Here is a 57671-nt window from a genome sequence, read left to right on the forward strand (position 1 = left end):
CCCATACCGCCCCGGCCAATCACCTTGCCGATTTTGTAGGGACCCAGGTGCTCGAATTCACTCATTGCGTGTTTCCGTTGATGGGGATGTCGACTCACCCGCGTCGACGCTCCAGCCACTGCGGGGCGTCCGAGAGATGGAAGCGGACACAGACTGGTCCGTGTTGATCTTTCGGATTACGTCTTGGACCTGCTGCACTTCATCTCGCGATGTGAGCGGGGCCAGTGTGACCCGGAACGATGCCGTTTCACCACCGGCGAGTTCCACGGTGCGACCGTTGTCCTGCTCGAAACTGTGGGGGTTGGGAAAGTTGGTGGCCGGTTCGAGTCCGCAGACATAGCCGTCGCCGATGTCGGCGTTATTCTTCCAGAGAATAAACCACGGCAGGGTGGACGTTTTGAAACGAACGGCGAGTCCCCGCTCCCGCTCGGCGTCGGCGAGCAAAGCGTGAGCGACGCCCGCACCATCGGGTAGAGGGCGAGCAAAATAGACTCGCTCCTCAGCTCCAGATGTGGGCTCGCCAAAGCGGTTCCACTCATCGATCTGCTCGGCGGCATGATCGTCACGCGGCGCCAACTCATCGATCGCCACACTCAACTCTGCGTTCTCACCGAGCACCGGCGGACCGACATTGATATGGTAGAGCAGTTGCATGGTTTTGGGCGTGGACAATTCGTTGGTAACGTCATCGAGCAATTCCACCTCGTCGCGATCAGCATGAATACGAACTCGGGTGCGCATTCGCCACCGCTTAAAGAACAAACGAGCCTCAATCGTTTCGGCGACCAACTCGACTCGCCCGGACGCTTCGTCAAATTCGACGGTGAGCGCGTCGGCGGGCGTGTTGGCAATATGTCCGTGGAGAGGGTAGACGAGCTGCCCGTTGGCGTCGTGCTCGGGCGCACCATTGCTATCAAGACCACAGCGGACCACGAGTTCGTCGAACCCCGACAGCCACCCCAATCCGCTCGGTTCGCTGATGTCGACGTGATTCGGGTGGACCGGGCCGGCGACCGGAGATTGCCACTGATAACGGACTCCATCGGCCTGCATCCGCCAGAGCGACATGCCGCGGGTTGGCAACACATCGACGTGCATCTGCGAATTCGCCAAACGGATGATCTCCACCCCCTCACTGACGCCGCCGCGAAAAACGCCGCGGCGAATCGTCACCTCGCCCACCCGGGTTTCAATGGTCAGGTGCAATGCACTCGATTCGTCCCATTCAATGCGATCTTCACGGTCTTCGGTGGTTCGCAAGACGATAGATTCTGTCGGCATGAGAAAAAATAGAGAGTTGGAAGGAATAAAAATTTCTGGCGCGGTCACGTCCCGCGGATCGATGGACGATACTCTGTGGTCACTCGGATTCTTGTAATGGGCCGACGACCAGCTTAAAACAACATCTGCCGGTGCTTTCAATCACGATTACACTATCGTTCCCGGCATACCATCATCATCCCACCTTTCCAGTCACACCGTAAGCGGACCCCACTTCGATGAGCAACGTGAAATTAGATGAAGGCCTCGTAAAAGGCGACAGTGTCACTAGGTTACTCGATTCGGCTCTCGATGCGGGCGAAGGGCTGTTGCGATTGACCCCCACGTGGGTACCCCGGTCGTTCCTGCATCCCGGTCGCCGCATCAAGTTGCACCCCGGTGATTATTATCGCTTCGGAGCCGACCGAGGAGGCATCGATGAACGCTGGTTCGGCAGCACCACGGATGCCGCTAACGAGGGCCGCGTGTGGCACGAAGGGCAGAGTTTCTGCTTGTTCGAAGGCAAAAAATTCATGCTCAAGGATGCCGTTGCTGAGCGAGGTGCCGACTTGGTGGGTGAGCCCATCTTCAGCGAATACGACCGCTGGCCGGTCTATTCCAAGTTCTTTGACAACATGGGTCCGATCCCGCACCACATGCACCAAAGCTTCGAAGACGCCGAACTCGTCGGTCAAGAAGGCAAGCCGGAGAGCTACTACTTTCCACCCCAGCTCAACAACGTCGACAATAACTTCGCCTACACCTTCATGGGGCTCGAGCCGGGCACCGAGCCGGCGGACGTGCGGAAGTGTCTCGAGAACTGGAATGCCGGCGACAATGGCATTCTCGACCTCAGCCGCGCCTACCGGCTCAAACGGGGCACCGGCTGGCTGATCCCACCGGGCGTTCTGCACGCCCCCGGTTCGCTGTGCACCTACGAACCCCAATGGGGCAGTGACGTCTTCGGCATGTATCAATCCATCGTCGAAGGCCGCTACGTCCCCTGGTCGCTCCTGGTCAAGGACATGCCTGAGGAAAAGCACCAGGACCTCGACTTCATCGTCGGCCAACTCGACTGGGACAAGAACGTCGATACCCACTTCAAAAACAGCAACTACCTCGAGCCCATCCGCGACGAGAAACGCAGCGGCGATGGTTACGAAGACCTGTGGGTCGTGTACGGGACCGTCGATGGCAAGCAGTGCTTCAGCGCCAAAGAGCTGACGATCCAGCCGGGTGCGAAATGCACGCTCAAGGACGGGGCAACGAGTAGTTGGATCACGGTACAAGGCCGTGGCCGGATCGGATCACTCGACCTGCAAACACCAGCCATGATCCACTTCGGTGAGAATACAACCGACGAGGTCTTCATCTCTCACGTCGCCGCAACGCAGGGTGTCGAGATCGAAAACCTCGGCAGCGAACCACTCGTCGGCCTCCGCTACTTCGGCCCCGACGCCCATTCCGATCTGCCCAAAGGCGGCTCCTGAGATCGCTAGAGCGGGAAGTCGTCTTCTTCACTCTGCTGAGAATACAGCGGCATGTGACGATAGTAGACTTCGAGAATCATTGTTGCGAACGACGTCATGCACAGCCGCCCACCATTGGAAACGTGGGCGCTCTCGAAGTACCAACTGCCTTTGGCACCGCCTTCCTGTGCCTGCGTTTCGACGAGCCAGTCGCGTAGTTCGGCATTGAACTTGTCCCATTCCGGACCGCCGGTTTGGCGGAGGACTTGGGCGGCGTAGTAGTCGTAATAGATGTCGTTTTTCATGACACCTCGCTCAGCGAGGTCGGCAACACCTCGCTGCAAGGCTTCGTTATTCTTCTGCCAGCCGGTGTACATCCGGCAGAGCAGCCCCACGGCGGTCATCGACGCGTTGAAATCGGTCGTCTTCTTGTCGTAGCCATACCTCGCTCCACCATTGGACTGGACGCGGTCGAGAAACAGCAGCGAGCCTTGGATCGTTTTAGGTGGCACCATCAGATGCCCCATGTATCCGCTCTTGAGAGCCATGATCTGCCAGCCAACGACCGAGGTGTCGCCACCGCGGGAGTCCTGGTACTTGTATTTCCACCCGCCGTCGCGGCACTGGGCTGCGACGATAAAGTTCAACGCCGCTTGCGTCGGCGCCGCGAGCGTGGGATCACCGGTCATCGCATACGCCTCGCTGAGGGCGATCGCGGCCAGACCGTGTGAGTACATATTGCCGTCGGGTTCGGTCAAATCAAGGACGGCCAAACCTTCCTTCGTCCCTGGCCTGCCGCTGCGAATCAGGTACTGCAGACCGCGGCGTACCACGGATTGGTAGTCTCCTGATTTATGAGTCTGGCCAGCCCCTAAGAATGGTAACAGCGCCATCGCGGTGGCGCCGTTGAACGCCGAGGCGCGTTTGGCGATGCAGGGATCTCCGCAAGCGTTCTTGCACACCAAGTTATGAGCAAAGGTCCAACGGCCGTCTCGCATCTGGTGCAGGGCAATCCATTTCAAGGCCTCGGTGACCGCTGCCTCACTGGCCGAATTGCCCCCCAGTTCACGCAGTAGCTTTTTCTTCATCTGCTCCGAACGACTGTCCATCGCGGTGGTTTCCACCGAGGCCAGCGTCTGCAGGGTGGTCGACGTAGGAGCCATCTCGGCAGCCAAATCGGAGATGTCCAGTGGGACCGCTGCGATGTCCATGGGCACGTCGAGCGAAACCGGTTCGGTCACGTCCATCGCTTCGGCGACCTCGACGGGCTCGCTGACTTCCTCAATCACCTCCATCTCCCCCGGATCGATCTGTTCAATCGTGAACTCTTCGATCTCGGGACCCTCCTCACCCGTCGCGGTCGCCGAGAGCACATTGACGAGTTTGACCGGATCGGTGAGCGTGACCAATCCCAGGGCGAGCAGGATTGCCACATGAACCAAGGTGCTGATCAGCCAGGCGGGAGCTTCTTTAAGAAACCCTAGCCGCCGTCTCCGAGGCTCCTCCGCTTCAGCCTCGTCCTGGGCGGAAACCTCCGTCGACAACAGCTCATCCAGATCTGGCAGGTCGGGGTCTGTCGTGGTCGACATAGAAGGATCCGATGGACGCGGTGGCGATAGAGAACTCGCGATCCGAAAAGGGGTCTTCCCCTCGGGAGGCGAGGTCATTTGAAATATGGGTTAACGGCCTCGCCAGAGAGGGTAGGCCCCGTTTCGGCTAGGCACGTAAGGTGACCGAAACAACTTTACGCGGGATAGTATAGAACAAACCCTACCCTTCGTTTTGCGTTTCTGAGTGTCTCCTGTAGTAAAAAAACGCGTTCGCTGGTCGCTTGTACCCATCCCATCAGGAGGGCTTGCCGACACCCGTAACAGCCACACCATCCGATCGAACCACACCGCCACCACCCACTGGAGCAGGCATTGCGTGCTCGTAGTGGCGGTGCCTGCTACCTACTGCCCTAAAAATCTGCTAGTTTGCCGGTCCATTTCCACGGGGAATGCCCCTGGGTGAATGCCAATCCGATAGTCTCTTATTCCTCGAACCTTCGCGAACCATCGATGTCAGAAGACGCCACCGCCAACCATCGTATTGCCACGCAAGCTCTCCATGCCGGGCAGGTTGCTGACCCGACGACTAAATCGCGAGCGGTGCCGATTTATGCGACCACGAGCTACCAGTTCGACAACACCGACCACGCGGCGGCGTTGTTCGGCCTGACCGAGTTCGGCAATATCTACAGCCGGTTGATGAACCCGACCGTCGACGTTCTGGAGAAACGCTTGGCCGAGATGGAAGGCGGCGTGACCGGGTTGTGCTTCGCATCGGGCCAAGCCGCGATCACAGCCGCGGTGCTGACGATCGCCCACAGCGGCCAGAACATCATCAGCAGCACGTCGCTCTATGGCGGGACGTGGACGCTGTTCTCTCAAACTCTCAAAAACCTCGGCATCGAAGTCCGCTTTTTCGATCCGGACAAGCCGGAAGACATCCACAAACTGGTCGACGAGAACACGCGGCTGGTGTACATGGAGAGCATCGGCAATCCTCGCAACGATGTCCCCGATTTCAAAGCGATCACCAAGGCTGCCCACTCGGCTCCGCACGGTGCTCTGCCGGTACTGTGCGACAACACCGTGATGACCCCGATGCTACTGCGTCCGATCGAACACGGCGTCGATATCGTGATCTACAGCACGACGAAGTTCTTGGGCGGCCACGGTGTCCACATCGGCGGGGCGATCATCGATAGCGGTAACTTCCAGTGGGCCGACCAACCCGAAAAATGGCCTGAGTTCTGTGCCCCATCGCCCTCCTATCACGGTGCGGTTTTCGAAGAGCATCTGCGGCCGATGGGCAACATCGCCTACAACCTGCATATCCGCACGCACTGGCTTCGCGATACCGGGGCGGCAATGAGCCCCTTCGCCGCTTTCCTATTCCTGATGGGGATCGAAACCCTGCACTTGCGGATGCCACGCCACTGCGAGAACGCAGCGAAGGTCGCCGAGTTCCTTGATGCTCACGAGAGCGTCGAGTGGGTCAATTATCCCGGATTGAAAACGCACACGCATCACGCCAACGCTCAGAAGTATCTCCCCAATGGCAAGGGAGCCATCTTGGGATTCGGCATCAAGGGCGGCGCCGAGGCGGGCAAGAAATTCATCAACGCCTGCAAGCTTTGCTCGCACTTGGCAAACATCGGTGACGCCAAAACGCTGGTCATCCATCCCGCCAGTACCACGCACCAACAGCTCACCGAAGACGAGCAACGGCAGGCGGGCGTGAGCCCCGAGTACATCCGCGTGTCGGTCGGTATCGAAGACAGCGCTGACATCATCGATGATTTGAAACAAGCACTCGCCGCCGCCACTGCCTAACGCATGACCTCCAGCGAAGAGCGATTGAGCACCGACGACGTTCGCAGTGACGAACCACTCACGCACGCCCAAACAGTTTGGTTCGAAGAACCGCTGTTGCTCGAGCGTGGTGGCGAGCTGCCGCGAATCCGTTGCTGCTACGAGACTTGGGGGACGCTCAACGCGGACGCCTCCAATGCGATCTTGGTCTGTCATGCTGTCTCGGGCGACTCCCATGCCGCCCGCCACGATGCCGACGACCAACCGGGCTGGTGGGATGGCTTGATCGGGCCAGGGCTGCCCATTGACACCAATCGTTTTTTCGTGGTCTGCCCGAACGTGCTCGGCGGATGCCGGGGGACAACCGGCCCCGGCGATTTGCGTGGCGAGAGTGGTAGCGAGAAAAACGGGGCGCTCGACGGGCAGAGCCATCCGCCAGCGAGCCATCCGGCGCCGAGCGATCCGGCGCCGACGAGCGGTGGCCAGCCCTATGGTGCGGATTTCCCTCGGATCACACTCGGTGACATGGTGGAGGTCCAGCGTCGCTTGGCCGATTCGCTGGGGATTACCAAGTGGCGGGCCATCGTCGGTGGATCCCTCGGTGGGCATCAAGCGTTGCAGTGGGTCAGTCGCTACCCAGACTGCACCCACACATGCATCGCAATCGCCACCTCGCCGCGGCTGACCAGCCAAGCGTTGGGATTCGACGTGATCGCCCGCAACGCGATTCAAACCGATCCGCATTTCCATGGCGGCCAGTACTACGACCGTCCCAATCGTCCGGTTACCGGCTTGGCCATCGCCCGCATGCTCGGGCACATCACGTATCTCAGCGTGGCGGCGATGGAGGCTAAGTTCGATCCGGACCGCCACGACCCGCGCCACATCGCCTCCGATTTCGAGCAGCGTTTCAGCGTCGGTTCCTACCTCGCCCACCAAGGGCAAAAGTTCACGACACGGTTCGATGCCAACAGCTACATCACGCTGTCGATGGCGATGGACCTATTCGACTTAGGTAGCAACCGCTTGCGTTTGATGGAAACCTTTGACGAGTGCACGTGCGATTTTCTACTGATCAGTTTCAGCAGTGACTGGTTGTTCCCGCCGGATCAGTCGCGAGAGATTGTCAACGCGCTGACCGCACTCGACAAACGGGTGACCTATGCGGAGATCACCACCGATGCTGGTCACGACGCATTTCTGATCGCCCGAGACATGGCGACCTACGGGCCGCTGGTGCAAGAACGCCTGCGTCCCCTCTCAGAGAAGCTACGGCCCCCGACCGAAGAACCGTCCGGTGAAGACGCGTCCCACGCAGCGGCATCCGAAACTCAAGCTCCGGTGCAGCTGACTGTTGCGGAAGAATCGATCCTGGAAATCATTCCCGCGGGCAGTCGAGTGCTCGATCTCGGCTGCGGCTGCGGCGAGCTGCTCGCGGCGATCCGAGATCGTCACGCGGAAACCCCGATGAGACTGATGGGTGTCGAAGTCGCTCAAGAAAAAATTCTTTCGACGGCCATGCGTGGCCTCGATGTCATCGACTATGACCTCAACAACGGACTACCCGCTTTCATCGACAACCAATTCGATGTGGTCATCCTCAATGCCACCCTGCAGGCGGTCGACAATGTCGTTGCACTGCTCGAAGAGATGCTGCGAGTGGGCAAGAAAGGGATCATCAGCTTTCCCAATTTCGCCTACCGTGTCCTGCGGGACGACTACGTCACTCGGGGACGATCACCTCGGGCGGCAGGCGAGTTTGACTTTGCCTGGCACGACACGCCCAATCGGCGATTTCCCACGATTGCCGACGTACACGATCTGCTAATTGAATTGGGTGTGACAATCGATCGTGAGATCTACTGGGACGTCAGCCAGTCGCGTCATATTGAAGCGGACGACGACCCCAACTTGAATGCAGACACCGCCGTCCTGGAATTTCATTGCGATTGATTCGATTGCGCCCAACCCGGCGGTGGACTCTCATACACACATCGCTGAGGTGTGCCCTCGGACGCGGCGTTGTCTGGATGAATCAAGCCAATCCGCCAGGCATGCAGGCACATCACAGGGTCGCCGACACCCAACGTTTGAGTGGGCCGCCGGTTTCGATCTGATTTATCGACGACAGTTGTAGCGTAGAACGGATCACCAACGACAGGAAACCCCATCGCCGCGGCGTGTACCCGAATCTGGTTCGTGCGGCCGGTGATGGGAGTCGCCTGCAGCAACGACGTGCCGTCTTGAAAACGATCCAGGCGACGAAACAAGGTATCGGCAGGCTGACTGCCCTCGTTGACGATCCGTGCCCCCGCCGTATTGCGATGGCCCAATGATTTGGCATCGCCGATCTCAAGGTCGCACCGATACTCGTCCCAGGGGACGTGGCCCTGGACTCGGGTGAGGTACTGCTTCTCGACTTGGCGGCTCTCAAACTGAGGCTGCACGATCGAGGCCGCAGCCGCTGTGCGAGTGAAGATGACCACGCCCGTCGTGTTGGCGTCGAGCCGATGAGCGATCCGCAGTGAATCATCGGGATACGCGGTTGCGAGCAGCATTGACAATGTGTTGCGATAGAAGCGACCACTCGGATGCACGGGTAACGGAGCGGGCTTGTCGACGACCAGCAGTGCCCGATCGGCATGCAGGATCCCGATCGTCGCACTGACAGCGGGCTCCACATAGCGAGGGATCACATGTCGATACCGTTCGCCCGCAGCGACGCGGCGGTCCTCACCGACCTCTTGGTCTCCGATGGTGATTTCACCGCAGGCGATCCACCTCCGCCAGTTCTCTCGAGGCGTGGGCGGATGGAACTCGCACAAAAAGTCGATCAGTGGCAGGCCCGACTGAGCCTGTCGCACGCGCATCAAACGCTCGTTCAGATAGGGCAGGCAGCCGGGGAGCGGGTCGAAACGGATCGTTTTCATATTGACGGGAAATCCTGCTACCGAGCGAGCCGGTGAGGGACGGGTGTCTCGCCGCCCCCGTGATGCCCGGTTGAGAAGAATGCTTGGATCATCGACGATAGAGCCTCACTGTTCATCTCGCAATATCTCACACTTGAGCGCCCGCCATGACTATCGCCGCTACCGATCTTCGCCCCGTTCTGATCGCTGGATCCTGGCGTGATGCCTCGTCAAATTCGACGTTTCAGGCCACCGATCCCAATCGCAACGAGACGCTCACCCCCACCTTTCCAGTCAGCGATTGGCAGGACTGCGACGCGGCTCTCGATGCCGCAGCCGAAGCTGCCGTGGAGCTGCGGCGATTGCCGGCAACGAAAATCGCTGCCTTTCTCGAACTGTATGCGGACAAGATCGAGGCGGCTAAAGACGCGTTGGTCGAGTCGGCATTCGCCGAGACCGGGCTCGCCCGCTCACCCCGTTTGGCAGACGTCGAGTTGCCACGCACGAGCAACCAACTGCGCGCCGCCGCGGCGGCCTGCCGCAGTGGGAACTGGGCACTGCCCACGATTGATACCCAAGCCGGCATCCGCTCCTGCTATCGACCTCTCGGCCCGGTCTGCATTTTCGGCCCGAACAACTTTCCCTTCGCCTTCAACAGTGTCTCCGGAGGCGATTTCGCCGCCGCCATCGCAGCGGGCAACCCCGTCATCGGCAAAGCAAACAGCTCGCATCCCGAGACCACACGTCTGCTCGCCGAGCTCGCCCAGGAAGCGGTGAACGAAAGCGGACTGCCCGCGGCAACGGTCCAGTTGATCTATCGCACCAGCCACGCCGACGGTGAACGACTGGTGGCCGATCCACGCGTCGGCGCGACCGGATACACGGGCAGCCGCGGTGCTGGCCTGGCTCTGAAGTCCGCTGCCGACCAGGCAGGCAAGCCCATCTATCTGGAACTCTCTAGCGTGAATCCGGTCGTCGTGACTCCGGGAGCATTGGCACAGCGGGGTGAAAAGATGGTCGATGAATTCGTCGGCAGTGCGTTGATGGGGGCGGGTCAGTTCTGTACCAATCCCGGCATCGTGATGCTGGTCGCGGGCTCGGAAACGGATGAGTTCATCGATGGGGTGAAAGCTCGCTTTGCCTCCGCCGCAGCCGGCACGCTGCTCTCGCCCGCCGTGGCTCGCTCGCTCACTCAAAGCGTGCAGACGCTGACCGGACTCGGGGCTGAGCTGCTGACCGGCGGTGGTGAATCGGAATCCGGCCGCTGCGCCGTCGCCAACACGTTGATGCGCGTCGACGGTGCGGCGTTCGTCAAAGACCCGGAAGGGTTTCAAACCGAAGCGTTTGGCAACGCGTCCTTGATGGTCGTGGCCGACAGTGTTGAGCAACTCTGCCAAGCCATCGATCAGCTCGAAGGCAACCTGACAGGCTGCATCTATTCGAGTGAGAGCGGTAGTGAAGAAGCCGATGTCGAAAGGATCACGTTCGTGCTCGAGCCGAAGGTCGGCCGCCTACTCAATGATAAAATGCCAACGGGAGTTGCCGTCAGCCCCGCGATGAACCACGGCGGCCCCTATCCAGCGACCGGTCACCCCGGATTCACCGCGGTGGGCATCCCCGCCTCGATGCTGCGTTTTGGCAAACTGACGAGCTTCGACAACGTTCGCCCCCCGCGGCTACCGTGCTTGCTCAAAGACGAGTCGCCAATGGAGGAAACCATGCGGCTGATCGATGGCCAATGGCGCGGCGGCAGCGTGTAAGCGTTGAGCTGAACTGCGGACAGCTCGGGAAGATCATCCCGAGCTGCCCAACGCTAGGAAGCAATCGTCGCTGGCATTCAAAGGGTCCTTGACCCACAAGTTCTCCTACGCCGAAGGCGTTTAAGATAATACCCGGTGGTTTGAGCGCAAGCGAACACCCCCAGATACGTCGCGAGACGCAAGAACCAACCCCGAATGGGGTGGAAGATCATTCACGACAAAATCTGCGTCCCACTTCGAGGTCGACACTCCACGACCAACGAACCACAAGCTGACGAGGGAACCCGTCTCGATGCCGCGGTTTTCTAATTTCAAAACGCTGCTTCCCGTGTGACAAGCACACAGGGAAGCTGACTCATGGGCGATCATCAGGACGAAGGCCCTCGGCATAATCCACCGAAACACTTCATCCGACGAACTTAGCCCCTGTTGCCCTGCACTACAGCGTCATCAGATCACTTCATCAGTGCAGCGACTGGTTCGCCCTCTTCGCTGAGGTTTCCGGTGGTCCACAGCAGTCCACGGACGACGAGATCGAGGTAGCGGGCGTCGGCTACCGTTTCGTTTTGATGGCCCAGTGTGGTGCTGAAGATTTTGGTTTGCTTCGGTCCGTATTCGCTCGTCCAGACGACAACCGCCTCGGACACGTTCCCCTTGGCGTCGGGATCGCGTTTGAGCTGGCGCTTGTTGGGTGGGACCGCTTGCTTGCCCGACGCCAGCGCCGTCGTGCCATCCATCACGCGCACGTTGTTGTACAGTTCTTCGTTGATGGTCGTCCAATTCTCGAGTCCCTTGGTGGCTGGATGATCAGCGTTGGTAAAGACTACATCGATCGGAAACTTGGGGCCGTGGCCCGTCGACTGCAATCCGATCATCTCATACCACTTCGAATTTTCAGCACCCTGCTCGACGGGCTTGCGAAAATCGCCCCAGCGATAGCTGTGCATGGCACAGTGCAGGTTCACCGCAGGCACGCCGCTTCGATGGGCGGCTAAGATCCGTTCCACGTAGGCTTTGTCGGTCACGTCGGCCGAGCATTCATCGTGGACAACGACATCATAACCTTCGGCCCAATCATCGGACTGGTAGATCTCAAACGTTGCTCGGGTTGTCGCATTGGGGCTGAGCGCCACCGTGACGTCGGCATGCAGACGCGCCTCGATCCCCTCTTTGAGCAGTTTGGACTGGGTCGGATAGTCGTGACAACAGCCTCCTGCGACGAGTAGCACTTTCAGCGGAGAAGAGTCAGCCGCGCCGTCGTTCGCCTGAGCGTGATGGGGTCCTTGGGAGAGGAGGATGGCAAGGACGAGAAGACAGAAGGTGATCGATTTGTGTGTCATGCGAAATGTCGTTGGAGAGGTGGATCAGAGAGGAATGGGGGGAAAGAGTCCGAGTAAGCACGTCTGGGGAAGTTTGTCCGCATCACTCCATTAGCCGGTGGGCGTTAGCCCCGGTTTTCTGCCGCCAACCGCGAAGCGTTGGCGGAACCGGGGCTAACGCCCACCGGCTAATGAACCGAAACAACTCCCCCGACCTGCTTACTACGAGAACGCGTTGATTGTTGTGAAAGTGTTGCCGATTCCTGCCCGAACCTTGCTTCGCTCGGGAGGGTGACATCAGGAAAGGAAACTACCACAACGAAATGCAACGGTAACCGTTCACAACCTCGACGAATCAACAGGTTCAGAACAGATTGGATTGACCGAAGACAGCGTCGATGCTTTCTTCACGGGTCGCGTGATCTTCCCGAGAGGCGAAAGCATCGTCAACCGGCACGGTGATGTGATCCAAACCGGAGGCCCCCACCGGATCGGTGGTAGGTTCCCCGGCGGGCTCTTGTTCGACCCCGCCAAGACGGTTCAGCTCGTTGATCACTTGCAGGGCATCGAGTTCGGTGACAAATCCATCTCCCGATACGTCGAGATAAACGAGATCGTCCGAGAGGCTGCCTGCGGTAGCGACCGTCGTTCTCGATTCATTGAGGAAATTAATGATTCTCAATGCGTCCAGTGACGTCACGGCATCGTCGTTGTTGACGTCGTAAGCATCAGCCAGATTCTGCAAAGGAGCGACGGGCAGCACGAACTCATGATCGACCGAGAGCGGGAACGGGCCGACTTCCAATGCACGGATAACCAGATCAATATCGCCGTGGACGTCTCTACCGGGGCGACCTACTAGCTCGAGCGTGTCAGGATTGAAGGTCAACCAATCCGGAAGGCTCAGTTTGACCCGGCCTCCTTCGTCGAGCACCACGTCGCCATTCTGATCGCGTACCTTCTGACCGATCCGCAATAAGAAATCACCATCTTCGGGATCCGATGCGATGTCTTGAGGAATCGTCAGACGGTAGGTGGTCCCGGTCACGATGTGTTCGCCGTCAAAGGTACGGGCGAGAATCGCATCGTTGAACACCGGCGGCTCGTTGACTTCGTTCAGCTCGATCTGCACATCGATCGGCTGCACGGTCGAGCTATTGCCGTCGGAAACTCGGACCTGCAGATCCAGGTCCTCTGGATCGATCGCTCGGAAGTCCGCTAGATCAAAATCGCCGCGAACTTTCAACAAGAACGGGTCGATATCCGCAACCGGTTTGCCGGGCGAATTGGCCGCCGATTCAAACTCAAAGAACTGCTGCGCCGTGCCGCCGATGATCTCAATCGAGAGGCTGCTGCCGGCAATGTTTGGATCGGGATCGACAACTCCGATGCGTCCAATCTCATCTCCAGGGGAAGGCACTTCGGAGACAAAGATTTTATTGGTCGTTACGTAAGCTGGCTCGTTGACATCGTTGACGTAGACTCGAAATGGCTGCGTTGTGGTCGGGAGCTGGCCGGTCCGGTCGACGATTTCAAAAGACAGGTCGTGATGGGGTGCCGCCTCGTAATCGAGAGTGACTCCGTCGGCCAATTGCAAACGGCCGCTGAGCGGATCGAACTGGAACAGGTCCGAATCGGGGCCCGGCAGCAGCTCATACGCGTAATCAGAATTCAGCCCTTCCGGATCGACCAGCGCCAGCGTCGCGATCAACAGTCCTGGCTGGTTCTCGCTCGCGGGGCTGTTCTGATTGCTGTTTCGGTTCAGCACAGCGGGCTCGTTCACATCCTGCACGTTCAGAACGATCGTGGATGTCGTGGCCAGCGGCGGGCTACCGTTGTCACTGACGGAAACGTCGAACCGAATTTCCGGAGCGGTTTCAAAATCCAATGCTTGCCCCGGATTGAGGACCACCTGGCCGGCGGCTGTTACGTGCAGCAAGGAACTTGGGTTGACGAGTTGGAATGTGTGATTCTGCCCGTCGTCTGGGTCCATCGCTTCGAGGTTCGCCAATTCGCCGGTCGCCGACTCGGGCACGTCGAAGGATGTCGTGGCAACCTGTGGCGGATCGTTTTCATCGGAGACACGAATGATTTTGTCGGCGATGGCAACGCCCGGTGTCTGCCCCTCAGCCGAGTTGTTGTCGCTGACGCGAACCCTCAGGACCAGTGAGCTGATCGCTTCAAAATCAAGCGGAGCGGTCAGGCGGACGACTCCGGTGAGTTGATCGACCGAGAAATAGGGTGAGCCGTCATTCTCAAAGAAATCCTCGTCCGTACTTGGAATCACATCATAGGTGAGCTGTTGGTCGGAATCGGCATCCGGGTCGACCGCATCGATGCGCCCGATTACGGTGCCTGTTGTCGCGCCAGCGACAGCGCCCTCGGGCACCGACAGCTCCGCATCCGAAATAACCGGCGCCTCGTTGATGTCGTTGAGTTGCAACGTGACGCGTGCCGATTCGCTCGCACCAAGCTCGTCCGAAACACGAACGGTCAAGATCCGCTCGGGCTCGGCTTCAAAGTCCAGGTCCGCGTCAGCGGTCGTGCGGATCTCGGCGGTGAAGTCGGGCAGGACCACGAGTTCCAATCCCGTGCTGTTGCCGGCAACGAACTCATAGGTCAACCCAGAGTTATCGGCGTCGTAGGCATCGATGGTCCCGATCACGCTACCCGCCGGTGGATTCTCATCGAGGTTGAAGACAATATTCGTGCCCTCTGGGAAAGTGGGCGCGGTGTTGGGACGAAACTCGCTATCGAAGAAAAAGTTTTCGTACTTCGTAATCCGGAACGGTGTCGTCGACGTGGCGAGCAGATTGGCGACTTCGGCGGTCCCGGCAACGGCGAGTTCATAGTTGCCGGGGAACAGGCCGCCGATCTCGTAAATCCCATTTTGATCCGTGATCGCAACCGGTTCAGGCTGCAGGTAGCTGAACGAATCAAAGCTCACATTGAATGAGTCTGCGTTGAAGGAATCGTCGCCGTAGGCCTCCACACGCACGATCTGCTCACCGGGCGCAGACACGGTTATCCGTCCTCGCTGACTACCACTGACGGCCGAACTCAGCGACGTGGCGACGAGCTCGCCTGCGGCGTTGTAAGCATCGAGCCGCCCGTACACAAATCCACGCGAGTTCGAATTGAACACATCAATCGATGCTGAGCTGATCGGCCGAAAGAAATCGAATCGCAAACGGTTCGATGAGTAGAACTCATCGAACGGGCCCGCACTGAAAATCCGATTTCCCACGGTACGAAAACCAATCTGCTGGCGACGCGAAACAATATCGTCCGTGACGATCGCACCATCGGCTCGGGCCCAACTGATGGTGACACCGTCGTACTCCTGCGTCAGCGGATACTCGGCATCGTTGGGGAGGGGATTGTTGATATCAAACGGCGGAGCGGCGTCATCGGGTTCCACCACATGCAACAGATCGTCGCGCGTTCCATTGCCATTGGTGTCGACAAAGACCGTCACGCCTTCGGCGGGCAAGGTGGTGTCGGGAGGTGTGCCGTTCTCAATGTCGCCATTGGAAGGCAATAGCGAAATCCTGCCGCGCACGCCGCCGACAAAATTGCTTTCGCCAATATGATCCAGAGCATGATCGTTCAAGGCCGGAAAGGTGAGCTCATTTTCATGAAACTCAAACAAGCCTTCCTCATCTGCTTCACCGCCCCAGAAGCCTGGGCCGACATCGTCAACGGTCCCGCCCACCCAGTCTTCGTAGTCACTGCCGATCGAGTCTCCGATACGGCCGACGTAACCGAAGCCATCGATGGACACGATCGTTTGGCCACGGCTGTTGCGCTCCACCACAGGTTGATAATTCGTGGCATTCTCGACAAAAACGATGGGGGCAAAGGATGCTTGATTGAACGTGTAGCCATGCATCGCGACAGCGTCGAATGTCGTCCAGTCCGCAGCCGGACTATCGGCATCAATGAATCCATCGTCGTTGGCATCAATGTCATCATCGACCGCCGGCGGCGTGTCGGATTGGATGAGGAAGTAACTCGCATCATCTAACGGCGTGTCCAGCGAGCCGTTGGACTGAGCACTACTAAAAATCCCACCGGGCAGCCCATTGAATCCGGTAAGATCGCTTTGCAACACGTTGGCGCCAAACGAGGCGTCATAGCTATTCGCCCCCTGCAACAAGACGAGGAAACCATTCTCACCAAACGATTGGCCGCTCAGATCGATCACGGTGCTGATATCGCCGGTGTTGGTTGACCATTCCTCAATGACGACGAAATAGGTACCCGCGGGCAGTACTTCGTTGGGTTTACCACGCAATTCGATGTATTGGTCGGTGGTATTGGTGACCGCAGAAGTGAACCGGCCGTCGATCAATATCTCGCTGATGACTGGCGTGTCGAACTTGTCCGCGTCGAGTGCTGGCAAAGCGCGGACGGGTAACGTCTGCGCTGGCAGGTTGGCGAACTGAGGATCCGAGCTCGCCGCGTCCACGGTCGCGGTCAACGTGCTCGGCGTGATCACCTGGACTTCGTGAGCCGGATCCGGGGTCAATCTCACGCGGCGGGGCGTCGCCCAGTCATCGGGCGTGAAGGTCAGTTGATTCACATCGAGCACGACGCCGGGATCGCCCCCGAGACCGCTCGAACGTGACAGGTTCAGCGTCACATCGGAATCGGGCTGCCGATTCAGCGACACCTCGACGAAATCTTCCTCGATCGCGCCACCGACGACAGTCGCCCCCACTTGTCCGAGCGACCCTGCACCGGTTAGCGGCCTGCTCGGCAGAAGCCTAAATCCAATCACGTCCGGGGCGACTGCGAAGTTCACGCCGTTGCGAGATTCAAACTGGGTCACTGTAATATCCCGCGCATTGTTGCCAATTGCGCTGCGCGTCAGAGCCACCGGACGAACGGCCTCGCTGACGTCGATTGAGGCCCGCACAATCGCCGTCTCCACGATATTGGGCAGCGCATCGGGGATCTCAACCAACAATGTCGAGGTGCGATCGTTGTCATCGGCATCGAACATCCACACATAGGTCGACGTGCTGGTGGGTCCACCGGGCAAGACTCCCTCGAGTTGCTCAGCGGTTGCCAGAGCCATCGAACTGGCGTCGATCCCCGTGAAACTCGCGCGGGCGAGCGTGCCTCCGATCCCGTTGAGATCAAACGCAAAGAACTCATCGTCGCTGTTATCGAAACCGATCACCCGACGATTCACAGGATCAAACGCCAAGTCGCTGACCGAACTCAACCCCGAATAGCCATCACCGATCAAGGTCGCACTCGCCGTATTGGTATCGATCCGCGCCAGCGTTCGGTTGGTCGCCTCGGAACTGCCTCGCACCAAGGTGTACACCGCGTTGCCGACGCGGTCGTATGCCAAGCCACCAACGATGTCCAAATTAGATTCGGAGATGCGAAACCGCTCCCCCGTATACGGATCGACGCGGAAGACTTCGTTGGCCCGGGTATCGATACCGAGCAGTGAATTGTCGCCGATCTGGACCAGCCCATCCATGCGGCGACTGGTGGGTTGGCCGATCGACTCGACCTCCCCTTGAGCATCAACTTGGAACAACTGCGCGGCACGGAAGTAATCACCGTTCTCATCTTGAACGACCGTGTCGTCCCACCCAAAGGTGACCGACGGCGCCGTCTGCACGAAGCCTGCAGCAGGATCGACGCGGACCTGGTAATCGCCCGCGTTCAGGGTTGGAAACGAGTAAAACCCATCCACATCGGTGTTCGTCGACAGCTCGGCGGCATCGAGCTTCCCGTTCGTGTTCTGATCGATATACACGCGAACATCCGCCGCGGCAACTTCGTCGTCCTGGCGCAGGCCATCTTGATTGACGTCGAGGAACACCTCACCGCTGACGACAGCCAAGAGTTGTCGCGATTCGAGTTTTTCCAGTTGAATACGGCGTTGGGCCGCGCGCCGATTCGATGTTCCCGCGATCGATCGGGACAGCCGCCGACGGCGGGCAGCCGAGGAAGATTCACCATCAGGAATATCGGAGCGAGAGCCAACCAACCAATCTCGCAGGGGGGTCGAAGTGAAGCGTTTCATGACGGAAAAGTCCAAATAAGCGAGCGGCGAAATCCAGCGACCTAGCCATAAGGAACGGTGACGGGCAGATTATCTCACGTAATCACCCCGATAAAGCTGGCGTGATTTTTGGATGCCCACCACCCAAAAAGGTTCCTGTGAATGAATACAGAAAAAACGGCTTGGAACCCCAGTCGGAATGAACTCCCGCTCCTTTCAAGGGGGGCAGCCCCCTATCCGGACAGGTTCCCAAGCCTCCTAGGATAAATATCCAGAGCATCCGGAACAACAGAAAAGATCGGTATTTGGCGAACAATCGATCGAGTAGCGGCCATTTTCAGGTCCGATTAGACGGGTTTTTGCCGTTGTGCCTCGTCGACACCGATCTCCAAAGCTGGCCCCGCGAGGTGGACGATGCCTACAATCTGTTGTCCCACGGCTCGGCCCACGAGCCCGGGTTCATTTCGCTGGAAAGGGTCTCGATGCCGAGCTGGAACCAAATGCGCCAACGCACCACCACAATCGCACCGATCTCCGGTGGCAGCACAGGCAGTCACCTATCGACGGCCGCCCTGGCTGTGATCCTACTCAGCACTGTCAGTGTTGTCGCCTGGAATCCCGCAGCGGCGCAGGACGCCGGCGCGGCCCGGTCACGCAGCGGCTCGGTCGATCGCAGCGAGAGCATTTACCGAAGTGGCCCGATCACCCGATCGGCTCCTCACGCGACAGCTCAACCGCCCGCCCTCGCCCCACCGTCGACTCAAACCGCTCCGGTTCCCCACGCGACTCTGGGTAGAATCCCTTCGCGCAGCCAAGCGGATGTCCAACGCGACCAAATGTTCAGCGAACTGGCTGAGGAGGTCGCCCAATTCGATCGCCTGGGCAATCTCGTTCGGCACGTTTCTCAATTGGTCAAACCGAGCGTGATCCACATCGAGGCGCACAAGGTAACGGGCAACGGTGCGTCGTCTGAATCCTATGACGAAGCGGGTAGCGGTGTGGTACTCGAAATCTCCGGTGAGCGGTGGGTCATGACCAATCGGCATGTCATCCACGGCGCCACCGTCGACCAAATCACGATGCGGACGAGTGACGGACGCAGCTGGAGTCCCGAACGGATCCTGATGGACGCGAGCACCGATGTCGCAGTCATGAAACTGGCAGCCCACTCCAGGTCCGCTCGCGATACAAGCCGCCGTCCCCTGCCCTCCTCTCAACCGCTGCCCCCGGCGGCTCGGTTGGCCGACAGTGACCGGGTCCAAATCGGCGACTTCGTGATCGCGATCGGCAGCCCCTTCGGGCTCAGCCACTCAGTCACCTTCGGCATCATGAGCGCCAAAGGGCGGCGTGATTTGTCGCTGGGCGAAGAACGGATCGACCTGCAAGATTTCTTCCAAACCGACGCCGCCATCAACCCCGGAAACAGTGGCGGCCCCCTACTCAATCTTCGCGGCGAAGTGATCGGCATGAATACGGCGATTGCCAGCAGCAGTGGCGGCAGCGAGGGCATCGGGTTCGCGATCCCCATCAACATGGCCGCCCGGGTGGCCGAAGAACTCATCATGCACGGCCAACTCCGCCGCGGCTATCTCGGTGTCACCCTCGACCCTGAATTTGCTGCGACCGAATTCCCGACAGTATCGGGGCAATACGCGTCGATGAAAGTCAGCCCGGATTCGGCCGTGGACGTCTACCGCGAGAACGACCTGAAATTCGGCGGCGCCCGCGTCAAGAACGTCCGTTCGGGATCCCCTGCGGAAACCGCTCGACTACAAAAAGACGACGTGATCCTGCAGTTCGACGGCTACCGCATCGAAGACGACGACCATCTCGTCGCCCGCGTCGGCATCACCCCAACGAACCAACCGATCGAGATGGTAATCCTCCGCGACGGAAAACGATATCGCACCGAAGTCACCCTGCAACAGATCCCGTAATACGTTCCTCCCAGGGCGTTGCCCTGGGTCGTCACGCCGCCGCCCCGTTGGGGCTCTCAATGCAGCCCCGGGACGCCACGCCACCGCCCCGTTGGGGCCAAGACAAACACGGATTTCGCCCCAACGGGGCAGCCCTATGAAAGCCCCAGGCAACGCCTGGGGAATCCGGCAACAACACATCGCGCCAGCCCCAACGGGGCGGTTCTATGGGCACACGTCATCCGATTGGCAGAACAGAAGGGCCGCCCCGTTGGGGCTACCATATCATCCCGCCATTCCACCCAGGGCGTTGCCCTGGGCTTTCATAGCGACGCCCCGTTGGGGCTCTCAATGCAACCCCGGGACGTCACCCTGGGACGTCACACCACCGCCCCGTTGGAACCAAAACAAACACGGATTTCGCCCCAACGGGGCAGCCCTATGAAAGCCCCAGGCAACGCCTGGGGAACCCGACAACAACACATCGCGCCAGCCCCAACGGGGCGGCTCTATGGGCACACGTCATCCGATTGGCAGGACAGAAGGGCCGCCCCCGTTGGGGCTACCATATCATCCCGCCATTCCACCCAGGGCGTTGCCCTGGGCTTTCATAACGACGCCCCGTTGGGGCTCTCAATGCAACCCCAGGCATCATGCCACCGCCCCATTGGGGCCAAGACAAACACGGATTTCGCCCCAACGGGGCGGTTCTGCTGGGTACTTACTTGGCGCTGCCGTTGGGATCGAAGTACTCCGGTTCATTGCCCGGTTTCCACTTGATGTTGCAGCCGATCGAGGGTTTTTGGTCGATCGCTGCGGTACGCCCTGCCAAGGTTTCATCCAAGGCCGCGCGGAGGTCGACGCCGGTAACGGCCGTGCCCGATTTGGGGCGGCTACCGTCGAGTTGGCCGCGATAGGTCAGCCGATGATCACCGTCAAAGAGAAAGAAATCGGGAGTGCACGCGGCGCCGTAGGCAATCGCTACCGATTGATCTTCATCGAGCGCGTAGGGGAACGAGTAATTGCGTTCCTCCTTCTCTGCCGTCATCGCGGCAAAGTTATCATCGGGATACTTCTCGATATCGTTGCTGTTGATGCCCACCACGCCGACGCCGTGCTGCATGTACTCGTCGCTGAGCAGTTTGAGCTGTTCAGCAACATGCTTGACGTAGGGGCAGTGATTGCACATGAAAACCACCAACAGCGCCTTGCTCTCTTTAAAATCCGCCAGCGAAACGGTGTCGCCGTCGGTTTCGGGAAGAGAAAAATCGGGAGCCGCTGTGCCCAATGGCATCATCGTCGAAGCAGTGCGAACCATGACTGATCGTCTCGTTGGAAGATGAAATGGAATATCTCACCAGCCCGGTGAAACGACCGAAGTGTAACATGGGTGCGTGTCAAATCAATCACGCTCGCGACCGGCACGCTGAGCGGCCGGAGCATTCTTGATTGGGCAATCGCGCGCCCCTGCACCGCGGCGGTCGCCTATTTAACCAATTCAGCGAGTTCGTCGTCGAGTTCGGCTTCGCCAATGTTATGACGAACGACACGTCCCTTGCTATCGATCAACATCATCGTTGGCAGCGTTTGCACACCAAACTGTTTGGCCAGCGGGCTGCCTTCGAGACCGCCATCCTCATACAGTTGGAACCACGGCAGCGGGTTCGCCTTGAGGTAGGCGACGGCCTGTTCACGTGAGTTATCGATGTTGACCCCGACGATCTGTAATCCGGCCCGTTGGTAGCGAGCCTGCAGACTGCGCAGTCGTTTCATGTCCTGTTTGCAGGGCTCACACCAGGTGGCCCAGTAGTGCAGCACGACGGGGCGGCCCCGCAGTTGGCTCAACCGGAACGCTTTGCCCTGGATCGTGTGTCCTTCGAGGTCGACCTGTTTCCCCACCGATTGCAGTCGCACGATCGCTCCGGCAGCCCGTTCGGCAGCGTCGCTGCCGCGGAAATCGGTCACAACCTGCTTATAGAATTCGAGTGCATCTTTGTCCTGGCCTTCGAATTCCTTGCTCAGAGCCAATTGCAGCTTGGCTTGTGCGGTTTCGGGTGCCTGAGGATGTCGCTCGGCAAACTCATTGAGCTCGCCCAACCACCATTCTTGAATTTTGGCAAAGTCGGCATCGGGGCTTTGCCGGGCGATATACTCCGTCCCGATCAGTTGGTACTCGGTATACGCCCGCAGTGATTCTGTTTGCGGGCTTCCCGACCGCGCCAACGATTTGGCGAGCGATTGGATGCGTGCCAAACCTTCGGGATAGGCACCACTCTGTACCGCGACGCTGACGGTATCGACGAGTTGACGCGTCCAGGTATCGCGTTCCTCAGCCGACGTGGCGGCGTCGACCAGATTCGACACGACGTCGGCACGCTGTTCATTGAGGACGGCGAGGTCTTTGGTCTGCGATGCCTGCGCCAACTTGGTATCGATCGCTTCGAGTTTACTGACGAGCATTTGTGTTTTGGTATCTCCCGCGCTGGAGCCCGACGCGGAGATGGCTGACGTTCCTCCCGGGGTGAAGAAGTTGCCGCCTGCTTGGGCAATCGGTTCGCCCTGCTCCGCCAGTACAGGTAGGTCGAGTAGTTTCCAGGCATCACCCGATCGCATGATCGTGCCCACCAGCAACTGTCCCGAACGGTCGCCGCTTTCGAACATCGCCACTGCGTTCTCGTAGGCCAGCACGTCTTTCTCGAATCCAGGCTCGCCCGCGGGCATCAGGCCCGGAGCATTCGCTGCGAATTGCAACCATTCCGATTCCCGATCGACGGTATCTTGCGAACCCGCAAAGTCCTTGAACTTCGACGCTGCACGCGTGGCTTTGCGGTTGAGGGACTCCTGCATGTCGCCACGAATCCCCGCGGCCTGGATATCCGACTCGGTCGCCAAGAGGGCCGCGAACCGCGTCGCGTCTTCGGTCGCCAGTGCCGCGATCAGTTCCATCGTGGTCTCCTCTGCGGAGATCACTTTCCATTGATCAATAGTCCCGTCCTCATTGGCATCGACGCCCCAGCGGGTTCCACCGGTGGCCATCCACCGATACTGGTCGGCCTTGCCATTGAAGTTGGCATCGACATCACGATAAACCTCGACGCCGTACTGGAAGTAACTCCACAAATCGATCTTCTTGTCGCCGTTGGTATCGGCAAAGCGCCGCAGGAGCGTGCCATCGGCAGCAACCACTTCCCAGCCGGACCAGTCACTGCGGTCGATATCTTGCACCGTGCAGCGATCGACCTGGTCGTCCTGCACCAATTCATAGACAACGCCATCCTGGACTGGCTCGAGACCGAGCGCCGCCGCAGCAGAGGGCGGGGCCGCCCAGGCCGGCGAGGCGGAAAGCAGGAATAACGCACAAAACCACAACCGATTGGGTTGCAAACGCGATTGTGTTGGCATAATCGTCGGAACGTCCATCACAGAGGGTTACTTTTTTCTTTGGCCGTGAAAGTGAGCACCGCAGCGGTGCATTGACAACAACCCCGATCATCCCCGCAGCGGCGTCAAAAGATCAAGATCAGTTCGGAAATATCAGTCCCGCGCGCCAAAGCATGCGATTGCCCGCCAAGGCGAGCCTCTTTTACCGACGAACCCCATGGAGTCGTGCGGATGTGCCACAATTGGATCCAGGTGGGGCGGTCGTCCCCATCGGTTGCGTGGTCGCTGATTTGAGGTGGAACTCATGGTCGAACCGTCGGATGTCGCTTGGCTGCCGGGCGAACGGGATTATCAAATTGGCCTGGCGGGCGGCAAATTGGTGTGCCGCAACCCCAAGGGCAAGACGCTCGCGTCGGTGCCGAAATGGTTGAAGGAATCCGAAACGGCAGAATCCCTGCGGGCCCTCGCCGAATGGCTCGACGATCACCGCAACGAATGCTTGCTCCGCGTCGAGCGTTGGATGTTGCGGTCGCTGCCGATCCCGCGTGATGTCCTCCAAGAAATCTGGCCGGACCCAGATTGGCGGTCCAGCTTGGAGAACCTCGTCGTCGCGCCAGTCGATGCCAAGGGCAAACCTGATTTCGAAAAAACAGGCCTGCTCCGCGACGTCGAGACTAAACGCGGATTCGGCGTGATCGATCTCGATGGCGAGACCCAGTGGCACAAGTCGCCTGCGGTCATGATGCCGCATCCGATCTTGATCGCCGACCTCGCCGAACTGCGGGAACTCGCCAGCGACCTGTCGATCTCACAAACGATCGATCAACTCTATCGCCCCGTCAATCAACCCACCGCCGAGCAAACGGAGTTGAAGTCAATCGACGATTACTCCGGCGGCATGTTCGAACAGCTCAATTTTGCGTTGTCTCTCTGCCGGCGACTCGGGTATCCCGTTCGCGGTGGCTACGCAACCTGCCGAATCTGGGAAAACGACACGTTGATCGAGGCTCGCTACTACGTCGGTGACGAGTACCCGGAATCGGAAACCTACACCGGGCAGCTCGTGTTCGTCGATGCCAGCGAACGGGCGGTCAAGATCGCTGACCTCGGTGCGGTCACGTTCAGCGAAGGAGTACGGATGGCATCGGCGATCTATGCGAAACGGAAGGTCGAAGAGTCAGCGGAGAAAACGGCATGAGCAGCGTGAAATCGAAACCAACCAAAGCAAAAAAGAGAACCGCTCAACAGGTGCGTTGGGATGCCCAGTTGGCTGCGGGAGGGATGGTGGCTGCGTCGGCCAAGGTCGATCAGAATGCCACCGAGAAGGTAGTCGCACGACGTTACACCGGAGCGGCACTGGGAGGCCGCGTGGTCGTTCGTTTGAGCGCCGACCGACTGGGCCCCGCCGAAGACTTGGCGATGGAATTCCTCGGCCTGCAGCCCGCGGGTGAGAGCAAGCCGATTGGACAGCAGAGTCGCCAGGCACTTGGCTTTGCCAGCTGGGCGTTGATCCATCATCCCGAGAATGCCAAAGATGCGCTCGTGTTGGTCAAGCGGATCAAAGCGGCAGCGCGGAAGGCGAAGTCGAAACCCGGCCACGCCATGGATGCCTTCGTGGAGATGGCTGGCGAGCTCAACCGCTCGGTGCGGCATTTCCTGCCTCCGTTTTGGGAGGAAGCGGCGAGGATTTATAAAGACCTAGGCAACACCACCTACGCCGGGCGCGCGATCGGCAAAGCGTTGGAGGCCGAACGGGTTCACTCCCTCGCGGTCGATCCCATTCGGCGCCGCGATGCTGTGCTCGAGTTCACCCTCAGTGGCTGCCTCTCGGGGAAGGCATTGACGGAGTACACACGCGATCTGGCCAATCAGTTCGAGCCAGCCGAGGCTTTTGAAACGCTACTGGATTTAATGGTACGACGGACCATGGGCGGGATGCCACCGATGGCGACCGCGGCCAAGGATCTCGCCAAGTTCGCCAAAGCTGCCGACCGGGATCCCGACACCGAAGTCGACGCGTTCTTGCTGGCGGTTATCTCATCGCCAGCGATGTCGCGGACATCGATGCAATTTTGGAAATCGGTCAAGAAGAACGTCGCCCGGATCGTCAAGCAGGACGACACGTTCGCGATGTGGTTACTCGCCCATACCGACCCACAGTCGTCCTACCAAGGCGACAGCCCCGTGTGGGCTTGGTTGGATTTGCTCGACACGTGGAATGTCTTGCCGCTGCTGGGCCGACCCACTTCCGATCTGCCCGAGGACGTTGAAATTCCTGGCGGACGGGCGGGCTGGATCGGTCGGCTCGCGTCGGTCGAGTCGTCGCCGAACTCTCGGGTCTTTGATCTCATCGCGTTGACGGCGGACGTGATCCGAGACGAAGCCGTTGCCATTGCGTTGGATCGTCGCGGGTACTACGGCGGTGTGCTCGATGTGGATGTGATCGAGCTGATGCTGGAACTCGAACTTCCGATCGCCGTTGCCGCCGATCACCGCGAACTGAATTTTGATGGTTGGCTGCGGGCCGACGTCGATCATGACCGGCGCAACTCGCAATTGACTCACGTGATCGCTGACGAGCGATTTGGACCCAAGGTCTACTCGCAACTGGAGTCCTTGGTCACCTTCACGGGCAGCACGCCGCGTCGGCATTCGTATGGCCGGGCGGTGCCGGCCCAGCGTAGCTTTGAAGCCGCCGCGGCTGATCATGCGGCCGTCCGCGAACTGTGGTGGCGGTTCCTCGATGACCACGTCAAGAATCTCGAATCGGGAGGACTCTGCGACGTCGAGGAAAGCCTCAACGTACTCGCCAAATGTGCCGGCCGGACAACGGGCGAGCAATTTCCCGAACTCGGCCCGCGATTGTCCAAGGTCGATTTCGTGGCGGCGCTCACGCGAACGCTCGCCGCCGGCGTGCTCGACGAATACGGCTGGCCCGCCCTCGACGCGTTCGGTGATGAGCGGAAACTCCCTCGCATCTCCGAGCACCGCTCCAAAGCTGTCGCTAGCTTTCCGTACCTGACGATGGTGGTCGATGGGAAGGTAGAGTCGTTCGGACCGGACGGCCATCAAACACTCGGTGAATTCCAATTGGAAAAGGACCAGCATCTCGAGAAAATCATTCGCGTGCGCGATGACGCAGTAATCGGGTTGCTCGATAGAGGAACGGGCTATGAATACAAACTGGCTTGGTTGAGCGAAGGTGGCCAGGCAAAAGCGACCAGTCAGTATTTCTATGGGCTCAACGTCGACAGAATGATGCCCTGTGATGGTGGCGTGTTCTACGGCACTCGGGTGCTCCACAGCGGTGACGATGTGCTACCCGAATCGCAACATTGGTTCTCCGACGGGGAGCGATTCTGGAATCAGAAGAATTTGTACAGGGCCTGGAACGAGTTCGATACCGATGAAGAAGAATCCGCGGCCGAGGCCGCAAAACGTTTGGGTCTGCAGGAGATCGACCCCGCCACGGGTAAAGCGATCCGTGATAGCGTCCCGGCATGGTTCGAGCAGAATCTGCCTGCGGGCGGGAAGATCCATTGGACGATGTCGCACCTGATGCCGGCACCGAGTTCGCTGAAACAATCACCACTCGGTGTTGCCGGTGGCATGCTAGGTCTGCGTGTGGTTCGGCGGCGGGACCAGCAATTCGAAAGCTGCGGCGTCGATGGACGCCGCGTCGTGCTGGCACCCTCGGCCGACGCGGGCATGCACTGTGCCGCAGCGATCGTGGACCGACCGGCCAGCGATTCGTATTGGTGTGTTTCCAATCAGGACGAACTCATTGACATCGACTCCGGCATTCGAATTGCCTCGCTCAAGGGGAACCTGAGTCGATACCGAGAAGGCCAGCCGATCGGGTTGCCGCCCCTGTTCTTGCACTTCTTTCAGATTCGTTGCGCGGCGAGTTCGACCAAACTGCGAAAGGTGACCGCAGCGCAGTCGAAGAAACTCTTCGCGGCGGGTGCTGTCGAGCATGAAGCGTTGAAGATCAAGGAAGACCCCAAGCATCCCGATGCCAATCGAACTGCCTGCGCCACCGCAGTGAGCAAGCTACTGCCGAAGGCGCCGCCGCGTCTCGTGCGCGGCGTGGCTCGCATCGCCCGCCTCGCCGCAGTGGAACAAATCTCGCTCGACAAATTGACACGAGCCGTGATGGGGATCGCAGACGAGGGCTCGGCATCAACCGCAACGGAATCGAAGAAAAAGACTCCTCTGGCGTCTGACAAAGCCATTGGTGCGGGGCTGTCAGAACTGTTCGTTGCGTTCGCTCCGTCGATCATTCCTCAAAGCTACCGAGGCCGATACCACGATACGGTCGATCCCAAACAGTTGACGACCATTGTTGACTTCCTTCGTGGTGGTGATGTCGAAACGATGCCCAAAGGTGACAACTGGTACTTTGGCTTGATCGACGATGCGGCCGCAGTGGCGTGGAAAGTGTTCTGGCAACACGCACATGAGGGCGCCGACGCCGGGACACCGGTGGGCAAGCGACTGACAGGGGCCTGGCTCGACGCTTTGCGATTTATCGCAGACGGAGGGCTCTTGGATCTGCCAGGTAAACTGGTAGTCCACGTCGCGGCGGCTCCCGATAAAGCGGCTGCCAAAAAACTCGGCAAGGCGGGCAAGTACCCGAGCGATGAACGGCCAGCCGCGTTCGTGGAGGCGAAAACTCGACACATTGCTTATAAGGTCGGTAACTACATGGCCGAGAAAGTCGTGATCTTGTCCTATGCCGAGTCTGGAAATCCCAAACCACCGAAGAGTTTTGTGATCGAGCACACCGTGCCTTTACAAAAACGCTGGGGTGGCGATCCCCTGCGGCGGTTTGTCGATGCGGTCGGCGACGTGGAAACTCTGCCGCTGATCCCCGCTGAGATGCTCGACGCCGCGGCGGAGAAACTTGGTGTCACGCCCATCGAAGTCGCACTCGGTTGGATGGGAAATTTCCGTACAGTCGCGTACGGTCAAGAGAAACTGACCAAGGAACTGCGATCCCACTACGGTTGGAAAGTCAACGAGATCAAGGCCGCTGTGGTAGCGGCCGATGCTGATCCCGTTTCCCTCTCAGTCGTGGCCGAAGGGTGTCGTCGCAGTAGTGTCGGTGCGTTGGGCAAGAGCGTCGAGTTGGCGTTTCGTTTCATGGTCGATGCGTGGCAACAAGCCCGCAAGGTGTCGGTGAAGTTGCCCGCCGATTTGATCGGTAAGATGCAGTCGGTTCGGGCTGGCTATCAGACGCTCAATACGAAACTGCTCTGCGATCTACTAGCCGATCCGGCGGCGTCTCCCGTGCTCCAGCCTCGAGAACTGCATTTCGCCTATGGAACGAAGTATCGTCAGCAGGTACTCAGCGGCACGCTAACGCCGCCGATGACGTTCAGTATCGATGCGGTGCTGCCGAATCTCCCGGCGGCGATCGCGTTTGTGAACTACCAATTGCCACACGGAGACGAAGCGAGAAAGAAAATTCCGGCGTTGATCGATGCGGTACGAGAATACCTCGACAATCCCAACGTGGTTCTGCCGATGGGGTGCCGCCGAACCGAACCCTACCACACCGATCAAACCACCGACGTCGACGGAACCATTGAGAAATTTTCGGCTATGATCGCCAAGTGCGAACAGACCGCCGAGGGCTTCTACACCTTCGACAGCGGCCTGATCGTTGGCGCCGTGATGCCACCGGCGGTGGATCAATGGTTCCGCCCTGCCCGACTGCACACGGACAAAGAGGATGCCGCTCTGCTCGTTGCCGCCGCACTGACGTTTGATTGGGAAACCGATGGAACCGCGCATCTCCAGTTCGCTGAGATGGTGCGAGCCATGCGAGGCGAGGAGCTAACGAATATTCGCCAGGGCAACCGCGATGACGACTCATCCATTGCCGAAGGGCAATGGGAACAGGATCCACGAATCTCCGCAGCCGATACCGTCGCCAAGGTGAAGAAGAAGCTCAAAGTCAGCGAAGACGCCGCTGCGTTGTACCTGCAGATTCTCGCCCTTCACGACTGTACCAATGCGAACCTAAAAAGATGGAATGGCTGGACCACCACGCAATTGAAGGCGGCGACATCGGAATTGGTCGAAAGCGAATATCTCGTCTCGGCCAAACGCAGTCGCGCCGGACGCGATGCGTTCCTGCCCGGTGGTTGGGAGCCCTTGAAATTACCGAATCTACCCATCGAGAGCTGGAAACTGACGATGTTCGGGTACGAGAACACCGATCGATTGCGCGGTGGTTACGCCAATCTAATCGTTTGCCCACGCCGCGTCGGCGATCAATTCCGGCTGGCCTGGCAGCGGGTTTGCGACGGAGACCCACCCAAATACGAAGAGACCCTCTAGATTCAACCCAGGGCGTTGCCCTGAGCTTTCATACCGCCGCCCCGTTCGGGGCCAAACAGAACCCCCGCCCCAGGGAGGGTAAACAGCCACGGCTCTCGCCCCAACGGGGCAGTCCTATGACAGCCCCAGGCAACGCCTGGGGAATCCGACGCCAACACATCACGCCAGCCCCAACGGGGCGGTCCTATTGACACACGCCACCCTATCGAGCGGACAGAAGGGCCGCCCCGTTGGGGCTACCAAACCGTCTCACCATTCAACCCAGGGCGTTGCCCTGGGCTTTCATACAGCCGCCCCGTTCGGGGCTAAACAGAAACGCCGCCCCAGGGAGGGTAAACAGCCACGGCTCTCGCCCCAACGGGGCAGCCCTATGACAGCCCCAGGCAACACCTGGGGAATCCGACGCCAATACGTCACGCCAGCCCCAACGGGGCGGTCCTATTGACACATGACACCCCATCGAGCGGACAGAAGGGCCGCCCACGTTGGGGCTACCAAACCGTCTCACCATTCAACCCTGGGCTTTCATACAGCCGCCCCGTTGGGGCTAAAACAGAACGGAGCTGGACATGTCGCAATCGCTCGCCAATGTCACATTGCATTTCGTGTTCTCAACGAAAAATCGACAACCGTTACTGCAACCCGTGGGACTACGCAACGAACTCTACGCCTACATGGCAACGATCTTGACGGACAATGTCGACTCACCGGCGATCATCATTGGCGGTGTCAAAGACCACATCCACGCCCTGGTCAATCTCAGTCGAAATCACGCGATCAAAGACGTCGTTCAAACAATGAAAACCGAAACCAGCAAATGGCTCAAGAAGCAATCAACCGAACTGCGAAACTTCTCTTGGCAAGCGGGTTACGGCGTGTTTTCGGTAAGCCAATCCATCGTCCCCAATTGCAAAGGTTACATCGCCCACCAAGAGGCTCATCATAAGAAGATCGACTTCCAAGACGAGTTCCGCAAGATGTGCAAGGACGCCGGAATCGAGATTGACGAACGGTATGTCTGGGATTGAACGCCATCGATATTCGCCACAAAACCACCCAATTCGCCCCAACGGGGCAGCCCTATGACAGCCCCAGGCAACGCCTAGGGAATCCGACGCCAACACATCACGCCAGCCCCAACGGGGCGGTCCTATTGACACATGACACCCCATCGAGCGGACGGAAGGGCCGCCCCGTTGGGGCTACCAAACCGTCTCACCATTGGACCCAGGGCGTTGCCCTGGGCTTTCATACAGCCGCCCCGTTGGGGCTAAGACAGAAACGCCGCCCCCATGGAGGGCCAAACAGAAACGCCTCTCGCCCCAACGGGGCAGCCCTATGACAGCCCCAGGCAACGCCTGGGGAATCCGACGCCAACACATCGCGCCAGCCCCAACGGGGCGGTCCTATTGACACACGTCACCCTATCGAGCGGACAGAAGGGCCGCCCCGTTGGGGCTACCAAACCGTCTCACCATTGGACCCAGGGCGTTGCCCTGGGCTTTCATACAACCGCCCCGTTGGGGCTAAACAGAAACGCCGCCCCAGGGAGGGTAAACAGCCACGGCTCTCGCCCCAACGGGGCGGTCCTATTGACACATGACGCCCCATGGAGCGGACGGAAGGGCCGCCCACGTTGGGGCTACCAAACCGTCTCACCATTGGACCCAGGGCGTTGCCCTGGGCTTTCATGCAGCCGCCCCGTTCGGGGCTGAACAGAAACGCCGCCCCGCTCGGGGCTAGCACTAAAACTTCGCCCCTGCGGGGGCTAAAACAAGCTAACTCATCCCTATTTCCATCCAAAGGTCGATTCAATCGTGGCTAAGAAAAAAGCGACATCCAGAGCGGCTTCGACTCGCGTGCAACTGCCGCCCGCGGAGGTTCGTTATGCGGAGGAACTCACTGCATTGTCGGCGTCCGACTCCGCTCCCCGGCCTGAGGGCTGGGCGCTGTCGCCGCAGGCGGTGGTGGACTTTATCTGTGGCAGCGATGGGGTGAAGGTCGGCAAGACCAAAGCGGGGGCGCGCGTGATCACGGAGAAGTTCGTGGGCCCGCGTGATATTGTTCAGCGATGTGTCGTGACGCTCGCCGGTGAACGAGGCTTGATGCTCGTCGGGGAACCGGGCACGGCCAAGTCGATGCTCGGCGAACTGCTCGCCGTCGCGATCAGCGGAACCGGCTCGCTCGCAGTCCAGGGGACCGCCGGGACGACTGAGGATCAAATTCGCTACGGCTGGAACTATGCCATGCTGCTCGACCGCGGTCCGGTGCGGGAAGCGCTCGTGCCCTCGCCGGTGATGACGGCGATGCGAGACGGCAAGGTCGTCCGATTCGAAGAGATCACTCGCTGCCTGCCGGAGGTCCAGGATGCCCTGATCTCGATCTTGAGCGAACGGCGATTGATGATTCCTGAAATGGATCAAGCGGGTGACGGGGAAGGTAACAGTATCTTTGCGGCGCCCGGGTTTGCCATGATCGCGACTGCCAACTTGCGTGACCGCGGCGTTTCGGAGATGTCGGCAGCATTGAAGCGACGTTTCAACTTCGAAACGATCGCGCCCATTGCTGACGAAGTCCGTGAGCGTGAATTGGTATCGACCCGCGCGGCCGCTCTGTTGGCGGAGACCGGTTCTCCCGTCGCGGTGGACCAATCACTGATCGAGTTGCTGGTCACGGTGTTCCGTGATCTGCGCAGCGGTCGCAGCGATGAGGGATGGCAGGTGACTCGGCCGAGCACGGTGATGAGCACTGCCGAGGCGGTCGCGGTCGCTACAGCGATCACTCGTGAAAGTGTATTTTTCCCCAGTGGATTTGATCCGGTATCGCGAATGCCGGGACACCTGCTCGGCGTCGTCATGAAAGACGAAGCCAAGGACCGCGAACGATTGCTCGCCTATTGGGATGGACCGGTCCGGCGGCGAGCCGAAGACGGGGGCCCGCTGTGGAAGCGATTGGTGGAGCTGCGAGGGGACCTGGAGGAGTGATGGATTCCTTCGAATTCGATCCGTCGATGCCGGTGCTGGCGCAGTCACGCAGACCATTTTTGATCGGGGTTCGCCATCATTCGGCGGCGCTCGCCCGAGCTCTGCCAGCGATGCTCGACGGGTTCGCGCCAGAATGCGTACTCGTTGAGCTGCCGTCGGACCTGCAGGACTGGATCGAACATCTCGCCGATCCGCAAACAATCGCGCCCGTGGCGATCTCCGCGGTGCACGATCAGTCCGGATTGTTCTTCTATCCGATGGCGGATTTTTCGCCCGAGTGGGTCGCGATCCGCTGGGCCCGCAGGCGGGGAGTGCCCGTGGTGGCTTGCGATCTATCGGTCGCGGCCAAGACCCACTTGTCGGCAATCGAATCGACCGAACCGGATGATCCGCCCGACGGTGAAATCGCCACCACGCTGCTGGATCGGCTGCTCCAACGCACCGGCCAATCCGATACAGGAGCATTGTGGCAGCGATTGGTTGAATCGCCCGGATTCGACTCGGACGCCGAATCGATCCGGAACGCGGCATTGTTGTTTGGCTATGCCGTGCGTCAGAGCACGCCGCAGGTCTCACCGCGTGACCTCGTCCGTGAAGCCGCCATGCGCGAGGCGATTCGCGCCGCCCCGGAGCAGAGCGCGGCGGTGATCGGCTCCTTTCACGCGGCCGCTTTGCTTCCCGATGTGATCGTGTCGGAGCGGGATCGCGATGCCGCGATGCTAGCCGAATCGAAGGCCGAGTCCGCTGATGCGGTCGGCGTATCGCTGGTGCCCTATTCGTTTGACCAACTCGACGAACGCAGTGGCTACCCGGCAGGTGTCCGCGATCCCGTCTGGCACCAGCGGATGTGCGAATCAACGTCGTCGCAAGCGGCAGACGCGGCCGCCGCCGAGCTCGTCACTGCCGTTTGCCGGCAACTGCGTCGAGCCGGTCACGTTGCCGGCATGCCTGACGCGACGGAGACACTCCGCATGATGCGGGATCTGGCGCGGCTACGCGGTCTCGGCACCGCCGGCCGGGGCGAGCTCGTCGAAGCGATCGAGTCATGTTTGGTCCAAGGCGATTTGATGGGACGTGGGCGAGCGGTCGCCAAAGCAGCGGGCGAAGTACTGATCGGCGATCGGACGGGTCAGGTAACACCCACCACACCTCGCTGCGGGCTCGCCGTCGATATCGATCGGCAACTCGAAGCGTTGAAACTGCCGGGTCGTGATTCGTTTGCCAGCCGATCCCGCCCGACTCGCCGAGCATCGAGCGGCGTACCCATGCATGCTGATGAAGATGCCAAGGAGATCAAGCTCGATGTTCTGCGTCAGCCGCGCGATCGAGCACGTGCGGTTGTGCTGCGGCAGTTCAGTGCGGCCGGAATCCCCTATGCTGAGCGTGTCGATGAAGTCCAACGTGGTCACCGCGAGAACCTGATCGAACGCTGGCGGGTCGGTTGGCAACAAGGGACCGCCGCCACGATCGAATCGGTTTCGCGTTACGGTGTCACGCTCGGTCAAGTCGTCGAGGGGATCGTGCGAGGGGCGGGTCGGATTCCTGGCCAGGAAGCTTCCGAGACGGAGGACTTGCCCGCGACGATATTGCACCGTCTGCAAATCGCCACGCAGTGTGGTTTGGTCCGGCTGACGCGGCAATCGCTACACCAGATCGGTGATTCCTTTCGCGCGGCGGCTGGATTGTCCGAGCTCATGGCGGCGACGACCATTGCCACCCGAATCCGCGCCGGGCACCTGCCGGGTTTGCCGGCGGACGCCGAATCTGCCTACCCGCCGTGGGTGCAAGCATTTGTCTGGCCGGAGTCACTCTCGACCATCCATTCCTGCTTGCAGGCCGCCATGCAGCGGCTAGCCGGTCTGAGCGGGTCGAACGATCCCACCGATGTCATTGCCCTGGTCGATCTACTGGACTGGATGACGGGTGACCTGCAAGCCTCGGTGATGGCCGATATCGATCAGCCGCCCTCTCAATCGGGGCGCGTGCGTCTAACGCATTGGTGTCGTCAAACAATGCGCAGCGGCAGCGACCGCATGGGTGGTGCCGGAGCGGGCGCACTGTGCGTCTTGAATGAACAGCGTGACGCCGAGTTCGCTGCTTTGACGCGGGGTTGGCTGGACTCGGCAACCGATCAGGCGGGGCGAGCACGACTGAAGGAATCGCTCGCCGGTGCGACCCAAGTACTCTTGCCGAGAATGCAGAGTGACGCGGCCTGGCTATGCGGGATCCGCGATGGCATTCGACCTATGAGCGACGAAGTGTTCCTATCCAGGCTGCCTTCACTGCGCGGTGCTTTCTCTGAATGTTCACCCGCTGACCGCCAGCGTTTGTTGCAGGTCAGTCTATCGGACTTGGACGAGCGAGGTTCACGACTGGACGAGCAGGGTGCCACCTTGTCTTACCGACAACAGCACAACCCCGATGCCATCGCCGATGAGCTGGTCCGACTACGACGAGCCGACTTGGCCGGTCGCGCGGCAGTCGAGGCGAAGTATCCAAACACCATCTCGTGGACCGGAGCTGAAAGACCGAGCCAGAGTGCAGCGAGTACCGATCCGCTGGATCGAGTCGATGAGATTGCAGCGAGTGTATCCAATGGCGATCTACCGCTGGCTGACCGCTGGCGTTTGATCTTTGGATTGCCACCGGAATCCAACTCACCGATGTCGATCCGGTGTGCTACATCGTTGGACCAGTTGTACGGTCGCGGCCGTGGCGAAGGCGCACGTGCGGGGCTGGCCAATCGTCCCGGTGCCGGTGGTGGGACGGAGGCACCGCAACCTTCCACGGCCCAATGGGCAGAGGATCTCGAGGCTCTATTCGGCAGCGATCTATGTCAGGAGGTCCTGGGGGCAGCGGCGGGTGCAGGCCGGTCGACGGCATTAGAGCTACTCGATCCCGATTCGGTCACCCCATCAATCGAACTGCTCGAACAAGTCCTCTCGCTCGCCGGTGCGATGCCCGAGTCGAAGGCCGCGACGCTGCGGCGTTTGGCGCGCCGGATCACGGAGGATCTGGCCCAGCAACTGGCGGTGCGACTGCAACCGGCCTTGAATGGCCTGTCATCGCCACGTCCCACCCGCCGCCGGGCACGCAAACTCAATCTCGCGCGGACAATCCGAGACAATCTTGCGAACTGCTATCGTCGACCTGACGGGCGTGCCACGATGGTGGCCGAGCGGTTGATGTTTCAATCACCCGCGAAACGTCAAATGGACTGGCACGTCATCTTCGTCGTCGACGTCTCGGGTTCGATGTCCGCTTCGGTGATCTACAGCGCCCTCGTCGCGGCCGTGCTCGATGCTCTCCCTGCGCTATCGGTGAAGTTCCTAGCATTCAGCACGGAGGTGATCGACTTGAGCGAACAGGTCACCGATCCCTTGTCGCTCCTGCTAGAAGTGCAGGTCGGTGGGGGCACTCAGATTGGACTCGGACTCCGCGCCGCGAGGGCAGCTGTCACGGTCCCCTCACGCAGCATCGTCATCTTGGTTTCTGATTTTGAAGAGGGTGTGTCGGTCGGCCAAATGATTGGCGAGGTTCGCTCACTCGTCGATTCGGGAGTCACCTGTCTGGGTCTGGCGGCGCTCGATGACCGTGGGGTCGCGAGGTATCACGAGGGCTACGCTGCGATGGTAGCGGGAGCGGGGATGCACGTGGCTGCGGTCAGCCCTGAGAACCTGGCCCGCTGGATTGGCGATCAAATCCGCGGGGCACAGGCGGGCCGATGAAATCGATGACGCGATGGAGATGGTATTTCTCACCGTTTGTTGGGCTTGGAAAGACGAAGACATGACGACATCTCGCCCCACTCTCACCTCCGAGTTGCTCGCCGCGATCATCGACGCTGCGCCGGGCCGGGTCCGCAAACGGCTCGATCGTCAACCCGCTGCGGCCAGCGACTGGAGCTGGAATCACGCAGCCCACGTCTGGACGATCCAGGCGGGCGAAGAAACGGTTCGTCTGCAGGTAGACGCTGACGACCATTTGACAACGATCAACGATGTGGCTTGCTCCTGCCTGCTCTCACCGAAGTGCTTCCACGTGCTCGCCTGCGTGACGTCGCTGGCCGTCCATGATCCGACATCCGTTGCCGAAGCGGAGTCTGCTGCCGATGAGAGTTCGTCGCCGAATCGGACGTCATCTGAAATAGGCACCGATGTCAATGCCGGCGATCCTATCGAGATCAGTGACGCGGTGCGTCAGGCTGCAATCGCGAGCCTCCGGGCGATCGACGGGGTCTTGGTCAGTGGAGCGCGAGCGAGCGGTGTGATCATCCAATCCTCGCTCCTGCGGGCGGCCCACCAAGGGCGAGCGGAGGGATTGGTTCACCTCTCGGCAGCCCTGATCCGCACCGCTGAGGGTATCCAGCGACTGCGCCGCGGCGATGATCACACCGATAGCGAAGCACTTCGTCGCGATATCGTCATCGCTATCGATGCCGCCGCTGAACTGCGCCAATCCGAGACTCTCACGCCAGCGAAAACTGGCTTCGCTCGCCGACCCTTTTCGCCGGTGTCGCTGCGATCACTCGATGGTGCGGTGGCCGAACCCATCCTGACTCGGAGCGGCTACGCGGGCGTGGCGACCCATCTGATCGGTGACGATCAACAGCTTTATCAGATCGTCGAAACGCGCCCTGGCGATGCCACCTTGATCGGTCAAGCTTATCGGGGAGGGATCGATCTGGGAACAACCACGGCTTCGGCGCAGACGCTTAGCCGATCGCATCTCGACGTCCAAAACTTGAGCTGTTCGCCTGACGGACGACTCGGCAAAGGCAGCAAAACTCGCTGGGCGATCGATCGCAAGAACGACACTGCGATTGGCAGCGGCTCGTCGTCATGGGAGCGATGGTCTGTGCCGTTGGGCGATCAAGTTGCCGCGGTCTTTGAACAAGCGACGAGTCCCGCGTGGCTGCGGCGAGGCGGATGGGACTTGGTCTGTGTGCGCGGCGTGGTTCTCGGCGTGAGCGGTCGTACAGTGGCGTTGGAGCACGAGGGCAGCGGAGCTCGGTTGAGGTTGGGGATCTCGATCGATCATGCGTCGCTCCCATTCCGAGAGAATCTGCAGCTCCTCGCACGCTGCCCGGGGCTGGCCGTGGAAGTGGTCGGCCGCGTGCAACTGGATCAAGCCGGACTCATTGATGGGTTGACTCTGCGCGGCTTGTCTGACGACTGGATATTGCCGGATTCCTGGGCCGGACGCTGTCATCTGGGGCTCGACAGATTGCAACGACACCATCTGCGGAGCCCTGAGCGGTTTGCCTCGGAGGTCGATGCCCCGCCCGCCGAGCCGCTGCAGCCCGGTTCGTCGCGACAACCGGACACCCGCTCAAGCTCGCAGACCGATCTCTTCTCTGGACTGGAACGCCACTGCACCGCCTTGGTGCTCGGTGGCCGCGACGCGGTGGGCTCGATCGGCTCGGCCTCGCATCGCCGCGATCAGGCGAGGTTGGTATCGCGGGGCCAGGTAGCCGCGGCAAGCCTACTGGATTCGCTCGCGATGGCCTGTGCCGAAGCGCCCGCGGTCACGCGTCGCAATCGTCTGGCTGAAGACAATAGGCATCTCCAGCGTCCACTCGTACTCGCTGCTGCTGCGGCATACCTCGATGCATCCCGCCGTTTCTACGAGCGAGAGCAGTGGATGCGTGTCCTCGGCTGCCCAGACCTTGATTGATCGGGGGAAGCGAGCCAGCCGCTTCGTAGGTGTTAGAATAACTGGGCGGACAACAGTGTTGGTAACCCCCGCACCGACGACGTTCGGAGCCGATCCCCAAGACGGGTTCTGAGCTGAACATGTTTTGCCGCCCTTCGTTTCACCACCTCCGCCGTTTACCGCGCGCTGAAGGACCATCCCACGATGACATATCCACACAATTGGGTCAGCTCCTGTGCCGCTGTCCTCGCGGTCGCGTTTCTGCTTTCGGACTGTTCTGCCGACGATGTGACGAAGGCCTTGAATGAGAGTCGTCAATCGATGGCTCAGCAGTGGACCCCCGACATGGCCAACGATGTCGACTTTGAGTGGTTGGATTTCAACGGAGATTCGGGCTCGATCAAGAGGCTGCCCGATGGCCTGCGGCATCATCACAGCATGACCGATGGGGTTCGCGGAATCCGCGCATGCATCTCGCTCGGGGGCGATTTTGATATACAGGTAAGCTACCACGACCTCGAGATCAGCGAGGGCGAGCCAACGTGGCACTGCGGTATCGGCTTGGTGGTGCAACTAGACAATCACGACCGCAATCGTGTCACCATCTATCGGCGCCGAGATCGCATCGATGGGCAGCACGTGTTAGCGATGACTCGTCAAGAACTAGGCGAGAATGGCAAGATGACGTACGTCGACGGCACGCAGGTAGCCGATGATTCGGTCGCCGGGCGATTGCGGTTGGCCCGTCGCGGCACGACCCTGACGGCTCTGCAGTCGGACCGGGAGGGGCATCATGAGCGCGTGATCGGTACCGTTGAGGTCCCGCCGGGGCCGGTCGAGGTTCAGGGCGTGCGGTTGATCACTCAAGTCGGCAAAGGGCTTGAAACCACCGTCACGTGGAGCGATCTGCGAATCCATGCTCAACAGATCGAAACTTACACGCTTCCGCCGGCTGGTTTGACCGCCACCGAACTGACGGCGCAGCTGGACGCCAATCGAGAGAACATGGCCGACCTGGCCAACAAAGTGGACGAGACAACGGGTCAAGGCGGTCTTTCCTGGACGCTCACACCGGGCGCCACGATTGCGCCCGACGAGCCAGGATTTCGCTTGCTCGTCGAAGCGTCGGGTGATGTCGAATCCGCCATCATTCGCAAACGCTGCGATACCCGAGGTGACATGGACCTGGAAACGTCACTGCGTATCCTTCATATCGATCCGTCGACCAAACCCTCGACTAACAATGACGTGACGTTGCGGTTTTCTGCGATCCCGCAAGTAGAAGTTGACCAAGGTGTCGGCCGCCTTCGCGAGGACCGCACCGTCGAGATTGCCGAAGCGACACTCTCGCTGCGGTACAAGGAAGACGGGACCAAGGAACTCAATTGCCGCACGGTGGGGCGAAACCACCTCGGGCGAGTCGTCTATCGTCCCATCCGCTCGATACCGGTCGACTCGATCGACCAGATGCGGATCGCGGTTTCGGACCGAACGCTGTACTTTTTGTACTCGCTGCCCGATGACGATGAGAGGATCGTCCTGGCCCGGCTTCCCTTCAAGAACGATTTCGTCATCCGTGAGATCGGGGTCGCCCAGACAGCCCGAGGCGCCACCGGCCGCTCGGAAGTTCAATGGAAGAAGGTGCAGATCTTTGCCGACGAATGAGTCGGTGGCGGCAAAGTTCACTCAGTGGCGGTGGATGGATTGGGTCATCGTCGGTCACCCGGTCGTGCTAGACCGGTGACGGGTTGGTATGCCGACCGGATGCCGTCACCCGTCGCCGAATCCTCCAACGCGGAGAGCACCGCGTTGTCGGCCATCTCTGATTGATTGATGCTGCTTCGTACCCAGCCCGATGCTGCCACGGCTTCCGGATCGATTCGCATGGCTTGAGCGAGCCAGTTTTGGGCGGCCGCTGAGTCGCCGCCGGAGATCGACGCCGCAGCGAGCTGGAGACGCGCGGTCACATCCGCTGGATTCTTTTCCGCGGCAGCGATCAGGTATCGATTGGCTTCGTCACCGCGTCCCAACTCACGATAGGCCAAACCGCGCAGCAGATCGGCGCGACCGGGGATGATCCCCCCGTCGGTTTGCGTCAGTTGGGCCGAGCTGCTGGCACCGTTGAACCGATCGAGCGTGGCGAGCAATCGGTCGTGCCGTTGATGTTGATGATAGATCTCCGCCGCTTGCAGCTGCACGTACGGGTAGTCTGGCTGCAGGGACAAGGCTCGGTGATAGGCGGCCAAGGCAGAATCGGAGCGACCCTGAGCCGTTTCGCAGTCTCCCCACAATGCCCACAGGGCAGCCCATTCACGATCCGATTGCAGCGCGATCTCACACTGCCGCGCCGCTTCATCGACCCGCCCCAATTCGAGATACATCCGGCCGAGCCGCTGGAGGTGCTTGGGATCGCCCGCACTAAGCTGGACGGCCTTCTTCAGATGCACGACCGCGTCATTGCGTCGGCCGCGTAGCCAGAGTGTGTCAGCCAGCCCTCGATGAGCCGCGTCGTTGTTGTTGGACACATCGAGCGATTTGCTGAACAAGTCCTCCGCGACCGTCCAATCTCCCTGGCGAGCCGCTTTGAGTCCCTGACGCGATAGCCGCCGGGCCGCGACGCTCTGCCGGCTTTCACCGAACTTCACAATGCTGCGGCACCCCAGCTGCAGACTGACCAGTGTCAGCGCAGCGGCGAGCAGCGATGCCCCAAGGCACCTGCCGAACATGCGTCTCCGGGCGTCGGAGACGGTCAATCGGCGCGTTCTACGGTCATGCAAACTCGTACTCAATGAGTCTATTTCTCGACAAAACCTGTCGCAGCTCCATGGATTCCACTCCTCTGATATCAAATCCCCCGCGACCGGTGCCAGCCGGAGAACCCGCAAACTCTTCCTTTTCAGAGCGACCCGCACGACCTGAGCACCGCCGCGAATCCCGACAGAAATCGGCCGATCGTCAATATCGTCAGCCAGACGTCTGACGCTCGCTACTTCCATTTCACCCCGGTCGCGCCGATGTTCCCAACCTGTTTATCTGAACCCAGCGAAAATGCCCCCGGTCAACTACTCGCCGAACTCGAACGCCGTCAGGACGACGCGATGGCGCAGCTCGACGACTTGGAGAGCAAACTCAATGAAGTGCTCAAAGGCTTGAACGTCGAACCCGATGTCACCGAGCTCGACTGAAAAGTGCCAGTCTGAAGAGCCACCCAGTCTCCCGTTGCCCCACGCTTCGTGGGTCCAGTGTTCTTCCGGGCTGCTGACTTATTGGGCCGAGACGCGTAAGCGGTCGGGTGGACGGCGTTACCCGGGGCCTGACGGCCAATGCCGTCTAATTTCCACCGCAAAGCGGTCTTGGTAGCCCGACGCGTCAGCGAGGATCACTTGTTCGCCACGCAAAACACTGCATTTTCCTCGCTGACCAGCGAGTTGTGCAGTTTCTCAGTTATGTGTTGGCAAGCGTTTTAGAAGCCCGAAGCGCTAGCAAGTGGAGTCAGGTGAACTCTCCCTTGCGCATCGGGCTTGTATTTCAGCAGTCTCCGGAGCTCGTGGACGGGAGAGCACGCAGGTTTGGGACGTTCCGTTACGCTGTCGGACCTCTCCTGATATCTCGCTGAAATCTCGATGCCCGACCCTCCCAGCTTCGCCGGGCGGGTGAAGGAAATCTCCCACTAGCAAAGCACCGCGTCCAAAATACGCTATCATCGCCAGCCCACTTGAGTGAGTTTCACGCCCCGTCCGAGAGCCCCTGCTATTTCTACCGATCCCACCCGCAGCGGCCTGCCCGCGTGGACCTTTCTAAAAAACTTTGCTCGCAACCCCACCGCTGTCGGCGCCATCGCACCGAGCAGCCAGGGGCTCGTCGACACGATGGTGGATTGGTTTGATTGGGACGAGCTGCGCGGCGTTGTCGAATTTGGACCCGGCACGGGCGTCTTTACCGAGGGGATTACCCAGCGTCTGCATCCCGACGCGGCTTTCTTTGCGATTGAACGATCACCCGACCTGGCGGCTCTGACACGCGCTCGTTGCCCGGCAACCACGGTTCACGAAGCCTCGGCAGCTGAGGTTCAACGATTGTGCCAGAGCGAGGGCATGCAACAGGTCGATGCGATCATCTGCGGATTACCATGGGCATCCTTCCCCGAATCGCTGCAGGCCGGCATCCTCGACGCCACCCTCGATGTGCTCCGACCCGGCGGCCGGTTCGCCACGTTCGCCTATTGGCAGGGCGTTGCACTGCCCGCAGGCAGGCGTTTTTCAAAACGCCTGCGATCAAGTTTTTCCGACGTGCATCGCAGTCCGACCGTGTGGCGAAATCTGCCACCGGCGTTCGTGTATCGATGCACTAAGTAGGCAACTACTCTTCTTCGCCCAGGTTGAGCTCAAAGCTGGTTTCTCGATCGACCGACTGCAGATAGCCACCGATCAGCTTGCGTGCATCTTGGCTACCAAGCATTTGGGCCATGATGCGCTGCTGCGGTTGACGGAACTGCTCGCGGAGGAGATCCATTTCCGGCTGGAACTCGGTCGGTGTGACCACGTAGTAGACCGTTTGCGGATCATTCGCAGCGACGGCGTACTGCCCCACTTTGGTGGTGAAGACAGCCCGCATGAAATCGTCGCCGACCGCATCGAGTTCAGGGACTTCGGCGGGCACCGTTTGCATGAAGCCAACTTGGTCGAGCCAGCTGAATGGGCCGACGCCCTCGATCAAATTCTCTTTCTTGTCAGCCGGGATCGCTTCGGCGAGCGTTTTCTCGCCGTCCTGGACCGCCGCAGCAATTTCATCCGCTGCCGCTTTGGCGAGCTCCTTCGCTTCGCCCATGCGAAGGAAATGCACAATCTCGTCGCGAGCCTCATCCAACTCCGGAATGTAAGAACGAACGTCCTCTGTTTTCCAGCTGATGTAGGTCACACCCGCTTCCAGGTCGACCGAGCGGAGTGGGGAGAAGACAGGTTGCGGCGGCAGCACCGAGCCGTCTTGCATCGGTGAACCGAACATCATCGCGCTGTAAGGCGCCCCGCGTTGGTTCATCCCACTACCGAGACCAAAGGAATTTCCCGGAGCGATTTCCTGGACGCTCACGCGGTTTACCAACTCATCGGATTGGCCGTACTGCAGTCCGAGTTCAGCGGCCATCTTCTTCAGATCCAAACGCTTGGGAGCGTCGTCGGCCGTCTGCACTCCCACAGAGACGTTACTCTCGTGGACGGCGAGTTCACTGAAGTAGCGACGCATCCGCTTGTTCGCTTCAGTGACGGCATTATCGAGTGCTTGGCGTGCCGGGCCGCTGGCCAATTCCGTCGCGATCTGGTCCCGGACCTCTTCAAAGGATTGCGACTGGGTCGGTGCCGGTTCGTCATCGAGATCCAAATCGGAATCATCGGACGCCTCAGCAGGCATCTCGGCCTGTTCCGCCGGCTCGGGCTCTGCGGGCGTTTGCGGCTCGGTTTCCGATTCAGGGACAGCCGCGTCGTCGGCTGGCTCCACTGGCGAATCGCCCTCTTCGTCCTGGAACGCTACCAACTGAACCGCTGAGTTGCGGCGGCGATTCAACGACGATTCTTCCTCGGCCGGTTCGGCTGGCTCTTCTTCGGTGACAGCCTCCTCAGTGGGCTCGTCTTCAGCCGCTGCCTCTTCGCTGTTCTCGCTGCCCTCAGACTCCTCGTTCGAGCCCGACTCCTCAGCCTCCGATTCTTCCATGGTGGATTCTTCCGTCACGGATTCCTCCGTCACGGATTCCTCCGTGGTGGATTCCTCCGTGGTGGATTCCTCCGTAGCGGTAGGCTCTTCGCTCGGCATGGCTTCCTCTTCCACCACAACTTCTTCTTCCGCAGCAGCTTCCTCGCCGGAGGCCGCTTCTTCGTCGGAGGCCGCTTCCTCGTTTGATTCAGCTTCTTCGCTGGGCATCGACTCTTCGCTCACTGCAGTGTTTTCATCCGAGCTACCGCTCGTATCCTCGAGTGACAGCTCGTCGGTGCTAGTTTCAGCAGCGGGATCGGCCATGTCGGCGGGGTTGGCCGCGTCAGCGGGGATCTGGAAATCACCGCCAGCGAGTCGGCGATCGTACTCAGCGCGGAGTTGCTCCTCGGTCAGCTTGGACTTCTCCGCCTCGAGAAACTGCTCCAGGTGGGCGGCAACGTATTCGATTTCAGCCGAGTCAGGACGGCGGAACCCAGGCAGGCGAGAATCGTCGCTGTTGAAGCTGATCCGCTCACGGCCCGCATCGTAGGTGTCTTGAATATCCGATTGACTCGGGTTTTTGTCAGTTTTGTCAAAATACTCGCTGGCCAGAACCCCGTAGGCGTTCACGGTGGCCTGTTGGCTCATCTTCAGGAAGTTCTCCCACTGACCCAACGGCGTGACGATCGGCATCTGTCCGTTACTGAGGCCGACGAGGGCTCCCCGTTGATAGAGGTCCGCCAATAGATGCATGCGGAGTTGTTCGTAGAGGTGTTGCGGTCCGAGCTGTCGGCCGCTGCTCTGCATCAACATCGAGGAAATTTCACTGTCGCTGACCGTGCCGTCGGAGAATCGGGTCAACCAATCCTTGATTTGCACGTCATCGAGTTCAAAGCCGGCTTTTTCGGCTTCGTGGTAGAAACGCAGCGTGTGGATCGTGGCCTCTTCGCTCGGGTTGGCATCGATGCCGATCGCACGGATCTGGCCGGATTGCTCGTCGAATTGGAATCCCGGGGTCTGCGGCACGCCGCCTCGTGCGAGCGTTTCGTTTGCCAATTCAAACAGGAACCGAACCACCGAGCGATGATTCTGGGTGGTGCGAGCGACGCGGGTACGCGTCAATTCGATCCCGTCATAGCTGGCTGCTACTGGATTGGAGTTCATCCCGCCGCCACGACGCATGTACGTGTCCAACGCCGGTAGAACGACGAAGGAGAACAGAGCCAAAAGGGTCAAAAAGACCATCAAGGGCTTGAGGTTGCGTCGAAATATCTCGAACGGACTCGAACTCATCTGAGAAGCCTAGCGGGGGCGGGGGCAATCGGAAAACTGCGCGAAGGTGCAAACGGCAAAGGGTATCGCCAGAGGAAATCAGAGGTCAAGACGACTTGACACGAAGAAGCTACCCAAAACGAGCGCTGACTCTTTGGAGACGAGACATCTGACATCGATTTTAGCGGCCTCGCCGGAGAGGGTCAGACCCCTTTTCGCGTAGACTCTAAATTCGGGCCACGTATTGGCCGCTGAGCCGTCTCACGAAGCGTTTCATCTCCAACACACTGACGATCGCCGAGACTCTCGCAGAGGACAATTCGCAGGCAACGGTCACCGCATCGAGCGAGCTGCCGGTGGGCGATATTTGGTCGAGGACAGCAATCTCCAGCTCGTTGAGCGAAATTTCTCGCCCATCTCGCATCTCGCGATCCGCCTGCTGGACGTCCTGGTCGACGCCGCGAACAATGGGCTGGCTCAGCGGACCGAGTAGTTCGAGCACATCGTCGGCGCTCGTGATGAGGATCCCGCCATCGCGGATCAAGCGGTGGCAGCCCTGCGAGGCGCGATTGTTGACGGGACCGGGCAGCGCCCCGACGCTGCGCCCCAGTTCACCGGCGAGTCGCGCCGTGATCAGAGCCCCGGACCGTTCGGGGGCTTCGACGACGATCGTGACCAGCCCCGCAGCCGCAATCAGTCGATTTCGCTGTGGAAACATGCCGCCTCGCGGCTTCGACATCGGCGCGTATTCGCTGATCACGGCCCCCGCAGCGGCAATCTCCGCGGCCAGTGGCTTGTTCTCGGCCGGGTACATCTGGCCCAAGCCGCCGCCCAAGAACGCAATCGTCCGCCCACCCGCCTCCAACGCCGCACGGTGTGCCGCCGTATCGATGCCGCGCGCCAGACCACTGATGATCGTTACCGAGGCCGCAGCGAGGTCACGGGCCAATCGGCGAGTTTGCTCCACACCATAAGCCGTCGCGTGCCGCGTCCCCACGATCGACACCGCAATCGGATCAATCGGTTTCCACTGGCCCTGGCAAAATAGGACCGCAGGCGTGTCCTCGAGCTCTTCCAATGGTTGAGGGTACCCGTCGCTGCCCGGACCAACGATCTCGACATCGTGGCATTGGCACCACCGCAACACGCCATCGACGTCAATGTGGTCGCTCGCGGTGCGAATCGTGTGGGCTAGTTTCGGTCCAATCCCCGGACATCGCTGCAACGAGTCGGTATCCGCGGCCAACACGTCAGCCGCCGTTCCGAAACTCTCCATCAACACGCTCAGACTCCGTGGCCCCAGACCGGGTAGCAAACACAGCTGCAATTGAGCTCGCAGATCAGCGCCGATGCCCGCAGGCTCATCGCCCTCTTGTTCCTGCTGCCAATAGAAAAGCTCATCGGACACCAGACGATCCTTTCAAGCAAAACACTGCATCTCCTCGCTGACGACATCGGGATCGGAACGCGGGAACCATCAGTGGCGAGTTTCCAAGTGGCGTAAGCTGCCAGCTGGCGATCTTTGCCGACCGCAAGCTGGCAGCTTACGCCACGATTTGCTCTCCCGATGCTTGCCCAACGATTGATGCCAAAGTAGGTGGCACGGCGGGTAGCTCGCGACGGGCGGAGCTCGCGAACGGGTGGGTAGCTCGCGACGGGCGGAGCCGTCGGTCGACTATGGACTATCGCTAGTGTACCAGAATCACTGGCCGATCCCGTCGGCGGTCATCCAGTATCCACCGCGGCTGTGATCGAATCGAGGTTTAGATCCCCGCATGGCTTCGTCAAATCCCGTGCTGGCCGCCCAGACCTGGCGGCCACCGACCCAGGTGCGTACCGGCCACCCGGTCAGGGACTCACCATCCCAGGGACTCCAACGCGACTTGGTATGCTGCTCGGCGTCGCGGATCGTCCGCTGCTCGGCCAGATCGACCAAGACGAGGTCGGCGTCGTAGCCCGCCGCGATCCGGCCCTTGCCCGTCACCCCCCATACCCGAGCCGGCGCGTCGCTCATCCAGTGTGCGACCTGTGGCAGGGTGATCCGGCCGGCGTGAACCTGGTTGAGCATCAGAGCCAACGAATTCTCGACGGCGGGCAGACCCGATGGACTCTGGGGATAGGGTTGGTTCTTCTCTTCGAGCGTATGCGGCGCATGATCGGTGGCGATGACCTGAATGACGTCATCGCAAAGCGCCTGCCACAATCCAGCATTGTCGGCCGCCGTCTTGATCGACGGATTCATCTGCACACGGCTGCCGAGTCGATCGTAGTCCTCGACCTGGAACAGCAAGTGATGCGGGCAAACCTCGGCGGTGAGGTAGGGGGAGGGATCTCGCAAGAATTCGAGCTCGGCCGCTGTCGATACATGCAGCACGTGGAAACGATGCCGATGCCGTCGCGCCAACTCCGTCGCACGCTTGGTCGCAATCATCGCGGCACGCTCATCGCGAATGCGAGAGTGGTCGGCTAGATCGTCCGTTGGCCCCAACCGCTCCGCGTTGGCGCGGACGGTCGACTCGTCTTCGCAGTGAGCACAGATCGGTAGCGTGGTCTCTGCGAAGATGCGTTCCAGAGCCGCCTGTTCATCGACCAACAGATTCCCGGTGCTGCTGCCGATGAAAATCTTGATCCCAGGCACGTCGCTGACATCGGCTAACTCCTTCACGTTGTCCGGCGTGGCCCCGATATAGAATCCATAATTGACGAGCGATTTCTCCGCAGCGAGACGTTCTTTGGCGCGGACGCCCTCGACCGTGATCGCCGGCGGCTTCGTATTGGGCATCTCGAGAAACGTGGTCACTCCGCCAGCGGCACAGGCGTGGCTCGCGGCGGCGAGATCCTCTTTCTGAATCAGCCCCGGTTCTCGAAAGTGGACTTGATCGTCGACCACCCCTGGCAACAGATGCAATCCGTCCGCGTCGATCACCTCGTCGCAGGAGGCCGACGGCGACGCGTCGACGTCGAGAATTTTGCCGTCGCCGACGAGCACGTTGCCCACCCGGACTTCACCCGAGGCGGATCGAATCCCATCACCGGGAAAAACGATCGAAGCGTTGCGAATGAGAAGACGTGCCATGAGCTGAGCAACCTCGGAGTGATGAAAAGATGCCGGCCCTCTCAGTCGAGCCGTCCATGAAAAGAACCTGTCGCCAGACTAACAATTTTCTTCCGGCGGTGCGATGGACGGGATCCCTCGGCCTGTATCGATGGAAGCGGTCACGCCTGTCGAAAGATTTTTTCAGCAGAGGGCGGCCACAACACGTCGCCTCGCGCCGACCAATCTCGCCGCCTCCAATGGACGATAAGGATGAAACGTCGTTTCAGCAGGCTCGGAGAACTCCTGCGGAGTAGCCCGATGAGCCGGTGAACGCTTTTTGCGCTAAACGTGAAGCGTTCTACGAACCGGGATCAGCTCATGTGTCTCCTACCTGCTTCGTCCTTTCCGCGCTGCCCGGCGCGATCCATCCATCCGATCGGAAACATCTATGCCCTTCCTCTCTGGCAGCCTCTCTTTTGAACGATTCCGTGTCGAAAAGTTTGATTCTGCGAGTTTTGATCAAGAACACCTCGACCTGATGCATCAGCACGCTGCGGGAAAAGTCGAAACCGACTCCGCAGAGAACGTTCACACCGGATTTCTCGGTGGTGCCCACCTGTTTGACCAAGACTTTGATCTCGAGAAGAACGTGATCAACGACGCTGTCCACTTTGGTATCCGGATTGATACCAACCAAATCCCTGCCGCGATCAAGAACGCCTGGTTGCAGATGGAACTCGCTGGTTTGGGACGTGACAACCCCAGCGGCGTGCCTACGAAAACGCAGCGGAAGGAAGCCAAGGAAGCCGTCGAGCAACGTTGTGAAGTGGAAGCGGCAACGGGGAAGTACCGCAAATTTCAACCCTTCTCACTGCTCTGGGACCATGGCTATGAAATGCTGTACTTCGGCGGCTCGGCGGGTACGGCGAGCGGTCACTGTGCCGACCTGCTCGAACGAATATTCGAGATCGAACTGCGACACGTCAGTGCTGGTACGATCGCACAGGCCTGGGCCATCGAAGCGGATCGCTACGCGGAGATGGATGAAGTCGTCCCCGCCGCGTTCATCGCCGGGCCCTCGCACGGCAGCGTTGCGTGGGCGAACGAACACTCGCAAGCCCCTGATTTTCTCGGCAACGAGTTCCTGCTCTGGCTGTGGTGGACCCTCGAGACCCAAACCGACACGATCACGATCGCCGACGACACGGAAGTCACCGTGATGCTGTCGAAAACTCTGTCCCTGGAATGCCCCGTTGGCGAATCGGGCAAGGAAACCATCACGGCGGAATCACCCGTCAAGTTACCCGAAGCGATGCAGGCGATCCAGCACGGCAAGCTGCCCCGGAAAACCGGCATGATCCTCGTGCGGGACGGCCAGCAGTTTGACTTGACCCTGCAAGCGGAATCGTTCGGCATCAGTGGCGCCAAGATCATTCTCGATGAAGATACCGAGTTCGATGCCGACGATCGCATCGAAGCGGTGCGGACTCTATGCGATACCGTCGATGGACTGTTCCACACGTTCTGCGACCGCCGCACCGGCGCCGATTGGCACAAGGACCTCAGCGCCATCCAAAATTGGCTGGCTCCCGTCCCCCAACGCGCAGTGCAAGCCGCTTAAGAGTCGGCCGGACAACGACCGGGGCTTCGGCCCCGTTACGCTACGCTGAGAAGTATTTTCCACTCGTGACAAAGCCCGTCCTTTCCCCACGAGTTTGTCTCCGCCAACGGCGTTTTGGAAAATAGCCGGTGGTTCCGAGCGGAGCGAACACCACCGGAACAAACACGAAACGCAAGCCCCAACCCCGACAGGGGTTGAAGATCATTCACGGATGTCCCGGCCGAGATTTCTCATTGAGGATACGGCGACCGCAAACCAGTTCGCACACATCGAATCATGGTAGCGCCATGACGCAAACCGCTTCTCCACACGATTGGCACAATCCCCTCGGCACGGGACGTAGCGGCCAGCGATGTGATATCGCCGCTGCGTTCAAAGCGTCAGCAGGCTGAATAGTTACCGGTTTCTGACGCTCGCTACTGGTCAATCGACTGGCCTTTAAATGTCGGTAACGGAGGCGAACGGCGCCATCTCTGGGACATGCGGCGTTACGCACTAAAAAAAGCCTGCCCGTTTTGGAATCCCTGTGAAATATTGTGTTATAACATGGCATGTCATGACTCGGAGAGAGTCTCGTACAGTTCCTTCCTAGGAGACTTCCCATGCGGCCAATCCCCCGCACCGTGTTTTTTCTGTTGCTCAGTTCTGTGATCGCTGGGTGTAGCACTTCAGAATCCTTCTCCCCTGAGGAGGGGGAACTGGAACGCTATCTCCAAGCGAATCCCGAAGCCGCCGCGCTCCGCGGACAAGGCGAGCCAGCAGGATTCGGTAGCGCGCCCGAAGTGCCCCGCTGAAGCCACGCGACCGGACAAGTCTTTCTCCTTACGTTTCAGAATTTCCAGAGGTTTCCTATGAGTGTTAGACGGTATCGAGGTTTCACGTTGGTCGAGTTGCTGGTGGTCATTGCCATTATCGGGGTCCTGGTTGGATTACTGCTCCCCGCTGTCCAAGCAGCACGTGAAGCGGCACGGCGGATGAGTTGCAGTAATAATTTCAAGCAGATTGGATTGGCGTTTCACAACTACCAATCTGCCTACAATCAACTGCCAGCGCATGGAGGTGGAACCTCACGCTTGCCAGGCTCGCATTGGGACTCGACGTTCACACCGACAGCCAGCGGTGGCGGCAACAACCTAGTTCTACTCAGTACATTAGTTGGGATTACCCCGTTCATTGAGCAGCAAGCACTCTGGGAACAGATCAGTAACCCGTTTCAGGTCGACTCGGGTGCTTTTTACGCACCGATGGGGCCCACCCCTTGGATGCAACTCGCTGATCACGCCGCCAACGGCGAGTACACACCTTGGTTAACGACTTTGTCGGCATTCCGCTGCCCCAGCGATCCGGGGACAGGGTTGCCTGGCCATGGTCGGACCAATTACGGGGTCTGCATCGGTGATACAGTTTACTTTCAATACAACGGGATCACGGACCAGTACGGCCGGCCAGGAACGGACGTTGCCGGCGCGAAAAAGACCGCCCGAGGTATGTTCGCCCACGGATATCTGACGCCGAGATTCCGTGACGTGCTTGACGGGTTGTCCAATACCATCATGGGAGGTGAGTTCAATACCGACTTGGGCGATCGTCATATCACGACCCAAGCGCGAACTGGCATCACGGGGCACCATCTCGACCCCCAACGCTGTTACGAGAAGATCGATGCAGCGCGACCAAGTTTCTGGGCGTCCGACGCCAGCATTGCTGGCTCCGATGAAGAGCGACGTGGTTTTAAGTGGGCCTTTGGACTCGCTATGTTTACCGGCGTCACGACGATCCTGCCTCCCAATGCGCCGATGTGCTACGACACCGGCCAGGTCGGCATTTTTCGCCATGGGATCTTTCCTCCCAGCAGTCGGCATCAAGGCGGTTGTCACGTGTTGATGGGTGACGGTGCGATTAAGTTTGTGACCGATTCGATTGAGGCCGGTGGAGGCCCAATGGTATCACCCAATGGCACCGGCGGAACGACGCTCATGCCCGGTTCCGAGAGTCCCTATGGGGTCTGGGGAGCGCTGGGGACTAAAGCCAGTCGAGAGATCATCGACGAGGAGCTATAATTCCTGAAGCTTCTTCAGCGATTGGTGGGCGTCCGGGCGTAGAGATCCTACGCCCGGACTCGAGGCCCTTCGCGAAGTCTTTTCTTCCGCCTAGTTAGCGAGTCACCCGTGGAACCAAGCCTGGCAGACGTATCGTACGAGTTCATTCGAGCTAAACTCGCCAATGGTGATTATTCACCGGGGCGACGCTTGGTGAATCGAGCGCTGGCGGAACAGATCGGGGTAAGTGTGATTCCGGTTCGAGAAGCAATCAGTCGGTTGGTTAGCGAGGGCTTAGTTGAGCATGTTCGCGGAGCGGGTGCCTATGTCCGCCAAGTCAATCGTCAGGAGCTGAACAATCTGTACGTTCTGCGTGAGGCACTTGAAAGTTGCGCAGCGGCGGAAGCAGCGCAGCATATTACCGAGGATCAGCTGGACGAACTCGATCACATCCTCGATCGAGCGAAGCAAACCGCCAAGCAGATCTGCGCACAGCCGAAAGAACGTAGCAACAGGCGACAGTTGGATCGTTGGATGGACGACGAACAGCAGTTCCACGAGCTACTGATTGAGGCCTCGCGAAATCCGCTGCTTGCCAAAGTTGTCAAAGACAACCGTGCCATCGGCTCGGTGTTTGAAATTCAACGCAATGATCCGCGACTCCTTACCGGAGACGTCGCGAAGGCGACGTGCGAATCAAAAGCTGAGTTGCTTGCGGCCTTGCGAGACCGCGATGCAAAGCGAGCGAAACAATTAATGAGTGACCAGATCCAACGCGGCCGACGAAGATTCATGGATTTTCTCAACCAGCAGGGATGCAAGCGAAGCTAGCTGTATACCAGTACTCAGGCGAAAACAACTGGCTCGACCGACGCAAGCGTGCGCGGAGCACAGAGGAAGATTTTTCTAGACATGGCTCTCGTATCCAATGATGGTTCAAAAATGCGTCCCTGACGAACAAACGCTCGCCAGGGACCGACAACATCATTGGCGTACCGCTTTTGCAGGGAAACGCTGGCGACCGGGATATCCCTTTCTAAGCCAGCACCTCTGCAAAGCTCGGCTCCGTTTCTCCCGGCAGTGCCAGTCTAACATTGATAATCACATCCCACAAATAAATCCTTCGATACGGGAGCCATGCCTTGAAAACCTCGGGCCCACGCTTCCGTCGGATGAGCCAATCAACTTCGATCCAACCTGAGTCCCTGGGCTGAAAAGTCAATCGTGGTTGTCGGGATGCGTGTCCCATTCATCGGATGGACCGAAGGCAACTGTTGATCATGACGTCCCAACTTCGCCCACTCCTTTGAACGGGCAAGCTTAAGAATGAATGTGAGAACGAATCCATGAGAACTCTAATTTTGACGCTTTTGCTCAGCTTGGCGTTGCTTGTCCCAGACCTCGCGGGGGCTGAGCGGACGTCGATCTCGCTGGACACGATGACACGCCAGCGATGTCTGGACGTTTTGAGATCCGGCCTGCGGAGCGACGACTTCTGGCCGTCAATTCACGCAGCCGAAGGACTGACCCTGGCTGGCCACGGCGAAGAGGTCATCAACTATTTGACTGACAAACTCGCAGCAGAAACCGATGACCAGCGGCGCTGCGGGCTCGCTCGCGAATTGGTGCGGGCCGGTGACAAGTCGCAAGTCAGCGTGATGTTGGGCATTCTGGCAGGTGAAGATTCCCATGGTCACATTCACGCTGCCGAGAGTCTTTACAAGGTGGTTGAAATCGGCGACGGAGCGGCCCTCCGCAAGACCTTCGCGACTGCCGGCAACGGACCGCTGAAGCTGATGGCTGCCGCCGCGCTGGGGCGTTGCGGCAACCCCGACGCGATGCTGTATCTCCGCGAATCGTTGAGCAGCAAAGACCCGGATGCGCTGCGAATCGCGGCCTGGATTCTGGGACGGATTGGAAGTGCAGCCGACATTCCATTACTCAAAGCCCAACTGCCACGGTGTGAAACCCCAGTCCAGAAGGCCTACATTCATCATTCTTTGGCGGCGTTGGGTGATGCCGAGGGGCACCAAGCACTGGCGGAGAATCTTCACGATCGAGATCCAGCCATCCGCACCTACGCTGCCACCTTCGCCGGTGATGCCTGGGCGACCGACGTTGCGGATTCCTTGAAACAACTGCTAGACGACGAGAACGCCGATACCGCGTTGCGAGCTGCTCAGTCGTTACTTGTTCTCAGCGGTCCGGCGCCCGAACCAGCCGATGCTGATATCTCGATCAAAGTGTTTCCAGCGACGCTCCAGCATCCTCGGTACACAGAGGGTTCGATCATTACGCTTCAAGATGGTTCGCTCTTGTTTGCGGTCACGGAATTTCACGGCAGTGGTAGCGATTTTGCGCATGCCCATATTATCGGCCGCCGTTCGACCGATGGCGGTCGGACGTGGTCAGCATCTCGAGTGCTGCACGCCAATACAGGCAGCATGAATGTGATGAGCGTTACCTTGCGGCGACTGGCCAATGGTGCCATTGCCATGTTCTATCTGCAGAAGAACAGTCACAGTGATTTGACGCCGTACCTGCGAATTTCGACAGACGAAGCAGAGACGTTTGGGGATCCGGTGCAGATCTCTTCCACTCCCGGCTACCACGTGGTCAACAATGATCGCGTGACGGAGTTGTCAACAGGACGGCTATTGATGCCCGCCGCGTCGTCGCCGGATGTGGCGACCGACAACCACTTTCGGTCGCACTGTTTTCTGTCCGATGATGGGGGCAAAACATGGCGGGACGGCATCGGCAACGTGGATGCGGATAAACGCGGAGCTATGGAACCGGAAGTCGTTGAACTGAAGGATGGCCGAATCATGATGCTGGCCAGAACTCAGTTGGGCTATCCGGGCAAAGCGTATTCAGAGGATGGAGGAGACACATGGGGCCCGTTGACATCGTTGGGAGTCCAGGGGCCAGAAGCTCCTGCAACCGTCCGGCGCATACCATCGACGGGAGATCTGTTGCTGATTTGGAACAACACCTACACCCCAGGAGCAGGTCATGGCGGCAAGCGAACACCGCTGACAGCCGCTTTATCGCGCGACGAAGGCGAAGCCTGGACGGTGGTTGGCAACTTAGAGTCAGACCCGAGCCGTACGTTCTCGTACATCAGCCTGACGTTCGTACGCGACCGGGCAGTAATGAGCTACTGGGACCAAGACAAAGCCGGATATTCGTGCCGATTTCGGTCGCTACCAGTCAGTTGGTTTTATCGTTAATGATGATTCCGGAGCAGAACTGTGTTCCCAGCCGATGTCAAAATTCCATCCCGTTAGGATACATGCGTCGTTTCCTCCTCCCCATATTCAGTCTTTTTCTCATGAACAGTCCTTTCAATACCTCCGCATCGGACGTTGCCTGTGAACCGGTGGTCTTTGTGTCGGCATTCGGTTCGGGTGACGATGGGGCCGACGATGGGGCCGACGATGGAGCCATCCACTCCTTCCGATTTGAGACACAATCAGGGACCCTCGAGCCACTTCATCGAACCACTGGAACCGGGCTACCGTTCTTCATGGTGATCTCGCCCAATCAACGATTTTTGTACGCCAGTGATGCGGAGCAATTTGGTGGGGACAAGGATGAATTCATTGCGGCGTATGCCATCGCGGACGACACCGCTGAGCTGACCCGGTTGAACCGTCAATCGTCGCGAGGCAGCGCATCGTGCTATCTCGAAATTGACGCAACCGGAAAATCGGTGCTCGTCGCGAACTATGCAACCGGTAGCGTTGCGGCGTTGCCGGTCCATGAAGATGGATCGCTCGAGGCAGCTACTGCGTTCATTCAGCACGAGGGATCCAGTGTCGACCCACAACGCCAAACGGGACCGTTTGCACACTGTATCGTGACCAGTCCTGACAACCGCTTTGCACTGGCTGCCGATCTGGGAATCGACCAAGTGCTAATCTATCGACTCGATGCGGCCGCCAGCCAACTGGTGAAAAGTGACGTGCAACCGTTCGCGAGCCTGCCGCCTGGATCAGGGCCGCGTCATTTAATATTCGATCCGAGCGGTCAACGCGTGTATGTCGTCAACGAGCTAACAAGTACCGTCGCGTTATTTGCCTATACCGCCGACACGGGGCGACTGACGCTGCAGCAAACGATTCCCACGTTGCCCGAGAACTTCTCGGGTGCAAGCAAATGTGCGGATTTAAAAATCACACCTGATGGCCAGTTTCTGTACGCCAGCAATCGCGGACACGACAGCATTGCCATCTATCGCATCGATGCGGATGGGCGTTTGAGTTTGGTCGGAATTGAACCGAGCTTGGGTGGCAGTCCGCAGAATCTGTTGATCACCCCAGACGGTCGCTGGCTACTCTGCGCAAACATGACCGGCAGCAACGTGGTGGTGTTTCAAATCGATTCCAAGTCAGGCAAATTGATCGCGAAGGGCAATCCGGCTTCGGTACCGACGCCCACCTGTATAAGCTGGTTACCGCGTTAATGCGGTTCATCCGACGTATCGCCTGGTTCCACCAGCAGGGCCTTGGGAACGCGGGAGTAGCAAGCGTCGTATTGGGCGAAGCAACGAGCTGTTGAATCCCCTGAGGTATCCCGTCAGGGATGATAGAGAATAGCCGTAGCTCAGCGCAATGCCACCTACGGTGTATCAGCTCGTCGGCTCGTCCACCATAGAAAAGCTTTCGCAAAATTCGCCACTTATTGATCACGCGTTGCTTACCAGCCAGTGGGTCCCCATCAGCTATGGATGCCGAGGGAACCCACTTCGATAGGTCCGATCTACTCGGCGGCTTCACTTGATTCGTACAGCCAATTGACTGGAAAGCGAGTGATTTGCAGTGAATTCAAACCCGGGTACTCACAATGGCCTAGCACCACATGGTCGTCTGCGAATTCAATCGCCGTGTAGCAGTACCAGCCTTGTGGATCGGTGCCAATGTTTTGAACGCGCTGCCACGTGCTTCCTTCATCTCGAGAGATTGCCACTGTAAAGGGACGGCGGCCGACTGGTTTAGCAGATGCCAGAGGGTCGTCACCATTGTTCCATACCAGCAACAGGTCACCTGTTGACGGGATTCGCTCGATCGAAGCCGGCGAGGTGGTTAGCTGGGCCATATTCGATTGCTGCAGCGGCGACCACGTTTCGCCGCCATCTTTGGAATGTGAAACAAGTTGACTTTTATTACTGCGAGCGAACATCATCAGTTCACCATCTTTTAATTCCACCACGCCGGGCTCCTGAGCGAGCAGTTTGGATTCCAGTGTGCTGCTTGCCCGCCATGTCTTGCCTTGATCATCCGAGAGGTAGCAGACCATCGCCGCCGACCCCCGAAATCCCGGCCAGCCGGGCAAATAGTGGACGGCCAGCGGCACTACCAAACGTCCCGATTTCAGCTGGATCACACGGTCATTGTTGAGCACACGATAACCTGGTTCGTCTTTCGGTACGACGTAGGTCGGCTCGGACCACGTTTTTCCTTCGTCAGCACTGGTGCGCATCAAGATATAGTTCAGTTGCGAGTACTTGGTTCCCGGCGGCCCCACATACTTTTGGATATAGAACATTGCGATCCGGTCATCTTGCAGACGCAGTAGAGAAACCGACATCAAGTTCGTCTCGCCAGATTTTCTCGCGAGCACC

General features: G+C 59.5%; 33 protein-coding genes (2 of these 33 only partly in view). 20 read left to right on the forward strand and 13 right to left on the reverse strand.

Features of this window, described 5'->3' with window-relative positions:
- Both CA85_RS14955 and CA85_RS14960 read right to left on the reverse strand, forming a co-directional pair.
- On the reverse strand, positions 1 to 65 hold the 5' portion of the coding sequence (locus tag CA85_RS14955) for a serine/threonine-protein kinase (protein WP_146392130.1). The gene continues 1930 nt to the left of window position 1, outside the view; 65 of the gene's 1995 nt are visible here — the first part of the coding sequence; it begins with the start codon at positions 63 to 65; the stop codon falls past the left edge of the window.
- Complete coding sequence (locus CA85_RS14960) at positions 58 to 1281, reverse strand: aldose 1-epimerase family protein (RefSeq protein WP_146392131.1); 1224 nt, start codon at positions 1279 to 1281, stop codon at positions 58 to 60. The genes CA85_RS14955 and CA85_RS14960 overlap by 8 nt, the downstream gene beginning before the upstream one ends.
- A 218-nt stretch (positions 1282 to 1499) precedes the next feature.
- Here CA85_RS14960 and CA85_RS14965 point away from each other — a divergent pair, with 218 nt between their 5' ends.
- A complete protein-coding gene (locus tag CA85_RS14965) occupies positions 1500 to 2750 on the forward strand; it encodes a cupin domain-containing protein (protein WP_146392132.1) in 1251 nt (416 codons plus the stop codon).
- Positions 2751 to 2755: 5 nt separating this feature from the next.
- On the opposite strand, the gene CA85_RS14970 is transcribed toward CA85_RS14965, so the two are convergent.
- A complete protein-coding gene (locus CA85_RS14970) occupies positions 2756 to 4318 on the reverse strand; it encodes a terpene cyclase/mutase family protein (RefSeq protein ID WP_146392133.1) in 1563 nt (520 codons plus the stop codon).
- 471 nt (positions 4319 to 4789) lie between these two features.
- Between CA85_RS14970 and CA85_RS14975 the strand changes: the two genes are divergently transcribed.
- Both CA85_RS14975 and metW read left to right on the forward strand, forming a co-directional pair.
- The gene (locus CA85_RS14975; RefSeq protein WP_146392134.1) at positions 4790 to 6109 is read left to right on the forward strand and encodes an O-acetylhomoserine aminocarboxypropyltransferase/cysteine synthase family protein; all 1320 of its coding nucleotides are present in this window, start codon (positions 4790 to 4792) and stop codon (positions 6107 to 6109) included.
- 3 nt (positions 6110 to 6112) lie between these two features.
- The gene (metW, locus tag CA85_RS14980) at positions 6113 to 8041 is read left to right on the forward strand and encodes a methionine biosynthesis protein MetW (RefSeq protein ID WP_146392135.1); all 1929 of its coding nucleotides are present in this window, start codon (positions 6113 to 6115) and stop codon (positions 8039 to 8041) included.
- Here the strand turns inward: metW and CA85_RS14985 are convergent.
- Positions 8029 to 9018 (reverse strand): RluA family pseudouridine synthase, encoded by a 990-nt coding sequence (locus CA85_RS14985; protein WP_146392136.1) that lies wholly within the window; start codon positions 9016 to 9018, stop codon positions 8029 to 8031. The two genes, metW and CA85_RS14985, sit on opposite strands and share 13 nt — an antisense overlap.
- Before the next feature lie 146 nt (positions 9019 to 9164).
- Here CA85_RS14985 and CA85_RS14990 point away from each other — a divergent pair, with 146 nt between their 5' ends.
- A complete protein-coding gene (locus tag CA85_RS14990) occupies positions 9165 to 10757 on the forward strand; it encodes an aldehyde dehydrogenase (NADP(+)) (protein WP_146392137.1) in 1593 nt (530 codons plus the stop codon).
- A 455-nt stretch (positions 10758 to 11212) separates the two neighbouring features.
- Here CA85_RS14990 and CA85_RS14995 read toward each other — a convergent pair whose 3' ends face one another.
- Both CA85_RS14995 and CA85_RS15000 read right to left on the reverse strand, forming a co-directional pair.
- Positions 11213 to 12097 carry a ThuA domain-containing protein gene (locus tag CA85_RS14995; RefSeq protein ID WP_146392138.1) on the reverse strand — a complete coding sequence of 295 codons (885 nt, stop codon included), beginning with the start codon at positions 12095 to 12097 and terminating at the stop codon, positions 11213 to 11215.
- Positions 12098 to 12440: 343 nt separating this feature from the next.
- On the reverse strand, positions 12441 to 18128 hold the full coding sequence (locus CA85_RS15000; protein ID WP_146392139.1) for a cadherin domain-containing protein: 5688 nt from the start codon (positions 18126 to 18128) through the stop codon (positions 12441 to 12443).
- Between the two features lie 479 nt (positions 18129 to 18607).
- Between CA85_RS15000 and CA85_RS15005 the strand changes: the two genes are divergently transcribed.
- Positions 18608 to 20044 (forward strand): S1C family serine protease, encoded by a 1437-nt coding sequence (locus CA85_RS15005; RefSeq protein ID WP_246112827.1) that lies wholly within the window; start codon positions 18608 to 18610, stop codon positions 20042 to 20044.
- Between the two features lie 700 nt (positions 20045 to 20744).
- Here the strand turns inward: CA85_RS15005 and CA85_RS15010 are convergent.
- The gene (locus CA85_RS15010; protein WP_146392140.1) at positions 20745 to 21341 is read right to left on the reverse strand and encodes a thioredoxin family protein; all 597 of its coding nucleotides are present in this window, start codon (positions 21339 to 21341) and stop codon (positions 20745 to 20747) included.
- 167 nt (positions 21342 to 21508) lie between these two features.
- Positions 21509 to 23425, reverse strand: a complete 1917-nt coding sequence (locus CA85_RS15015; protein WP_246112828.1) for a TlpA disulfide reductase family protein — start codon at positions 23423 to 23425, stop codon at positions 21509 to 21511.
- 283 nt (positions 23426 to 23708) lie between these two features.
- On the opposite strand from CA85_RS15015, the gene CA85_RS15020 reads away from it, so the two are divergent.
- The 7 genes from CA85_RS15020 (at position 23709) to CA85_RS15050 (ending at position 40056) form a co-directional block, all read left to right on the forward strand.
- Positions 23709 to 24602 (forward strand): DUF4132 domain-containing protein, encoded by an 894-nt coding sequence (locus CA85_RS15020; RefSeq protein ID WP_146392142.1) that lies wholly within the window; start codon positions 23709 to 23711, stop codon positions 24600 to 24602.
- A gap of 5 nt (positions 24603 to 24607) precedes the next feature.
- Positions 24608 to 29752, forward strand: coding sequence for a DNA-binding protein (locus CA85_RS15025; RefSeq protein ID WP_186774962.1), 5145 nt, complete (start codon positions 24608 to 24610; stop codon positions 29750 to 29752).
- Positions 29753 to 30321: 569 nt separating this feature from the next.
- Complete coding sequence (locus CA85_RS15030; RefSeq protein WP_146392144.1) at positions 30322 to 30780, forward strand: transposase; 459 nt, start codon at positions 30322 to 30324, stop codon at positions 30778 to 30780.
- A gap of 789 nt (positions 30781 to 31569) precedes the next feature.
- Positions 31570 to 32736 (forward strand): ATP-binding protein, encoded by a 1167-nt coding sequence (locus CA85_RS15035; protein WP_246112829.1) that lies wholly within the window; start codon positions 31570 to 31572, stop codon positions 32734 to 32736.
- Complete coding sequence (locus CA85_RS15040) at positions 32736 to 36464, forward strand: DUF5682 family protein (RefSeq protein WP_246112830.1); 3729 nt, start codon at positions 32736 to 32738, stop codon at positions 36462 to 36464. The genes CA85_RS15035 and CA85_RS15040 overlap by 1 nt, the downstream gene beginning before the upstream one ends.
- Positions 36465 to 36477: 13 nt before the next feature.
- Entirely contained in the window at positions 36478 to 38412 is a 1935-nt protein-coding gene (locus tag CA85_RS15045) for a hypothetical protein (protein WP_146392146.1), read from the forward strand.
- 183 nt (positions 38413 to 38595) lie between these two features.
- On the forward strand, positions 38596 to 40056 hold the full coding sequence (locus CA85_RS15050; protein ID WP_146392147.1) for a DUF1583 domain-containing protein: 1461 nt from the start codon (positions 38596 to 38598) through the stop codon (positions 40054 to 40056).
- 44 nt (positions 40057 to 40100) lie between these two features.
- Here the strand turns inward: CA85_RS15050 and CA85_RS15055 are convergent, their stop codons facing one another.
- Complete coding sequence (locus CA85_RS15055; RefSeq protein ID WP_146392148.1) at positions 40101 to 41117, reverse strand: tetratricopeptide repeat protein; 1017 nt, start codon at positions 41115 to 41117, stop codon at positions 40101 to 40103.
- 288 nt (positions 41118 to 41405) lie between these two features.
- On the opposite strand from CA85_RS15055, the gene CA85_RS24980 reads away from it, so the two are divergent.
- Complete coding sequence (locus CA85_RS24980) at positions 41406 to 41576, forward strand: hypothetical protein (protein ID WP_186774963.1); 171 nt, start codon at positions 41406 to 41408, stop codon at positions 41574 to 41576.
- 534 nt (positions 41577 to 42110) lie between these two features.
- A complete protein-coding gene (locus tag CA85_RS15060; RefSeq protein WP_146392149.1) occupies positions 42111 to 42746 on the forward strand; it encodes a class I SAM-dependent methyltransferase in 636 nt (211 codons plus the stop codon).
- Positions 42747 to 42750: 4 nt separating this feature from the next.
- Here CA85_RS15060 and CA85_RS15065 read toward each other — a convergent pair whose 3' ends face one another.
- The 3 genes from CA85_RS15065 to CA85_RS15075 all read right to left on the reverse strand — a co-directional run bounded on the left by CA85_RS15065 (position 42751) and on the right by CA85_RS15075 (position 48424).
- On the reverse strand, positions 42751 to 45369 hold the full coding sequence (locus CA85_RS15065; RefSeq protein ID WP_146392150.1) for a hypothetical protein: 2619 nt from the start codon (positions 45367 to 45369) through the stop codon (positions 42751 to 42753).
- A 205-nt stretch (positions 45370 to 45574) separates the two neighbouring features.
- A complete protein-coding gene (gene dprA, locus CA85_RS15070) occupies positions 45575 to 46756 on the reverse strand; it encodes a DNA-processing protein DprA (protein ID WP_391564868.1) in 1182 nt (393 codons plus the stop codon).
- A gap of 294 nt (positions 46757 to 47050) precedes the next feature.
- Positions 47051 to 48424: a dihydroorotase gene (locus tag CA85_RS15075; RefSeq protein WP_146392151.1), complete on the reverse strand. Its 1374-nt coding sequence runs from the start codon at positions 48422 to 48424 to the stop codon at positions 47051 to 47053.
- A 409-nt stretch (positions 48425 to 48833) separates the two neighbouring features.
- Between CA85_RS15075 and CA85_RS15080 the strand changes: the two genes are divergently transcribed.
- The 6 genes from CA85_RS15080 to CA85_RS15105 all read left to right on the forward strand — a co-directional run bounded on the left by CA85_RS15080 (position 48834) and on the right by CA85_RS15105 (position 56513).
- Complete coding sequence (locus tag CA85_RS15080; protein WP_146392152.1) at positions 48834 to 50006, forward strand: hypothetical protein; 1173 nt, start codon at positions 48834 to 48836, stop codon at positions 50004 to 50006.
- Between the two features lie 602 nt (positions 50007 to 50608).
- The gene (locus CA85_RS15085; protein WP_146392153.1) at positions 50609 to 50800 is read left to right on the forward strand and encodes a hypothetical protein; all 192 of its coding nucleotides are present in this window, start codon (positions 50609 to 50611) and stop codon (positions 50798 to 50800) included.
- A gap of 57 nt (positions 50801 to 50857) precedes the next feature.
- Complete coding sequence (locus CA85_RS15090) at positions 50858 to 52066, forward strand: DUF1559 domain-containing protein (protein WP_146392154.1); 1209 nt, start codon at positions 50858 to 50860, stop codon at positions 52064 to 52066.
- Positions 52067 to 52174: 108 nt separating this feature from the next.
- A complete protein-coding gene (locus tag CA85_RS15095) occupies positions 52175 to 52876 on the forward strand; it encodes a GntR family transcriptional regulator (protein WP_146392155.1) in 702 nt (233 codons plus the stop codon).
- 515 nt (positions 52877 to 53391) lie between these two features.
- Positions 53392 to 55278, forward strand: coding sequence for an exo-alpha-sialidase (locus CA85_RS15100; RefSeq protein WP_146392156.1), 1887 nt, complete (start codon positions 53392 to 53394; stop codon positions 55276 to 55278).
- Positions 55279 to 55379: 101 nt separating this feature from the next.
- Positions 55380 to 56513, forward strand: coding sequence for a lactonase family protein (locus CA85_RS15105; protein ID WP_246112831.1), 1134 nt, complete (start codon positions 55380 to 55382; stop codon positions 56511 to 56513).
- Positions 56514 to 56809: 296 nt separating this feature from the next.
- On the opposite strand, the gene CA85_RS15110 is transcribed toward CA85_RS15105, so the two are convergent.
- On the reverse strand, positions 56810 to 57671 hold the 3' portion of the coding sequence (locus tag CA85_RS15110) for a sialidase family protein (RefSeq protein WP_146392158.1). 305 nt of this gene lie beyond the right edge of the window; 862 of the gene's 1167 nt are visible here — the last part of the coding sequence; its start codon lies beyond the right edge, outside the window — the gene reads right to left on this strand; the stop codon is at positions 56810 to 56812.

The organism is Allorhodopirellula solitaria (genome assembly GCF_007859855.1).
GTDB lineage: Bacteria > Planctomycetota > Planctomycetia > Pirellulales > Pirellulaceae > Rhodopirellula > Rhodopirellula solitaria.

Coding starts and splice junctions, on each gene's coding strand:
- CA85_RS15030 (WP_146392144.1), top strand. CDS start 30,322: ATGTCGCAATCGCTCGCCAATGTCACATTGCATTTCGTGTTCTCAACG.
- CA85_RS14975 (WP_146392134.1), top strand. CDS start 4,790: ATGTCAGAAGACGCCACCGCCAACCATCGTATTGCCACGCAAGCTCTC.
- CA85_RS15075 (WP_146392151.1), bottom strand. CDS start 48,424: ATGGCACGTCTTCTCATTCGCAACGCTTCGATCGTTTTTCCCGGTGAT.
- CA85_RS15050 (WP_146392147.1), top strand. CDS start 38,596: ATGACATATCCACACAATTGGGTCAGCTCCTGTGCCGCTGTCCTCGCG.
- CA85_RS14995 (WP_146392138.1), bottom strand. CDS start 12,097: ATGACACACAAATCGATCACCTTCTGTCTTCTCGTCCTTGCCATCCTC.
- CA85_RS15105 (WP_246112831.1), top strand. CDS start 55,380: ATGAACAGTCCTTTCAATACCTCCGCATCGGACGTTGCCTGTGAACCG.
- CA85_RS15090 (WP_146392154.1), top strand. CDS start 50,858: ATGAGTGTTAGACGGTATCGAGGTTTCACGTTGGTCGAGTTGCTGGTG.
- CA85_RS15010 (WP_146392140.1), bottom strand. CDS start 21,341: ATGGTTCGCACTGCTTCGACGATGATGCCATTGGGCACAGCGGCTCCC.
- CA85_RS15055 (WP_146392148.1), bottom strand. CDS start 41,117: ATGTTCGGCAGGTGCCTTGGGGCATCGCTGCTCGCCGCTGCGCTGACA.
- CA85_RS15065 (WP_146392150.1), bottom strand. CDS start 45,369: ATGAGTTCGAGTCCGTTCGAGATATTTCGACGCAACCTCAAGCCCTTG.
- CA85_RS14960 (WP_146392131.1), bottom strand. CDS start 1,281: ATGCCGACAGAATCTATCGTCTTGCGAACCACCGAAGACCGTGAAGAT.
- CA85_RS15100 (WP_146392156.1), top strand. CDS start 53,392: ATGAGAACTCTAATTTTGACGCTTTTGCTCAGCTTGGCGTTGCTTGTC.
- CA85_RS14990 (WP_146392137.1), top strand. CDS start 9,165: ATGACTATCGCCGCTACCGATCTTCGCCCCGTTCTGATCGCTGGATCC.
- CA85_RS15000 (WP_146392139.1), bottom strand. CDS start 18,128: ATGAAACGCTTCACTTCGACCCCCCTGCGAGATTGGTTGGTTGGCTCT.
- CA85_RS15080 (WP_146392152.1), top strand. CDS start 48,834: ATGCCCTTCCTCTCTGGCAGCCTCTCTTTTGAACGATTCCGTGTCGAA.
- CA85_RS14985 (WP_146392136.1), bottom strand. CDS start 9,018: ATGAAAACGATCCGTTTCGACCCGCTCCCCGGCTGCCTGCCCTATCTG.
- CA85_RS15015 (WP_246112828.1), bottom strand. CDS start 23,425: ATGCCAACACAATCGCGTTTGCAACCCAATCGGTTGTGGTTTTGTGCG.
- metW (WP_146392135.1), top strand. CDS start 6,113: ATGACCTCCAGCGAAGAGCGATTGAGCACCGACGACGTTCGCAGTGAC.
- CA85_RS14970 (WP_146392133.1), bottom strand. CDS start 4,318: ATGTCGACCACGACAGACCCCGACCTGCCAGATCTGGATGAGCTGTTG.
- CA85_RS15020 (WP_146392142.1), top strand. CDS start 23,709: ATGGTCGAACCGTCGGATGTCGCTTGGCTGCCGGGCGAACGGGATTAT.
- CA85_RS14965 (WP_146392132.1), top strand. CDS start 1,500: ATGAGCAACGTGAAATTAGATGAAGGCCTCGTAAAAGGCGACAGTGTC.
- CA85_RS15085 (WP_146392153.1), top strand. CDS start 50,609: ATGCGGCCAATCCCCCGCACCGTGTTTTTTCTGTTGCTCAGTTCTGTG.
- CA85_RS24980 (WP_186774963.1), top strand. CDS start 41,406: ATGTTCCCAACCTGTTTATCTGAACCCAGCGAAAATGCCCCCGGTCAA.
- CA85_RS15040 (WP_246112830.1), top strand. CDS start 32,736: ATGGATTCCTTCGAATTCGATCCGTCGATGCCGGTGCTGGCGCAGTCA.
- CA85_RS15005 (WP_246112827.1), top strand. CDS start 18,608: ATGCGCCAACGCACCACCACAATCGCACCGATCTCCGGTGGCAGCACA.
- CA85_RS15045 (WP_146392146.1), top strand. CDS start 36,478: ATGGAGATGGTATTTCTCACCGTTTGTTGGGCTTGGAAAGACGAAGAC.